This window comes from Burkholderia sp. BCC0322 (assembly GCF_902833045.1).
Lineage (GTDB): Bacteria > Pseudomonadota > Gammaproteobacteria > Burkholderiales > Burkholderiaceae > Burkholderia.
In genome coordinates this window covers 56,632-112,569 of the sequence record NZ_CADFDU010000011.1, presented here as the reverse complement: position 1 = coordinate 112,569, position 55,938 = coordinate 56,632, and the positions used below count along the sequence as shown (strand labels likewise).

55 protein-coding genes (2 of these 55 cut by a window edge) are annotated in these 55,938 nt (G+C 67.6%); 44 read left to right on the top strand and 11 right to left on the bottom strand.

Going from position 1 to position 55,938, the window contains the following annotated elements:
* From HWX39_RS26480 to HWX39_RS26450, 7 genes are all read left to right on the top strand, one after another.
* On the top strand, positions 1–975 hold the 3' portion of the coding sequence (locus HWX39_RS26480) for an acyl-CoA dehydrogenase family protein (protein ID WP_175970714.1). The gene continues 162 nt to the left of window position 1, outside the view; the window shows 975 of its 1,137 coding nt (coding positions 163–1,137); its start codon lies off the left edge, out of view; its stop codon occupies positions 973–975.
* Positions 976–1,005: 30 nt separating this feature from the next.
* Positions 1,006–2,211: a CaiB/BaiF CoA-transferase family protein gene (locus HWX39_RS26475; protein ID WP_175970713.1), complete on the top strand. Its 1,206-nt coding sequence runs from the start codon at positions 1,006–1,008 to the stop codon at positions 2,209–2,211.
* 182 nt (positions 2,212–2,393) lie between these two features.
* The gene (locus tag HWX39_RS26470; protein ID WP_175951437.1) at positions 2,394–2,699 is read left to right on the top strand and encodes a DUF485 domain-containing protein; all 306 of its coding nucleotides are present in this window, start codon (positions 2,394–2,396) and stop codon (positions 2,697–2,699) included.
* Positions 2,700–2,710: 11 nt separating this feature from the next.
* Positions 2,711–4,405, top strand: coding sequence for a cation acetate symporter (locus tag HWX39_RS26465; protein ID WP_175970712.1), 1,695 nt, complete (start codon positions 2,711–2,713; stop codon positions 4,403–4,405).
* A 354-nt stretch (positions 4,406–4,759) separates the two neighbouring features.
* Positions 4,760–6,049 carry a dicarboxylate/amino acid:cation symporter gene (locus tag HWX39_RS26460; RefSeq protein ID WP_175951439.1) on the top strand — a complete coding sequence of 430 codons (1,290 nt, stop codon included), beginning with the start codon at positions 4,760–4,762 and terminating at the stop codon, positions 6,047–6,049.
* Between the two features lie 4 nt (positions 6,050–6,053).
* The gene (locus tag HWX39_RS26455; protein ID WP_175970711.1) at positions 6,054–8,063 is read left to right on the top strand and encodes an ATP-binding protein; all 2,010 of its coding nucleotides are present in this window, start codon (positions 6,054–6,056) and stop codon (positions 8,061–8,063) included.
* A gap of 94 nt (positions 8,064–8,157) precedes the next feature.
* Entirely contained in the window at positions 8,158–9,513 is a 1,356-nt protein-coding gene (locus tag HWX39_RS26450; protein WP_175970817.1) for a sigma-54 dependent transcriptional regulator, read from the top strand.
* A gap of 95 nt (positions 9,514–9,608) precedes the next feature.
* Here HWX39_RS26450 and HWX39_RS26445 read toward each other — a convergent pair whose 3' ends face one another.
* Entirely contained in the window at positions 9,609–10,145 is a 537-nt protein-coding gene (locus tag HWX39_RS26445; RefSeq protein WP_175951441.1) for a TlpA disulfide reductase family protein, read from the bottom strand.
* A 161-nt stretch (positions 10,146–10,306) separates the two neighbouring features.
* Here HWX39_RS26445 and HWX39_RS26440 point away from each other — a divergent pair, with 161 nt between their 5' ends.
* On the top strand, positions 10,307–10,879 hold the full coding sequence (locus HWX39_RS26440) for a hypothetical protein (protein ID WP_175970710.1): 573 nt from the start codon (positions 10,307–10,309) through the stop codon (positions 10,877–10,879).
* A 333-nt stretch (positions 10,880–11,212) separates the two neighbouring features.
* Here the strand turns inward: HWX39_RS26440 and HWX39_RS26435 are convergent, their stop codons facing one another.
* Both HWX39_RS26435 and HWX39_RS26430 read right to left on the bottom strand, forming a co-directional pair.
* On the bottom strand, positions 11,213–12,844 hold the full coding sequence (locus tag HWX39_RS26435) for a YifB family Mg chelatase-like AAA ATPase (protein ID WP_175970709.1): 1,632 nt from the start codon (positions 12,842–12,844) through the stop codon (positions 11,213–11,215).
* Positions 12,845–13,170: 326 nt separating this feature from the next.
* Positions 13,171–13,422 carry an accessory factor UbiK family protein gene (locus tag HWX39_RS26430; protein WP_006489451.1) on the bottom strand — a complete coding sequence of 84 codons (252 nt, stop codon included), beginning with the start codon at positions 13,420–13,422 and terminating at the stop codon, positions 13,171–13,173.
* Between the two features lie 355 nt (positions 13,423–13,777).
* Here HWX39_RS26430 and HWX39_RS26425 point away from each other — a divergent pair, with 355 nt between their 5' ends.
* The 7 genes from HWX39_RS26425 to ptsP all read left to right on the top strand — a co-directional run bounded on the left by HWX39_RS26425 (position 13,778) and on the right by ptsP (position 21,203).
* Positions 13,778–14,116, top strand: coding sequence for a P-II family nitrogen regulator (locus tag HWX39_RS26425; protein WP_027789049.1), 339 nt, complete (start codon positions 13,778–13,780; stop codon positions 14,114–14,116).
* A 37-nt stretch (positions 14,117–14,153) separates the two neighbouring features.
* On the top strand, positions 14,154–15,668 hold the full coding sequence (locus tag HWX39_RS26420; protein WP_175970708.1) for an ammonium transporter: 1,515 nt from the start codon (positions 14,154–14,156) through the stop codon (positions 15,666–15,668).
* Positions 15,669–15,912: 244 nt separating this feature from the next.
* Positions 15,913–17,202, top strand: a complete 1,290-nt coding sequence (gshA, locus tag HWX39_RS26415; protein ID WP_011353295.1) for a glutamate--cysteine ligase — start codon at positions 15,913–15,915, stop codon at positions 17,200–17,202.
* A 26-nt stretch (positions 17,203–17,228) separates the two neighbouring features.
* Positions 17,229–18,185, top strand: a complete 957-nt coding sequence (gshB, locus tag HWX39_RS26410; RefSeq protein WP_175951450.1) for a glutathione synthase — start codon at positions 17,229–17,231, stop codon at positions 18,183–18,185.
* 230 nt (positions 18,186–18,415) lie between these two features.
* On the top strand, positions 18,416–18,886 hold the full coding sequence (locus HWX39_RS26405) for a PTS fructose transporter subunit IIA (RefSeq protein WP_011353293.1): 471 nt from the start codon (positions 18,416–18,418) through the stop codon (positions 18,884–18,886).
* Between the two features lie 73 nt (positions 18,887–18,959).
* Positions 18,960–19,229, top strand: coding sequence for an HPr family phosphocarrier protein (locus HWX39_RS26400; protein WP_006477716.1), 270 nt, complete (start codon positions 18,960–18,962; stop codon positions 19,227–19,229).
* Positions 19,230–19,430: 201 nt separating this feature from the next.
* The gene (gene ptsP / locus HWX39_RS26395) at positions 19,431–21,203 is read left to right on the top strand and encodes a phosphoenolpyruvate--protein phosphotransferase (protein ID WP_175970707.1); all 1,773 of its coding nucleotides are present in this window, start codon (positions 19,431–19,433) and stop codon (positions 21,201–21,203) included.
* Positions 21,204–21,276: 73 nt separating this feature from the next.
* Here ptsP and HWX39_RS26390 read toward each other — a convergent pair whose 3' ends face one another.
* From HWX39_RS26390 to gpmA, 3 genes are all read right to left on the bottom strand, one after another.
* On the bottom strand, positions 21,277–22,029 hold the full coding sequence (locus HWX39_RS26390) for a HesA/MoeB/ThiF family protein (protein ID WP_175970706.1): 753 nt from the start codon (positions 22,027–22,029) through the stop codon (positions 21,277–21,279).
* A gap of 105 nt (positions 22,030–22,134) precedes the next feature.
* On the bottom strand, positions 22,135–23,685 hold the full coding sequence (locus HWX39_RS26385; protein ID WP_175970705.1) for a S41 family peptidase: 1,551 nt from the start codon (positions 23,683–23,685) through the stop codon (positions 22,135–22,137).
* Positions 23,686–23,961: 276 nt separating this feature from the next.
* Positions 23,962–24,708, bottom strand: coding sequence for a 2,3-diphosphoglycerate-dependent phosphoglycerate mutase (gene gpmA, locus HWX39_RS26380; RefSeq protein WP_021164239.1), 747 nt, complete (start codon positions 24,706–24,708; stop codon positions 23,962–23,964).
* A gap of 135 nt (positions 24,709–24,843) precedes the next feature.
* Between gpmA and HWX39_RS26375 the strand changes: the two genes are divergently transcribed.
* From HWX39_RS26375 to HWX39_RS26355, 5 genes are all read left to right on the top strand, one after another.
* Positions 24,844–25,266: a rhodanese-like domain-containing protein gene (locus tag HWX39_RS26375; RefSeq protein WP_011353287.1), complete on the top strand. Its 423-nt coding sequence runs from the start codon at positions 24,844–24,846 to the stop codon at positions 25,264–25,266.
* Positions 25,263–25,523, top strand: a complete 261-nt coding sequence (gene grxC / locus HWX39_RS26370; protein WP_039346228.1) for a glutaredoxin 3 — start codon at positions 25,263–25,265, stop codon at positions 25,521–25,523. The genes HWX39_RS26375 and grxC overlap by 4 nt, the downstream gene beginning before the upstream one ends.
* Before the next feature lie 107 nt (positions 25,524–25,630).
* Entirely contained in the window at positions 25,631–26,113 is a 483-nt protein-coding gene (gene secB / locus HWX39_RS26365; protein ID WP_011353285.1) for a protein-export chaperone SecB, read from the top strand.
* Between the two features lie 28 nt (positions 26,114–26,141).
* Positions 26,142–27,140 carry an NAD(P)H-dependent glycerol-3-phosphate dehydrogenase gene (locus HWX39_RS26360; RefSeq protein ID WP_011353284.1) on the top strand — a complete coding sequence of 333 codons (999 nt, stop codon included), beginning with the start codon at positions 26,142–26,144 and terminating at the stop codon, positions 27,138–27,140.
* Between the two features lie 95 nt (positions 27,141–27,235).
* The gene (locus HWX39_RS26355) at positions 27,236–27,760 is read left to right on the top strand and encodes an O-acetyl-ADP-ribose deacetylase (protein WP_175970704.1); all 525 of its coding nucleotides are present in this window, start codon (positions 27,236–27,238) and stop codon (positions 27,758–27,760) included.
* A gap of 34 nt (positions 27,761–27,794) precedes the next feature.
* Here HWX39_RS26355 and trmL read toward each other — a convergent pair whose 3' ends face one another.
* Together trmL and HWX39_RS26345 are read right to left on the bottom strand one after the other, a co-directional pair.
* Positions 27,795–28,265, bottom strand: a complete 471-nt coding sequence (gene trmL, locus HWX39_RS26350) for a tRNA (uridine(34)/cytosine(34)/5-carboxymethylaminomethyluridine(34)-2'-O)-methyltransferase TrmL (RefSeq protein WP_089431718.1) — start codon at positions 28,263–28,265, stop codon at positions 27,795–27,797.
* 105 nt (positions 28,266–28,370) lie between these two features.
* Entirely contained in the window at positions 28,371–29,174 is an 804-nt protein-coding gene (locus tag HWX39_RS26345; RefSeq protein ID WP_175970703.1) for a phosphoribosyltransferase family protein, read from the bottom strand.
* 81 nt (positions 29,175–29,255) lie between these two features.
* On the opposite strand from HWX39_RS26345, the gene HWX39_RS26340 reads away from it, so the two are divergent.
* From HWX39_RS26340 to HWX39_RS26305, 8 genes are all read left to right on the top strand, one after another.
* Positions 29,256–30,221: a methyltransferase domain-containing protein gene (locus HWX39_RS26340; protein WP_175970702.1), complete on the top strand. Its 966-nt coding sequence runs from the start codon at positions 29,256–29,258 to the stop codon at positions 30,219–30,221.
* Positions 30,222–30,416: 195 nt separating this feature from the next.
* The gene (locus HWX39_RS26335; RefSeq protein WP_175970816.1) at positions 30,417–30,941 is read left to right on the top strand and encodes a DUF2244 domain-containing protein; all 525 of its coding nucleotides are present in this window, start codon (positions 30,417–30,419) and stop codon (positions 30,939–30,941) included.
* Positions 30,942–30,996: 55 nt separating this feature from the next.
* On the top strand, positions 30,997–32,586 hold the full coding sequence (coxB, locus tag HWX39_RS26330; RefSeq protein WP_175970701.1) for a cytochrome c oxidase subunit II: 1,590 nt from the start codon (positions 30,997–30,999) through the stop codon (positions 32,584–32,586).
* A 43-nt stretch (positions 32,587–32,629) separates the two neighbouring features.
* Positions 32,630–34,237 (top strand): cytochrome c oxidase subunit I, encoded by a 1,608-nt coding sequence (gene ctaD / locus HWX39_RS26325; protein ID WP_031401318.1) that lies wholly within the window; start codon positions 32,630–32,632, stop codon positions 34,235–34,237.
* 80 nt (positions 34,238–34,317) lie between these two features.
* The gene (locus HWX39_RS26320; RefSeq protein ID WP_175970700.1) at positions 34,318–34,458 is read left to right on the top strand and encodes a cytochrome oxidase small assembly protein; all 141 of its coding nucleotides are present in this window, start codon (positions 34,318–34,320) and stop codon (positions 34,456–34,458) included.
* A gap of 35 nt (positions 34,459–34,493) precedes the next feature.
* Positions 34,494–35,102, top strand: coding sequence for a cytochrome c oxidase assembly protein (locus tag HWX39_RS26315; RefSeq protein ID WP_011353276.1), 609 nt, complete (start codon positions 34,494–34,496; stop codon positions 35,100–35,102).
* Between the two features lie 16 nt (positions 35,103–35,118).
* Positions 35,119–35,319 carry a DUF2970 domain-containing protein gene (locus tag HWX39_RS26310; protein ID WP_175951461.1) on the top strand — a complete coding sequence of 67 codons (201 nt, stop codon included), beginning with the start codon at positions 35,119–35,121 and terminating at the stop codon, positions 35,317–35,319.
* Positions 35,320–35,457: 138 nt separating this feature from the next.
* Positions 35,458–36,315 (top strand): cytochrome c oxidase subunit 3, encoded by an 858-nt coding sequence (locus HWX39_RS26305; RefSeq protein WP_039346195.1) that lies wholly within the window; start codon positions 35,458–35,460, stop codon positions 36,313–36,315.
* A gap of 171 nt (positions 36,316–36,486) precedes the next feature.
* On the opposite strand, the gene HWX39_RS26300 is transcribed toward HWX39_RS26305, so the two are convergent.
* Complete coding sequence (locus HWX39_RS26300) at positions 36,487–36,696, bottom strand: twin transmembrane helix small protein (RefSeq protein ID WP_011353273.1); 210 nt, start codon at positions 36,694–36,696, stop codon at positions 36,487–36,489.
* An 84-nt stretch (positions 36,697–36,780) separates the two neighbouring features.
* Here HWX39_RS26300 and HWX39_RS26295 point away from each other — a divergent pair, with 84 nt between their 5' ends.
* The 5 genes from HWX39_RS26295 to HWX39_RS26275 are packed head-to-tail and all read left to right on the top strand — an operon-like array spanning position 36,781 to position 40,859.
* Positions 36,781–37,491: an SURF1 family protein gene (locus HWX39_RS26295; protein ID WP_244135106.1), complete on the top strand. Its 711-nt coding sequence runs from the start codon at positions 36,781–36,783 to the stop codon at positions 37,489–37,491.
* A gap of 60 nt (positions 37,492–37,551) precedes the next feature.
* A complete protein-coding gene (locus tag HWX39_RS26290) occupies positions 37,552–38,175 on the top strand; it encodes a cytochrome C oxidase subunit I (protein ID WP_175951463.1) in 624 nt (207 codons plus the stop codon).
* A 24-nt stretch (positions 38,176–38,199) separates the two neighbouring features.
* Positions 38,200–39,312: a COX15/CtaA family protein gene (locus HWX39_RS26285; RefSeq protein WP_175970698.1), complete on the top strand. Its 1,113-nt coding sequence runs from the start codon at positions 38,200–38,202 to the stop codon at positions 39,310–39,312.
* A gap of 8 nt (positions 39,313–39,320) precedes the next feature.
* Entirely contained in the window at positions 39,321–40,223 is a 903-nt protein-coding gene (gene cyoE, locus HWX39_RS26280; RefSeq protein WP_006477738.1) for a heme o synthase, read from the top strand.
* An 18-nt stretch (positions 40,224–40,241) separates the two neighbouring features.
* Positions 40,242–40,859, top strand: a complete 618-nt coding sequence (locus HWX39_RS26275; protein WP_175970697.1) for an SCO family protein — start codon at positions 40,242–40,244, stop codon at positions 40,857–40,859.
* Between the two features lie 140 nt (positions 40,860–40,999).
* Here the strand turns inward: HWX39_RS26275 and HWX39_RS26270 are convergent, their stop codons facing one another.
* Positions 41,000–41,290, bottom strand: coding sequence for a YciI family protein (locus HWX39_RS26270; RefSeq protein WP_069248921.1), 291 nt, complete (start codon positions 41,288–41,290; stop codon positions 41,000–41,002).
* A 243-nt stretch (positions 41,291–41,533) separates the two neighbouring features.
* Between HWX39_RS26270 and HWX39_RS26265 the strand changes: the two genes are divergently transcribed.
* Positions 41,534–43,138, top strand: a complete 1,605-nt coding sequence (locus HWX39_RS26265; protein WP_175970696.1) for a methyl-accepting chemotaxis protein — start codon at positions 41,534–41,536, stop codon at positions 43,136–43,138.
* A 213-nt stretch (positions 43,139–43,351) separates the two neighbouring features.
* Entirely contained in the window at positions 43,352–44,167 is an 816-nt protein-coding gene (locus tag HWX39_RS26260; protein ID WP_175970695.1) for a MetQ/NlpA family ABC transporter substrate-binding protein, read from the top strand.
* 114 nt (positions 44,168–44,281) lie between these two features.
* Here HWX39_RS26260 and HWX39_RS26255 read toward each other — a convergent pair whose 3' ends face one another.
* Complete coding sequence (locus tag HWX39_RS26255; protein WP_175970694.1) at positions 44,282–44,590, bottom strand: VF_A0006 family four-cysteine protein; 309 nt, start codon at positions 44,588–44,590, stop codon at positions 44,282–44,284.
* 345 nt (positions 44,591–44,935) lie between these two features.
* Here HWX39_RS26255 and HWX39_RS26250 point away from each other — a divergent pair, with 345 nt between their 5' ends.
* From HWX39_RS26250 to HWX39_RS26210, 9 genes are all read left to right on the top strand, one after another.
* Positions 44,936–45,901: an ABC transporter substrate-binding protein gene (locus tag HWX39_RS26250; protein ID WP_175970693.1), complete on the top strand. Its 966-nt coding sequence runs from the start codon at positions 44,936–44,938 to the stop codon at positions 45,899–45,901.
* A 139-nt stretch (positions 45,902–46,040) separates the two neighbouring features.
* Positions 46,041–46,937, top strand: a complete 897-nt coding sequence (locus HWX39_RS26245; protein WP_174971568.1) for an ABC transporter permease — start codon at positions 46,041–46,043, stop codon at positions 46,935–46,937.
* Position 46,938: 1 nt separating this feature from the next.
* Complete coding sequence (locus tag HWX39_RS26240) at positions 46,939–47,733, top strand: ABC transporter ATP-binding protein (RefSeq protein WP_175970692.1); 795 nt, start codon at positions 46,939–46,941, stop codon at positions 47,731–47,733.
* 292 nt (positions 47,734–48,025) lie between these two features.
* Positions 48,026–48,733 carry a translesion DNA synthesis-associated protein ImuA gene (gene imuA / locus HWX39_RS26235; RefSeq protein WP_047899078.1) on the top strand — a complete coding sequence of 236 codons (708 nt, stop codon included), beginning with the start codon at positions 48,026–48,028 and terminating at the stop codon, positions 48,731–48,733.
* The gene (locus HWX39_RS26230) at positions 48,666–50,153 is read left to right on the top strand and encodes a DNA polymerase Y family protein (RefSeq protein ID WP_175970691.1); all 1,488 of its coding nucleotides are present in this window, start codon (positions 48,666–48,668) and stop codon (positions 50,151–50,153) included. The genes imuA and HWX39_RS26230 overlap by 68 nt, the downstream gene beginning before the upstream one ends.
* A 6-nt stretch (positions 50,154–50,159) precedes the next feature.
* Positions 50,160–53,363, top strand: a complete 3,204-nt coding sequence (locus HWX39_RS26225; RefSeq protein ID WP_175970690.1) for an error-prone DNA polymerase — start codon at positions 50,160–50,162, stop codon at positions 53,361–53,363.
* Positions 53,364–53,681: 318 nt separating this feature from the next.
* Positions 53,682–54,416 carry a GntR family transcriptional regulator gene (locus HWX39_RS26220; RefSeq protein ID WP_175970689.1) on the top strand — a complete coding sequence of 245 codons (735 nt, stop codon included), beginning with the start codon at positions 53,682–53,684 and terminating at the stop codon, positions 54,414–54,416.
* A gap of 98 nt (positions 54,417–54,514) precedes the next feature.
* Positions 54,515–55,618: an N-acetylglucosamine-6-phosphate deacetylase gene (nagA, locus tag HWX39_RS26215; protein ID WP_175951476.1), complete on the top strand. Its 1,104-nt coding sequence runs from the start codon at positions 54,515–54,517 to the stop codon at positions 55,616–55,618.
* Positions 55,611–55,938: the beginning of an SIS domain-containing protein gene (locus HWX39_RS26210; RefSeq protein WP_175970815.1), read on the top strand. 689 nt of this gene lie beyond the right edge of the window; the window shows 328 of its 1,017 coding nt (coding positions 1–328); the start codon lies at positions 55,611–55,613; its stop codon lies beyond the right edge, outside the window. The genes nagA and HWX39_RS26210 overlap by 8 nt, the downstream gene beginning before the upstream one ends.

Sequence of the window (55,938 nt, the reverse complement as noted above, 5' to 3'; positions counted from 1 at the left end):
GCGCTGTTTTCCGAAGCCGACGGCGGGTTCGGCGGCGCGGGCTTCGACATCGCCGTGGTGTTCGAATGCCTCGGGCGCGGGCTCGTTGTCGAGCCGTTCCTCGGCGCGCTGCTCGCGGGCCGCGCGCTGTCGCTCGCCGGCAGTGCCGCGCATCGCGACCGGCTCGCCGCGCTGATCGACGGCAGCGCGAGCGCCGCGTTCGCGCACGACGAGCCTGGCTCGCACTACGAACTGACGACCGTGCGCACGCGCGCCGAACGCTCGGGCGACGGCTGGGTGCTGACGGGCGCGAAGGGCGTCGTCGACCAGGCCGCGCAGGCGGCGTTCTTCGTCGTCAGCGCGCGCGTGTCAGGTCACGATGACGACGCGGCCGGCATCGGCCTGTTCGTCGTGCCGGCCGACGCGCCGGGCGTATCGCTGCGCGACTACCGGAAGATCGACGGCGGCCGCGCGGCCGAAGTGCGCTTCGAACGCGTCGCGCTGCCGGCCGATGCCGCGCTCGGCGCACACGACGGCGAAGCCGGCGCCGAGCTGCTCGAACGCGTGCTCGGCTACGGGTTGCTCGCGCTGTCGGCGGAAGCGCTCGGCGCGATGGACGTCGCGAAGGAGTACACGCTCGACTACCTGCGCACCCGCAAGCAGTTCGGCATGCCGATCGGCAGCTTCCAGGCGCTGCAGCACCGGATGGCCGACCTGCTGCTCGAAGTCGAGCAGGCGCGCTCGGCCGTGATCAACGCGGCCGCGCAGCTCGATGCGCCGCGCGTGGTGCGTGAACGCGCGCTCGCGGCGGCGAAAACCAGCATCGGCCGGATCGGCACGCTCGTCGCGGAAGAGAGCATCCAGCTGCACGGCGGGATCGGGATGACGTGGGAGCTGCCGCTGTCGCACTACGCGAAGCGCCTCGTGATGATCGATCACCAGCTCGGCGACGAGGATCACCATCTCGCGCGCTACATCGCGCTGTCGAAACAGTAAAAACGCACCACGCGAATGGAGGAGACAAGGATGACGAACGAATCGCGCGCATTGCCGCTGGCCGGCGTGAAGGTGCTCGATTTCTCGCGCGTGCTGGCGGGGCCGTGGTGTGCGATGGTGCTCGCCGATTTCGGCGCGGAAGTAATCAAGGTCGAGCACCCGGCGCACGGCGACGACACGCGCGACTGGGGCCTGAGGATCGGCGACACCGAGACGACCTACTTCAACAGCGTGAACCGCAGCAAGCGCTCGATCTGTCTCGACCTGCAGACCGGCGAAGGGCGGCGGCTCGCGCGCGAGCTGGCCGCGCAGGCCGACGTGGTGCTTCACAACTTCAAGTTCGGCGGCGCGGAAAAGCTCGGGCTCGGCTACGACGCGCTGGCCGAGCTGAATCCGCGCCTCGTGCATTGTGCGATCTCCGGCTACGACCGCTCGGGCGCCGAGGCCGCGCGGCCCGGCTACGACCTCGTCGTGCAGGGCGAGGCCGGGCTGATGGCGCTGAACGGCGAGGCCGGCCAGCCGCCGCTGAAGTTCGGCGTCGCGGCGGTCGACCTGTTCACCGGCATGTATTCGGCGCAGGCGATCCTCGCCGCGCTGTACGAGCGCCATGCGACGGGGCGCGGGCGGCGCATCGAGATGGCGCTGTTCGACTGCGGGCTGATGATCACCGCGTACTACGGGCTCGACGCGCTGCTGATGGGCGAGGACCCGCCGCGCTACGGCAACGCGCATCCGTCGATCGTGCCGTACGGCGTGTTCGACGCGGCCGACGGCCCGCTCGTGATCACGGTCGGCAACAACACGCAGTTCGCGCGCTTCTGCGATGCGATCGAACGGCCCGACCTCGCGGCCGACACGAGATACAAGACCAATCTCGGCCGCTCCGAAAACCGTGCGGACCTGCTGCCCGAGATTCGCGGCGAACTCGCACGCCGGTCGCGCGCGACGTTGCTCGCGGCGCTCGCCGATGCGGGCATTCCGTGCGGCGAAGTGCTCGGGCTGCATGAAGCGCTGAAGTCGGAGCGCGCGACGAGCGCGGGGCTCGTCACGCGGCAGCCGCACCCGGTCGCGGGCGGCGTCGACGTGCTTGCGCCGCCGTATCGGTTCGACGGCGCGCGATTGCCGGTGCGCGGTGCGCCGCCGGTGCTCGGTGCCGATACGGATGCGGTGCTCGGGAGCTGGCTCGGCATGTCGGTCGACGAGGTTGCGCGGCTGCGTGCCGAGCGCGTGGTCTGAGCGCGCGCATCGTCCCTTTCACCGGATTGCCTTTCTCCGCCGCGGCGCGGGCGGATCGGTTGACGCGCCGGCCATCCACAACACCTCGCTCGCGACACGACGAGGGCATTCGGCGGGACCGGCGCGGGCGCTGAAGGGCCGGCGCCGGGCGACCGCCAAGCATGGGACAGGAGACAGACACCATGGAGCTTTCCGTCATCGAATCGGTCACGGCGCGCCGTGACTACCAGCAGCTCGTGCGTGCGCGGCGCCGCTTCAGCTTCACGCTGACGGCGCTGATGATCGCCACGTACTACGGCTTCATCCTGCTCGTCGCGCTCGCGCCGCACGTGCTCGCCGCGCCGCTGTACCGCGGCGCGACGACGACGGTCGGGATCGCCACGGGCGTCGCGATCATCCTGGTCGCGATCGGCCTGACCGCGTGCTACGTGCTGCGCGCGAACCGTGCGTTCGACCGCCGCGTCGACGCGATCCTGCAGCGTCCTTGACGGAGGCCGACATGCGACATGCTTCGATCGCGCCCGGCGCGCTCGCTGTTCCGTTGGCGCTCGTTTCTTCCGCCGCGCGTGCCGTATCGGTCGCGGGCCCGATGCCCTACAAGGTCGAACTGAACCCGGTCGCGATCGGGATGTTCTTCGCGTTCGTGTTCGCGACGCTCGCGCTCACGCGCTGGGCCGCGCGCCGCACGCGCTCGACGCGCGACTTCTATACGGCCGGCGGCGGCATCACCGGGCTGCAGAACGGGCTCGCGATCGCGGGCGACTACATGTCGGCCGCGTCGTTCCTCGGGCTGTCCGGGATGGTGTTCATGTTCGGCTTCGACGGGCTCATCTACTCGATCGGCTTTCTGGTCGGCTGGCCGTTCGTGATGTTCCTGATCGCCGAGCCGCTGCGCAACCTCGGCAAGTTCACGTTCGTCGACGTCGTCGCGTACCGCTTCGCGCAGCGGCCGATCCGGCTGCTGACGTCCGCGAATTCGCTGACGATCGTCGTGCTGTACCTCGTCGTGCAGATGGTCGGCGCGGGCAAGCTGATCCAGCTGCTGTTCGGGCTGTCGTACGGCACGGCCGAGCTGATCGTCGGCGTGCTGATGGTCGTGTACGTGTTCTTCGGCGGGATGACCGCGACCACCTGGGTGCAGGTGATCAAGGCCGTGCTGCTGCTGTGCGGCGCGACGCTGCTCGTCGTGCTCGCGCTCGGCGAATTCGGCTTCAGCATCGACGAGATGTTCCGCCGCGCGGTGGCCGTGCATCCGGGCGCGCTGTCGATCATGGGCCCCGGCAAGTTGATTCGCGATCCGGCCAATGCGCTGTCGCTCGGCATCGCGCTGATGTTCGGCACGGCCGGCTTCCCGCACATCCTGATGCGCTTCTTCACCGTGCCGAACGCGAAGGAGGCCCGCAAGTCGGTGTTTTACGCGACCGGCTTCATCGGCTACTTCTACCTGCTGACCTTCGTGATCGGCTTCTCGGCGATCGTGCTGCTCGCGCAGCATCCGGAGTTCTTCAGGCTCGGCGCGAACGGCACGTTCAACCTCACGCACGACCTGCTCGGCGGCTCGAACATGGTCGCGGTGAAGCTCGCGCAGGCGGTCGGCGGGAACTGGTTCTACGGCTTCATCGCGGCCGTCACGTTCGCGACGATCCTCGCGGTGGTCGCGGGCCTGACGCTCGCCGGCGCGACGACGATCTCGCACGACCTCTATGCGCAGATGTGGGCGCGCGGCAAGCCCGACGAACGCGTCGAGATGCGCATTTCGCGCGCGGCGACGATCGCGCTGTCGGCGGTCGCGATCGGGCTGTCGATCCTGTTCGAGCATGTGAACGTCGCGTTCATGGTCGGCCTCGTCGCGGCGGTGGCCGCGAGCGCGAATTTCCCGGTGCTCGCGATGTCGATCTTCTGGCGCGGGATGACCACGCGCGGCGCGGTGCTCGGCGGCGCCCTGGGCCTCGGGTCGGCGGTCACGCTCACGGTGCTGTCGAAGTCGGTGTGGGTCGACGTGCTGCACCACGCGTACGCGCCGGTGTTCCTCGACAACCCGGCGCTCGTGTCGGTGCCGCTCGCGTTCGTCGGGATCGTCGTCGGCTCGCTCGCGGATCGCGGCGAGCGCGCCAGGCGCGAGCGCGAGGCCTTCGCGCAGCAGGAGTTCTACGCGCAGACGGGCGTGCTGGCCGGCCGCGCCGTGCAGCATTGATTGGTCTGACGAATGAGCACATCCGTCCGGATCGCCGGACGGATATTTTCCGGAAATCCGGAATGCCGGATTTCCTTGCCTGCCGCATTATGAGAAATACAATGAAAACAAAGGTTTGAAGGGTTCCGGGAACCTGGCATCGACCTTGCAATACAAAGCGCACGGCCATCCCCCCGGCCGAACTACTACAGCAAGCAAGGAGACAATCGATGACCACTGCCTTCCTCCCCCTCCGGATGTCTTGAGGCATCGCTTGTTGCGGCACGGCAGCCGCGCGGGCGAATGACTCCCCTGGCATTCGCCTGCGCGCGTGACGCCGTTTCCATCGGCTCATCTACTTCTGCAGGAACCATCGTGAAGAAGAAACCCTTCTACAAAGTGCTCTATGTGCAGGTGATCTTCGCCATCATCGTCGGCGTGATCCTCGGCCACTACTATCCGGCGCTCGCCACCGACATGAAGCCGCTCGGCGACGGCTTCATCAAGCTGATCAAGATGGTGATCGGCCCGATCATCTTCTGTACGGTCGTGACCGGCATCGCCGGCATGGAGGACATGAAGAAGGTAGGCCGCGTCGGCGGCAAGGCGCTGCTGTATTTCGAGGTCGTGTCGACCTTCGCGCTGGTGCTCGGCCTCGCGGCCACGCACATCCTGCGTCCGGGCGTCGGCTTCAACATCGATCCGGCGACGCTCGACGGCAAGGCCGTTGCGTCGTACGCGGCGAAGGCGCACGGGCAGTCGACGGTCGACTTCCTGATGCACATCATCCCGAACACGATGGTCGATGCGTTCGCACAGGGCGAGATCCTGCAGATCCTGCTGATCGCACTGCTGTTCGGCAGCGTGCTCGCGCACCTCGGCGAGCGCGGCCGCGTCGTGACCGACTTCATCGACGGGCTCACGCGCGTGCTGTTCGGCATCGTGCACATCGTCACGAAGCTGGCGCCGATCGGCGCGTTCGGCGCGATGGCGTTTACGATCGGCAAGTACGGCGTCGGCTCGCTGGTGCCGCTGCTCAAGCTGATCGGCACGTTCTACCTGACGTCGGTCGTGTTCGTGCTCGTCGTGCTCGGCACGATCGCGCGCGTCACGGGCTTCTCGATCATCCGCTTCGTGTCCTACATCAAGGAAGAGCTGCTGATCGTGCTCGGCACGAGCTCGTCGGAAGCCGCGCTGCCGCAGCTGATGGAAAAGCTCGAGAAGGCCGGTTGCTCGCGTTCGGTCGTCGGCCTCGTCGTGCCGACCGGTTATTCGTTCAACCTCGACGGCACCAACATCTACATGACGATGGCCGTGCTGTTCATCGCGCAGGCGACCAACATCGAACTGACGTGGATGCAGCAGCTCACGCTGCTGGCGGTCGCGATGCTGACGTCGAAGGGCGCGAGCGGCGTCACGGGCGCGGGCTTCATCACGCTCGCCGCGACGCTGGCCGTCGTGCCGACGATCCCGCTGTCGGGCATGGTGCTGATCCTCGGCATCGACCGCTTCATGAGCGAATGCCGCGCGCTGACCAACATCGTCGGCAACGGCGTGGCGACGGTCGTCGTGTCGGCCTGGGAGAAGGAGCTCGACCGCAACAAGCTGCGCCAGGCGCTGAAGGGCGGCGGTGAGGTCGCGGCGACCGAGACGGCCGGCGTCTGACACCATGAACGAGCAGGCGGCGGCACCGCCCGCCGGCGGCGCGGCCCGCGGCAGCGGGGGCGAAGAGGCGGAGGCCTATGACACAATAGGCGATCCGCATCGCCAGGAAGCCTCGACCGTGACGCGCCGCCTGCTCATTCTCGTCGTGCTTGCCGCCGCGCTCGCCGCGGCGTGCGCGCTGACGTGGACGATGACCTGGCGGCGCGGCGTTGCCGAACTGCAGCGCAACGCCGCGGTGCGCGTCGACCGCACCACCAACGCGCTCAAGAGCACGCTCGACCGCTACGAATCGCTGCCCTATCTGCTCGGCAGCCATCCGTACGTGCAGGACCTGCTCGCCGAGCCAAAGCGCGCCGACTACACCGCGCGCGTCAATCGCTATCTCGAAGACCTCAACGAACACGCGCACGCGACCGTTACCTACGTGATCGGCGCGGACGGCCTGTGTGTCGCCGCCAGCAACTGGCGCGCGCCCGACAGCTTCGTCGGGATCGAATACCGCTTCCGCCCGTATTTCCTCGATGCGATGAACGGCCAGGTCGGCCGCTTCTTCGGGATCGGCACGATCTCGCGCGATCCCGGCTACTACATCTCGCAGCCCGTGTGGCGCGACGGCAAGATCGCGGGCGTCGTCGTCGTGAAGCTCAACCTCGAATGGTTCCAGGGCGCCGATGCGTCCGAGCCGCTCGTCGTCGCGGACGACCATGGGGTCGTGTTCCTGTCGTCGGTGCCCGCCTGGAAGTACCACACGCTGCGGCCGCTCACGGGCCCCGTCGCCGCGTCGATCTACGAGACGCGCCAGTACGCGCAGCAACCCGTCACGCCGCTGCCGTTGCGCATCGAGCAGGTGCTCGGCCCGGATGCGGAGATCGTGCGACTCGGCCCCGGCCTGCGCGCGCCGCGCTTCCTCGCGAGCAAGCGCAGGATCGGCGAGCCCGACTGGCTGCTCGTCACGCTCGCGCCGATCGCGCCGGTCGACGCCGATGCGCGCAACGCGACGATCGTCACGGGCTTTGGCTTCGTGTCGGTCGCGCTGCTCGCGTTCTACTGGCGGATGCGCCGCGCGCGCGTGCGCGAAATGATCCGCGGCCGCGCGCTGCTGCAGCAGGCGTACGCGGAGCTGAACCGACGCGTCGAGGAGCGCACGGCCGACCTGTCGGAAGCGAACGAGCAATTGCAGAAGGAAGTCGGCGACCGGATCCGCGCGGAGCAGGAGTTGCGCGCCGCGCACGACGAGCTGATCCAGGCGAGCAAGCTCGCCGCGCTCGGCCAGATGGCGGCCGGCATCACGCACGAACTGAACCAGCCGCTCGCGGCGCTGCGCAGCTTCTCGGACAACACGCGCGTGCTGCTCGATCGCGGCGAGCAGGCGGCCGCGCGGGAAAACCTCGAGGCGATCGCCGCGCTCACCGAGCGGATGGGCAAGATCACGAACCAGTTGAAGCTGTTCGTCGGCCGCGCGAAGCCGCGCAACGAGCAGGCGCTCGTCGTGCGCGCGCTGCGCAGCGTACTGTCGCTGCTCGACGAGCGGCTGCGCGGCGTCGCGCTCACGCTGACGCTGCAGGACGCGACCGTGTCGCCCGCGCACGATGCGCCGCTCGACCTCGCGCGCGACTATCCCGAGCTCGTCGCCCGTTGCGAGGACCTGCGCCTCGAGCAGGTGCTGATCAACCTGCTCGGCAACGCGCTCGATGCGGTCGCCGGGGTTGCGGCGCCGGCGATCGAGGTGACGATCGCGGTGTCGGCGGCGACGCTCGCCGTCGAGGTGCGCGACAACGGCTGCGGCATTGCGCCCGACCTGCTGCCGCGCCTGTTCGAGCCGTTCTTCACGACCAAGGAAATGGGGCGGGGGCTCGGGCTCGGCCTCGCGATCTCGTCGTCGATCGCGAGCGACGCGGGCGGCGCGCTGACCGCGCGCAACGCGCCGTCGGGCGGCGCGCTGTTCGTCTTGACGCTGCGGCGCGCCCGCACGCATCATCCGGACTTCGTGTCCGAGCCGGCGGGCTCGCGCTAGGCGCGCCACGCCGCCCGCCCGATCGGCGCACGATCGGTATCAACGACGCCGCGCGCGCTGCCGCCGCGCGGCCCGTCAGGAGCAAGTGAGTACGATGGCCAACCGGCTGCAAGTGATCTATATCGAAGACGACGCGCTCGTTCGCCGGGCAAGCGTGCAGAGCCTTCAGCTGGCGGGGTTCGACGTCGCCGGCTTCGAGTCGGCCGAAGCGGCTGAGAAGGCGATCGTCGCGGACACCGCCGGCGCGATCGTCAGCGACATCCGGCTGCCCGGCGCGAGCGGGCTCGACGTGCTCGCGCAGTGCCGCGAGCGCGTGCCCGACGTGCCCGTGATCCTCGTCACGGGGCACGGCGACATTTCGATGGCCGTGCAGGCCATGCGAGACGGCGCGTACGACTTCATCGAAAAACCGTTCGCGGCCGAGCGCCTGATCGAGACGGTGCGCCGCGCGCTCGAGCGCCGCGAGCTCGTGCTCGAGAACCATGCGTTGCGGCGCGAGCTGGCCGGGCAGAACGTCGTCGCGCCGCGCATCATCGGCCGCAGCCCCGCGATCGAGCAGGTGCGCAAGCTGATCGCGAACGTCGCGCCGACCGATGCGTCGGTGCTGATCAACGGCGACACCGGTGCCGGCAAGGAGTTGATCGCGCGCAGCCTGCACGAGCTGTCGCCGCGCCGCGACAAGCCGTTCATCGCGGTGAATTGCGGCGCGCTGCCCGAGCCGATGTTCGAGTCGGAGATGTTCGGCTACGAGCCCGGCGCGTTCACCGGCGCCGCGAAGCGCCGCGTCGGCAAGCTCGAATATGCGTCGGGCGGCACGCTGTTCCTCGACGAAATCGAAAGCATGCCGCTCGCGCTGCAGGTGAAGCTGCTGCGCGTGCTGCAGGACGGCGTGCTGGAGCGGCTCGGCTCGAACCAGCCGATCCGCGTGAACTGCCGCGTCGTCGCGGCAGCGAAGGGCGACATGGGCGAGCTCGTCGCGGCCGGCACGTTTCGGCGCGACCTGCTGTACCGCCTCAACGTCGTGACGATCGCGCTGCCGCCGCTTGCCGAGCGCCGCGAGGACATCGTGCCCTTGTTCGAGCACTTCATGCTCGATGCGGCCGTGCGTTACGCGCGGCCCGCGCCGGTGCTGACCGACCGGCAGCGCGCGAGCCTGATGCAGCGTGACTGGCCCGGCAACGTGCGCGAGCTGCGCAACGCGGCCGACCGATTCGTGCTCGGCGTGGCCGACATGCCGCAGGAGACGGGCGCGGGCGGCAACGAAGCCGACAACGAGCAGACGCTGAAGGAGCGCATCGAGCAATTCGAGCGCGCGGTGATCGCCGAGGCGCTGAACCAGACGGGCGGCGCGGTCGCCGCGACGGCCGACCGGCTGCATGTCGGCAAGGCGACGCTGTACGAGAAGATGAAGCGCTACGGCCTGTCGGCTAAAGGCGACACCGAGCGCTGAAAAGCCAACGGACCGCGGAACCGGGTTGCCCGGTCGTGCGGTCCGTCGTGCGGGGGAAGGGCGCGGTGCGCGGCTCGAGCCGGATCGGGCGGCGCTCAGGCCGCGTTGCTGTCGAGTGCCTTCTTGAGCAGCGCGTCGAGTTCCGCGAATTGCGGTGCGCCGACGTAGCGCTTCAGGATCTTGCCGTCCTTGTCGACGACGAAGGTGGTCGGCGTGAGCTGCACGTTGCCGAACTGTTTCGCGACGCTGCCGTCGTCGAGCGCGACCTTGAACGGCAGCTGGCGCGTCTGTGCGTAGTTCGCGACGTACATCGGCGGATCGTAGTTCATCGCGACCGCGACGAATTCCAGCCCCTGACCCTTGAAGCGGTTGTAGGTGTCGACCATCTGCGGCATTTCCTGCATGCAGGTTGCGCAGCTCGTCGCCCAGAAGTTCACGAGATAGACCTTGCCTTTCAGGTCGCCTGCAGTCGAAACCTTCTGGCCCGACAGCAGCGTGAACGTGGCATCCGGCACGGTGGACTTGCCGTTGAACGCGAAGAAGCCGGCGACGGCGATCGCCGCGACGACGACGGCGGCGACGAGGTAGCGGACGGGGCCGGCGCTGCGCCGGACGGGAGGCGTGGTGTTCATCTGGTGCTCTCGGAGTCGGTCGATGACGCGGATCGATGCAAAGGACATCGAAATTCGGCGCTCATTTTAGCGCGAATGCGGCTTGCGCACCGGCGGCGGCCACGCATCCCGGATTTCAGGTTCGGCGGATAATGCCCGTTTTTTCCTGCCCGATCCGCGCCATGCCGAAGGAAGTCACCGTTTCGTTGCGCCCCCTTTTTCGTCCGCTGCGACACTTCGCCGCGCTCGCGTGCGTGAGCGTCACGCTGGCCGCGTGCTCGCCGTCGTACGACTGGCGCACGCTGCACAACGACGCCGGCTACACGATCGACCTGCCGGCGAAGCCGACCGTCGAGGAACAGCCGGTGGCGATCGACGGCGCGTCGATGCCTATGCGGATGCAGGCCGCGCACGTTGACGGCGCGGTGTTCGCGGTCGGCACGCTGACGCTGCCGAACGACCGTGACGACACGCGCCGCGCGGCGCTCGACTTCCTGCGCGCCGGGCTGTCCCGCAACCTCGAAGGCGCGCCGCAGACGGCTTCGGTGCCCGTGCCGCTCGCGGCCGGCGGCGCGGTGAGCGGGCTCGAGCTGCGCATCGCGGGCGCGGCCGCCGGCGGCGATCGCACGCACAAGACGATCGTCGCGCGGCTCGCCGCGCGCGGCCGGCACGCGTACCAGGCCGTCGTGATTGCCGACGGGCCGCTTGCGCAGGAGCAGCTCGACCAGTTTTTCGGGTCGTTCAAACTCGATTGACGGTGGCCGGAGCGGGCGCGGGGACACTCTGTGACAACTGAAAGTTCATTCGCAGCTTTCGACGCTAGTCGCCGGATTTTGCGAGGTTTTTCCGGCTATCCACAGCGCATGTGGATAACTTTGTTGAAAAGTTGCCCGGATTTCCCGCCAAGCCGCGCGGGACGGCCTTCCGGCCCGTTTGGTCGCTCGCTCGCGATTTGAGAAAAATCAATTAAAACAACGAGATGCGGATTCCGTACTGCAAAGGTCTCGCCGAACCCTGATCCAGGGCCGGATGCGTGGAATTGTGTATAAGTCAAGTCTTGACAGCCGGGTTTTGTCCTCCGAGGGCGTTCAGAGTGCCGTCAGCGCGCGCCGGTAGCGGATGGCTTCGGCGATCTGCGCGGCCGTCGGCAGCGGGTCGCCGGCCAGGTCGGCGATCGTTCGCGCGACCTTCAGCACGCGGTAATACGCGCGCGCCGACCAGCCGAAGCGCTCGCCGGCCTCGCGCAGCAGGCGTTCGCCTTCGTCGGTTGGCCGGCACAGGTCGTCCGTCTCGCGGCCGCTCAGCATGTGATTCGTCTTGCCCTGCCGGTTGAGTTGCAGCGCCCGCGCCCGCGCGACCCGCGCGGCCACCGCTGCACTCGGCTCGCCGGGCGCCGACGCGCGCGTCGCCAGCTCGGCCGGCGACAGCGCGGGCAGGTCGATCTGGATGTCGATGCGGTCGACGAGCGGCCCTGACAGCTTGCGCAGGTAGCGCGCGGCGACGTCCGGCGAGCAGCGGCAGCGTCCGGATGGATCGCCGTGCCAGCCGCATGGGCACGGATTCATCGCGGCGATCAACTGGCATGCCGCGGGGAAGTCGGCTTGCTGGGCCGCGCGTGAAATCGTGATGCGGCCGGCCTCCAGCGGTTCGCGCAGCATCTCGAGCACGTGCCGGTCGAATTCCGGGAGTTCGTCGAGGAACAGCACGCCGAGGTGCGCGAGCGTGATCTCGCCCGGTTGCGGCGGGTTGCGGCCGCCGACCAGCGCGGCGGCGCTCGACGAGTGATGCGGTGCGCGGAACGGCCGCCGGCGCCACTGCGCGGGTGAAAAGCCGAGCCGGCTCGCGGAGAGGAGCGCCGCCGACGTCAGCGCCTCGTCATCGGTCAGTGGCGGCAGGAGGCCCGGCAGCCGGGCGGCCAGCATCGACTTGCCCGCCCCCGGCGGCCCGACCATCAGCATGTGATGGCCGCCCGCGGCCGCGACTTCCAGCGCGCGGCGCGCGCCGCGCTGGCCGACCACGTCGGCGAGATCGGGGGCGGCCGGCATCGGCAGGCCGTCGAGGCACGGTGCCGCGACCGGGGCGAGCCGCCCGTCGGGCGCGCCGGTGAGGTGCGCGCACAGCGCGGGCAGGTCCGGCGCACCGTACACGGTGACGCCCGGCACGAGCGCCGCCTCGGCGGCGCTGGCGAGCGGCAGGTACAACTCGGGCGCGTTCGACGCGGCGGTGCAGCCCGGCTCCGGGCCGGCCCCCCGGGCACCGTTGCCTGAACCGGAAAGCGTGCCGGAACCCAAACCGGAGGCCGCGCCACTTTCCGCGGACTGCCAATCCCGCGCCACACCGCACGCCATCGCGAACGCGCCGCGCATCGGCCGCAGCGCGCCCGTCAGCGACAGTTCACCCGCGAATTCGCGGCCGGCCAGCGCGTCGGCCGGGATCTGGCCGTTCGCGGCGAGGATGCCGAGCGCGATCGGCAGGTCGAACCGGCCCGACTCCTTCGGCAGGTCGGCCGGCGCGAGGTTGACGGTGATGCGGCGCACGGGGAAGTCGAAGCCGCAGTTCTGTAGCGCGGCACGGACGCGCTCGCGGCTTTCGCGGACTTCGAGATCGGGCAGGCCGACGATCGAGAACGACGGCAACCCGTTGGCGAGATGGACTTCGACGGTGACGTCCGGCGCACGACCGGAGGCGGGCGCGCGACTGCGCACCACGGCGAGCGACATGGCGAGGCTCCTTTAACAAGGCGGACGGACGACGGCCGTTCGAGGCCGCATGCCGCGGGAATCGGAGGAATCGGTGCGCGCTTGCCGGCGTGGCGCGGGGAAAGAACGAGGCACTGCGGAACGACGGACTGCGAAGAACGATGAACAGCGAAGAACGATGAACAGCGAAGAGCGGGGGTGCTGCGGAGAACGACGGACGACGAAGAGCGGTACGGTGGCTTCAGTGCTTCAGTGCTTCAGTGCTTCAGCGCGGTGGGCGCGGCGGGCGCGGCGGGCGCGAACCGCACGCGGCGGCTCGCGCCCGGACCTTGCGGCCGGGTCGGGCGTCAGGCTTGCGGCGCGGCGAGCTTCTGCTCGAGTTCCGCGACGCGTTTCTCGAGTTCCTCGAGGCGCACGCGAGTGCGGGCGAGCACTTGCGCCTGCGTGTCGAATTCCTCGCGCGTGACGAGATCGAGTTTCGAGAAGCCTTGCGACAGCATGGCCTTCACGTTGCGCTCGACGTCCTTGGCCGGCGAGTTTTTCAGCAGATCGCTGACGCGCGACTGCAGATCGTTGAAAACGTCGCTGGGTTGCTTCATGTGATTCCCCTTCCTTGCACAAAAAGTGTGCATCTTCAGTTGCGTACGTGCCCATGATGCACGCATGACCGGAAATGGTGCGCGCCGAGCGCGAATTCCGGGCATGGCGCCCGCATGGGTGAATGGCCCGGTGATCCGGGACGTGCGTGCACTCTAGCAACGATCCTTTCGCCGCGCCAGCAAACCGGGCCACGTTGGCCATTCGGCCGGGCTTCCGCACCTTACATCAGGTGATGCGACCCCTTGATGAAGCCTTTTGAAGCGGTGTTCGAACCGACATGGCATGCGAGTTGCTGAGAAGAGTCCGCTACAACATTCCAATCAATTCGACGGGACAACCCAGCGAGAGGACTTCATGAAACTCATTACCGCAATCATCAAGCCGTTCAAGCTCGATGAGACGCGCGAAGCGCTGTCGGCGCTTGGCGTCTCGGGCATCACGGTGACGGAGGTGAAAGGGTTCGGACGCCAGAAGGGGCACACCGAGTTGTACCGCGGCGCCGAATACGTGGTCGATTTCCTGCCGAAGATGAAGATCGAGGCGGCCGTGTCCGACGATCTCGTCGACCAGGCGGTCGAGGCGATCGAGCGGGCCGCGCGCACCGGCAAGATCGGCGACGGCAAGATCTTCGTCACGGCGATCGAACAGGTGATCCGGATTCGCACCGGGGAGACGGGCGCAGACGCGCTGTAACAGAACAGACAAGACAAGCGACAAGAGGAAACCCAAGATGCGCAAACTTCTGATGTCCCTGCTGATGGCCGGCTCGCTGATCGCGGCCGGCGTCGGCTCCGCGCTTGCCGACGACGCGGCGTCCGCCGCGGCTGCGTCCGCACCCGCCGCAATGGCTTCCGACGCTTCGGCTGCCGCCGCTCCGGCCGCTTCGACGCCCGCTGCAACCGACGCGTCCGCCACGGCCGCTGCCGCTGCACCGGCCTCGGGCGCCACCGACGCGTCGGCTGCTGCCGCCGCTTCGGCACCGGCCGCCCCCGCCGCGCCGACCGCGCCGTTCTCCGTCGATTCGTCGAAGATCAACTCGGGCGACACCGCGTGGATGCTGACCTCCACCGCGCTCGTGCTGTTCATGACGGTTCCCGGCCTCGCGCTGTTCTACGCGGGCATGGTCCGCAAGAAGAACGTGCTCGCGACCGTGATGCAGAGCTTCGCGATCACCGCGCTGATCACGGTGCTGTGGACGGTGGTCGGCTACAGCCTCGCGTTCACGCCGGGCAACGGCTTCATCGGCGGCCTGTCGCGCGCGTTCCTGCACGGGATGAACTACATCCACGGCGACAAGGCGACGACGCTGACCGTCAGCCACCTCGCGCCGACGATTCCGGAATCGGTCTACTTCGTCTACCAGATGACGTTCGCGATCATCACGCCGGCCCTGATCTGCGGCGCGTTCGCCGACCGGATGAAGTTCTCGGCGATGCTCGTGTTCATGACGCTCTGGTCGCTGATCGTCTATGTGCCGATCGCGCACATGGTGTGGGAGCCGACCGGCTGGCTGTCGGCCGACGGCGTGCTCGACTTCGCGGGCGGCACCGTGGTGCACATCAACGCCGGTATCGCGGGCCTGATGTCGTGCCTGGTGCTCGGCAAGCGCGTCGGCTACGGCCGCGAATCGATGGCGCCGCACAACCTCGTGCTGACGATGATCGGCGGCTCGATGCTGTGGGTCGGCTGGTTCGGCTTCAACGCGGGTTCGGCGGTCGCGGCTGACGGCCGTGCCGGCTTCGCGATGCTGACGACGCAAGTCGCGACCGCTTGCGCGGCGCTCGGCTGGATGTTTGCCGAATGGATCGCGAAGGGCAAGCCGTCGGTGCTCGGCATCGTGTCGGGTGCGGTCGCGGGCCTCGTCGCGATCACGCCGGCGGCCGGCTTCGTCGGCGTGGCGGGCGCACTCGTGATCGGGATCGCGGCCGGCATCGTGTGCTTCTGGTCGGCGACGTGGCTCAAGTCGAAGCTCGGCTATGACGATTCGCTCGACGCGTTCGGCGTGCACGGCGTGGGCGGGATTCTCGGCGCACTGCTGACCGGCGTGTTCGCGGTCAAGGACATCGGCGGCGCCGACGGCAGCCTGCTGCTGCAGGCCAAGGGCGTGCTGATCACGCTGGTCTACAGCGGCGTGCTGAGTTTCGTGCTGCTGAAGCTGATCGACCTGACGATGGGCCTGCGCGTGTCGGAAGAAGAGGAGCGCGAAGGCCTCGACGTGATCCTGCACGGCGAGCACGTCGAATAAGTCACAAGGATGACCGGCGGGCCGCCGCGACGACGGCGCCCGCCATGAATGAGCGCAGCGACTTCGGCCCGCCTCACCCGGCGGGCTCTTTTTTTCCTGTCGCCCACGGCCGTGGCGCATGACCCTTCGCACTATCGGGTCAATAGCCGAAAACTTCCTTCAAACCCTTGCGAAGCCGGGAACAATCCCCAAATGGGCAGGGCAATTGCTCTACAATCTTCATTCTCCCGCTCGCGAGTGATTCATGGTTCCCCACCTCGTTACCGCGTTGAACGGTCCGCTGCTCGAACTCGAGCAGAAGATCCTCGACGCGACGCCTGCGATCGAACGCTGGTTCAGGCTCGAATGGCAGGAACATACCCCGCCGTTCTATTGTTCGGTGGACCTGCGCAATGCCGGCTTCAAGCTGGCGCCCGTCGACGCGAACCTGTTTCCCGGCGCGTTCAACAATCTGCCGTCCGAAGTGCTGCCGCTCGCCGTGCAGGCCGCGATGGCCGCAATCGAGAAGATCTGCCCGGATGCGAAGAACCTGCTCGTGATTCCCGAGCTGCCGACCCGCAACGCGTTCTACCTCGAAAACGTCGCACGTCTTGCGACGATCATGCGCCAGGCCGGCCTGAACGTGCGCTTCGGCTCGCTCGACCCGAGCATCACCGACATGACGCCGATCACGCTGGCCGACGGCCAGAAGATCGTGCTCGAACCGCTCGAGCGTTCGCAGCGCCGCCTCGGCTTGAAGAATTTCGACCCGTGCTCGATCCTGCTGAACAACGACTTGTCGGCCGGCATCCCGGCCGTGCTGGAAAACCTGCACGAGCAATACCTGCTGCCGCCGCTGCACGCGGGCTGGGCCGTGCGCCGCAAGTCGACGCACTTCTCGTGCTACGACGACGTCGCGAAGAAGTTCGCGAAGATGGTCGGCGTCGATCCGTGGATGGTGAATCCGTATTTCGCGCACGTGGAAGGCGTCGACTGGCAGGCGCATGAAGGCGAGCAGGCGCTCGCCGACGCGATCGACGGCGTGCTGAAGAAGATCGCGCGCAAGTACCGTGAATACGGGATCAGCGAGAAGCCGTACGTGGTCGTGAAGGCCGACGCGGGCACGGCGGGGCGCGGCGTGATGACCGTGCACGACGCGGCCGAGATCGGCCGCATGTCGAAGGCCGAGCGCGCGCAGATGGCCGAGTCGAAGGCCGGCCTCGCGGTGCGCGACGTGATCGTGCAGGAAGGCGTGTATACGTTCGAGCGCGTCGGCGACGAAGTCGCGGAGCCCGTCGTGTACATGATCGACCGCTACGTGGTCGGCGGCTTCTACCGCACGCACGCCGGCCGCGAACGCGACCAGAACCTGAACGCGCCCGGCATGCACTACGTACCGCTCGGCTTCGAGCACACCGCGCTGCCGGATGCGGGTGCGAAGCCGGGTGCCGCGCCGCCGAACCGTTTCTACATGTACGGCGTCGTCGCGCGGCTGTCGCTGATCGCGTCGTCGATCGAACTGGAAAAGACCGACCCCGAAGCCATCCAGGTGTAACGGACCTTCGCCAAGTACAGGATCTCATGGACATTCTCTTTATCGCCGACCCGCTCGAGCGCTTCAAGATCTACAAGGATTCGACCTACGCGATGATGGCCGAGGCGGCGCGGCGCGGGCATGCAGTCTATGCGTGTCAGCCGCATCAGCTCGCGTGGACGGGTTCGGGCGTCGAGGCGGACGTGCAGCGCGTGACGATCGTCGGCGACACGGCCGATCTGCACCGCCATCCGTGGTACGAGGCGGCCGCTCACGAATCCCGTGCGCTGACGTCGTTCGGTGCTGTGCTGATGCGCAAGGATCCGCCGTTCGACATGGAATACGTGACGGCCACGTGGATGCTCGAGCTCGCCGAGCGTGCGGGCGCGCACGTGTTCAACAAGCCGCAGTCGATCCGCGATCACTCGGAAAAGCTCGCGATCGGCGAGTTTCCGCAATTCGTCGCGCCGACGCTCGTCACGCGCGATGCGGCCCGCCTGCGTGCCTTCCACGCCGAGCATGGCGACGTGATCGTCAAGCCGCTCGACGGGATGGGCGGGATGGGCGTGTTCCGCGTAAAGGCCGACGGGATGAATCTCGGCGCGATCATCGAGATGCTCGGCCACGACGGCACGCGCTCGCTGATGATCCAGAAGTTCATTCCGGAGATCAAGGCGGGCGACAAGCGCATCCTGCTGATCGCGGGCGAGCCGGTGCCGTATTCGCTCGCCCGGATTCCGCAGGGCAGCGAGGTGCGTGGCAATCTCGCGGCGGGCGGGCTCGGTGTCGCGCAGCCGCTGACCGCGCGCGATCGCGAGATCGCCGAAACGCTTGGGCCCGTGCTCGCGGCACGCGGGCTGCTGCTGGTCGGCCTCGATGCGATCGGCGACTGGCTGACCGAGGTGAACGTCACGAGTCCGACGTGCTTCCGCGAGATCATGGAGCAGACGGGCTTCGACGTCGCCGCGATGTTCATCGACGCGCTGGAGCGTGCGGCCGCGTAGGCCGTCTCCCGTGCAACCCCGGCGGCGGCCGCGCAGGTCCCCCGTCGCCGGAGCGGTTCGACCGGCCTGCTACAATGCCCGCTTGTCCGGTGCCGCGATCGCGCACCAAAGGCCCGGCGGTCGGGCCGAAACTGTTGCAAGGCTGAACATGGAACGTTTCCCACACTCGCTACGCTCATTGCCCCGCCGCGGGGTGTCGGCCCGCCAGGGGCGGCCGGGAGCGATCTGACATGGCCGGGATCCTGATCATCGCGCATGCCCCGCTCGCCACCGCGCTGCGGGACTGTATCGCGCACATCTATGGCGGCGTGCCCGCCCGCATCGGCTGCATCGACGTGACGGCGGACAGCGATCCGACCCAGGTGATGGCGTTCGCGCACGCGGAACTCGCACGGCTCAAGGAAGAGAACGGCGTGGTCGTGCTGACCGACATGTACGGCGCGACGCCTGCGAACATCGCGGGCCAGCTCGCCAAGATCGACAACGTGCGTGTGCTCGCGGGCGTGAACCTGCCGATGCTCGTGCGGGCCGTCTGCTACCGCACCGTGCCGCTCGACAAGCTGGTCGACAAGGCGCTGTCCGGCGGCGCGAAGGGCGTCCACGAGGTGTCGGCCGGTACGCCGCCGCCGCCGACGGAAACCGGCTGCGGCCAGTGCGCGCCGATTCCGCCGGAACCGCAGCCGCGCACCGAATCGCACTGATTTCCCGTTTTCCGTTTTAGACAGCCCCGCCGACGCGCCCCGCCGGCGGCCCCGACCGACCCGACCGAGAATCATGCTTCAACAAGAAACCACCATCGTCAACAAATTGGGGCTCCATGCGCGCGCATCGGCCAAGCTTACGCAACTGGCCGGCAACTTCCAGTCGGAAGTCTGGATGACACGCAACGGGCGCAAGATCAATGCGAAGAGCATCATGGGCGTGATGATGCTGGCGGCGGGCATCGGCAGCACGGTGACGATCGAGACCGAGGGGCCGGACGAGCGGGAAGCGATGGACGCGCTGCTGAAGCTGATCGCCGACAAGTTCGGCGAAGGCCAGTGACCGCCGCGCGGGATCTTTGCCGTTTCCAGTCAGAATGCCGCGGATTCCGCGGCATTTTTTTCGTCGGAAGCATTGATGCGGAATGCGCAATGCTGCGGTGCATGCAGTCAGCGGGGAGCCGCGGAATTTATAATCGCTAACCGGGGTCATAAGCGCATCGCAGCAGTGTGCCGCGGCTTTACTTGTACAGAGGAGGTGCGCGTGTCCTTCACGCTGCATGGCATTCCCGTCTCACGTGGTATCGCGATCGGGCGAGCGTACCTGATCGCGCCGGCGGCGCTCGACGTCGCCCATTACCTGATCGAGGCAAACCAGATCGATGCGGAGGTCGAGCGCTTCCGCACGGCGCTCGATGTCGTGCATCACGAACTCGAAGCGCTGCGCGCCGACCTGACCGACGACACCCCGAGCGAAGTCGGCGCATTCATCGACGTGCACGCGATGATCCTGAGCGACGAGATGCTCGTGCAGGAAACCATCGACCTGATCCGCACGCGTCGCTACAACGTCGAGTGGGCGCTGACCGAGCAGCTCGAGCTGCTCACGCGCCACTTCGACGACATCGAGGACGAATACCTGCGCGAGCGCAAGGCCGACATCGAGCAGGTGGTCGAGCGCGTGCTGAAGGCGCTCGCCGGTGCGCCGTCCGCGTCGCAGGCACTGGACCGTGCGGCCAAGAACGGCACGAACGAGATGATCGTCGTCGCGCACGACATCGCGCCGGCCGACATGATGCAGTTCAAGTCGCAGTCGTTCCAGGCGTTCGTCACCGACCTCGGCGGGCGCACGTCGCACACGGCGATCGTCGCGCGCAGCCTCGGCATCCCGGCGGCGGTCGGCGTGCAGCATGCGAGCGCATTGATCCGCCAGGACGACCTGATCATCGTCGACGGCGACCAGGGCATCGTGATCGTCGATCCGGCACCGATCGTCCTCGAGGAATATTCGTACCGGCAGTCCGAGAAGCTGCTGGAGCAACGCAAGCTGCAGCGTCTGAAGTTCTCGCCGACGCAAACGCTGTGCGGCACCAAGATCGATCTGTACGCGAACATCGAGCTGCCCGACGACGCGAAGGCGGCCGTCGAGGCCGGCGCGGTCGGCGTCGGGCTGTTCCGTTCCGAGTTCCTGTTCATGCATCAGAAGGAGATGCCGGAAGAGGAGGAGCAGTTCGCCGCGTACAAGCGGGCCGTCGAGTGGATGAAGGGCATGCCGGTGACGATCCGCACGATCGACGTCGGTGCGGACAAGCCGCTCGAGGCGCTCGACGAAGGCTACGAGACGGCGCCGAACCCTGCGCTCGGCCTGCGTGCGATCCGCTGGAGCCTGTCCGAGCCGCAGATGTTCCTCACGCAGTTGCGCGCGATCCTGCGCGCGTCCGCGTTCGGCCAGGTGAAGATCCTGATCCCGATGCTCGCGCACGCGCAGGAGATCGACCAGACGCTCGACCTGATCCGCGAGGCGAAGCGTCAGCTCGACGACGCGGGGCTCGCGTACGATCCGAACGTGCGGATCGGCGCGATGATCGAGATTCCGGCCGCGGCGATCGCGCTGCCGCTGTTCCTGAAGCGGTTCGATTTCCTGTCGATCGGCACGAACGACCTGATCCAGTACACGCTCGCGATCGACCGCGCGGACAACGCGGTCGCCCACCTGTACGACCCGCTGCATCCGGCCGTGCTGCACCTGATCTCCTATACGCTGCGCGAAGCGAAGCGCGCGGGCGTGTCGGTGTCGGTATGCGGGGAGATGGCCGGCGATCCGGCGCTCACGCGCCTGTTGCTCGGGATGGGGCTCACCGAGTTCTCGATGCACCCGAGCCAGCTGCTCGTCGTGAAGCAGGAGATCCTGCGCGCGCACCTGAAGGCGCTCGAAAAGCCGACGGCCGACGTGCTCGCCGCGTTCGAGCCTGAGGAAGTGCAGGCCGCGTTGCAGCGCCTGTCGGTCGCGGAGCCGCGTGCGGACGCGGCTGCTTGACGCACGGGCGCGTCGCCGCTCAAACCTTGGCGAAGTGTCACCCATGCGCCGAAAGGCGCATGCCCGTCGCGCGTCAGTGCCGGCCCCCGCACACGGGGCAGTCGGCCTGGCGCGCGATTTTCATCGTCGTCCATTCCATCCGCAGCGAATCGAGCATCATCAGCCGCCCGTTGAGCGTCTTGCCGATTTCGCCGATCACGCGCAGCGCCTCGGCGGCCTGCATCGCGCCGATGATCCCGACCGTCGGCGCGAACACGCCCATCGTCGCGCATGCGACTTCCTCGAACGGCTGGTCTTCCGGGAACACGCACGCATAGCAGGGCGCGGCCGGGTCGCGGAAATCGAACGTGCTGATCTGGCCGTCGAAGCGCAGCGCGGCGCCGGATACGAGCGGCACGCCGTGCGCGACGCACGCGCGATTGATCGCGTGCCGCGTCGCGAAGTTGTCGGTGCAGTCGAGCACGACGGTCGCGCGCGGCACGTGCGCGTCGAGCCACGCGTCGTCGACACGCTCAGCGACCGCGTGCACCTTCACCTCGGGGTTCAACCGCGCGAGCGCGTCGCGCCCCGATTCGACCTTGTGGCGGCCGACCGATGCCGTCACGTGCAGGATCTGCCGCTGCAGGTTCGTGAGGTCGACCGTATCGGCGTCGACGAGCGTGATCGTGCCGACGCCCGATGCCGCGAGGTACATCGCGGCGGGTGAGCCGAGGCCGCCCGCGCCGATGACGATCGCATGCGCATCGAGAAAGCGCTGCTGCGCCTCGATGCCGATTTCGTCGACGAGGATGTGACGGGAGTAGCGAAGGAGTTGATCGTCGTTCATGGGAAGTCGTGGGCGAGGCGGGCGTTCGTGTCGTTATTTTAGGCGCGCATGAAAAACGGGCCATCGCGGTCTTCCCGCGATGGCCCGTCGGATGCCGGCCGGCGCTTACTGCGGTGCCGACGCGGGCTTCGGTGCGGCTGCCGGCTTCGCGCCGGCGCCCGATGCCTTCGAGGCCGCCGCAGCCTTGCCGGCCGGGCTCTTCGTCGTGCTCTCGGCGAGCAGCGACTTCGATTCCTGGACCGGCTTGCCTTCGAGCTTGTTGAGCGCCTGCTGCATCATGAAGTCGTCGGCGCTGCCGAACTCGATCGGCTTGCGATCGCGATCCTTCTGGCGCTGCTCCGGCGTCTTCTTGTCGTTCTGCTCTTCGAGAATGCGCAGCTGATCCATCCGGCGCTGCTCGCGGTCTTCCTGTTCCTTCTTCTCGTTCGGATCCTGCGTGTTCGCAAGGTGGTTCGAGTAGTCGACCTCGCGCGTCACGAGCACGTCGTCCGGATCGCCGTCCGCGTACTGATCGACCGGCACGTCCGGCGTGATGCCCTTGTTCTGGATCGAACGGCCGCTCGGCGTGTAGTAGTACGCGGTGGTCAGGCGCAGCGCGGTGTCGGCCGTCATCGGGCGGACCGTCTGCACCGAACCCTTGCCGAACGTCGTCTTGCCCATGATCTGCGCGCGCTTCGAATCCTGCAGCGCGCCGGCGACGATTTCCGACGCGGACGCGGAATAGGCGTTCGTCAGCACGATCATCGGCACGGTCTTGAAGACCGGCGGCAGGTTCTTCAGCGGATCGCCGTCGAAGGACGGCAGGCGATAGTTGTCGTACGTATCGCGGTAGACCTGCTTCGAATCGGCGATCTGGCCGTTGGTCGACACGACGACGGAGTCGGGCGGCAGGAACGCGCCGGCCACGCCGACCGCGCTCTGCAGCAGGCCGCCGCCGTTGTTGCGCAGGTCGAGGACGAGGCCCTTCAGGTTCGGCTGCTGGCGTGCGATGTCCTGCAGCTTCGCGGCGAGATCGGGTGTCGTGCGCTCCTGGAAGCTCGTGATGCGGACATACGCATAGCCCGGATCGAGGATCTTCATCTTCACGCTCTGGACCTTGATGATCGCGCGCGTAACCGTGACCGGGAACGTGCGGTCGTCGCTCTTGCGGAAGATCGTCAGCGTGACCTTGGTGCCCGGCTCGCCGCGCATCTGCTTCACGGCCTTGTCGAGCGTCATGCCGCGCACCGGCTTGTCGTTGATGCGGGTGATCAGGTCGCCCGGACGGATGCCGGCGCGGAACGCGGGCGTATCTTCGATCGGCGAGATCACCTTGACGAGGCCGTCTTCCTGCGAGATCTCGATGCCGAGACCCGCGAAGCGGCCCTTCGTCTGCTCCTGCAACTCGTCATAGTCGGTCTTGTCGAGGAACGACGAGTGCGGGTCGAGGCTCGACACCATGCCCTTGATCGCGGCCGTCAGCAGCTTCTTGTCGTCGACCGGTTCGACGTACTCGCGCTTGATCTGTCCGAAGACTTCCGCGAACAGGCGGAGCTGGTCGAGGGGAAGCGGCGCCGTGGCGGTCTGCTCGGCCGATGCGGAAACCTGCAGCGTGGCGAACACGCCCGTGGCGAGGCCCGCGGCAATCAGGCCGATGTTCTTCAATTTCATTCGCATAGAGATCTGGTGCGGTCGGGAAGCGCGTGGCGGTAGCGGGGATGTAGCGGACAAGTATAACTGTTCGTCCGATGACTCAGTGGAACGGCGCGAAAAGCGTCGAAAAGGGCCCGGAACCGGCCCGGCGGGGCACTGCCGGGCGCGCTGCGGGTTCGAAAGCGGATTCGACAGCGCCGGAGCCGCGAAGGTTCGCGCGGTGTGCCGGACAACGGGCGGGGCTCGGGCCGGGCGAACCGCACCGGACGCATCCCGCCCGGCTCGCCCGGCCGACGGGCGTCAGCCCGCCTTGCCCTGCTTCGCGACGGCGGCTTGCGCCTGCGCGATCGCGTCCTGGTCGCCGAGGTAATAGTGCTTGATCGGCTTCAGGTTTTCGTCGAGTTCATACACGAGCGGCACGCCGTTCGGGATGTTCAGGCCGACGATGTCGCTGTCCGAGATGCCGTCGAGGTACTTGATGAGCGCGCGCAGCGAGTTGCCGTGTGCGGCGATCAGCACCTGCTTGCCGGCGCGGACCGCCGGGGCGATCGACTCGTTCCACAGCGGCAGCACGCGCGCGACCGTGTCCTTCAGGCACTCGGTGAGCGGCAACTGCTCGCGCGGCACCTTCGCGTAGCGCGGGTCGTTGAACGGCGCGCGTTCGTCGGTCGGCTCGAGCGCGGGCGGCGGCGTGTCGTAGCTGCGGCGCCACACGAGGACCTGGTCGTCACCGAACTTCGCGGCCGTTTCGGCCTTGTTCAGACCCGACAGCGCGCCGTAGTGGCGCTCGTTCAGGCGCCACGAGTGGACGACCGGCAGGTACATGAGGTCCATCCGGTCCTGTACGTGCCACAGCGTGCGGATCGCGCGCTTGAGCACCGACGTGTACGCGATGTCGAACGTGTAGCCGGCCTCCTTGAGCAATTCGCCGGCCTGGTAGGCCTCGTTGCGACCCTGCTCGGTCAGGTCGACGTCGACCCAGCCGGTGAAGCGGTTTTCCTTGTTCCACGTCGATTCGCCGTGGCGGATGAGAACGAGTTTGTACATGGATCTTGCGGTCGGTAGTGAAGGAAGCTGTGGCGCGTCGCGCAGGACCCGACCCGGGCCCGCCATCGCGCAAGACGGTTATTTTATAATGGCGGGATTGTCCTCATCCGATTTCTCTTTTTCCGGCGGAATTCCGTGACGTTCTTTACCGATTACACCAACCTGGCCCTTATCGCGATCCTGGTGGTATCCGGCGGCCTGCTGGCCTGGCCCGCGCTGCGCCGCGGCCGCGGCGGCCTGTCGGCCGCAGAGGCGACGCAACTCATCAACCGCCGCAACGCGGTCGTGATCGACGTGCGCGCCGCGTCCGATTTCGCTGCCGGCCACCTGCCGTCGGCACGTCAGGTCGCGGCGGGCGAGATCGGCACGAAGATCGCGCAGGTCGCGAAGAACAAGAGCACGCCGGTGTTGCTCGTCTGCCAGAACGGCCAGCAGTCGCAGAAGGCGGCGCGCGAGGTCGAGGCGGCGGGCTACGCCGAGGTGCACGTGCTCGAGGGCGGCGTGGCCGCCTGGCAGCAGGCCGGGATGCCGGTCGTCAAACAAGGAGTGGCGAAGTGAACAAGGTTTTGATGTACAGCACGCAGGTGTGTCCGTATTGCATCCAGGCCGAGCGCCTGCTGAAGCTGCGCGGTGTCGAGCAGATCGAGAAGGTGCTGATCGACCGCGATCCCGCGCGCCGCGACGAAATGATGACGCGCACGGGGCGCCGCACGGTGCCGCAGATCTATATCGGCGACACGCACGTCGGCGGTTACGACGATCTGTCGAAGCTTGACCGCGAAGGCGGGCTCGTCCCGCTTCTGCAAGCGGCCTGATTAGGGCAGAATGGCCGCCGGCCGCGCCGCGGCTTGGGCGCGCAGGATTCATCCGTGGCGGCCGGCGAGAAGCCGGGCCGCTCCGTCACCACTTTTAGGGAAACACCATGTCCGACGTCGAAAACCAACCGTTCTTCAACATCCAGCGCGTCTACCTGAAGGATATGTCGCTCGAGCAGCCGAATTCGCCGGCGATCTTCCTCGAGCAGGACATGCCGTCGGTTGAAGTCGAAGTCGACGTCAAGGCCGACCGCCTCGCGGAAAGCGTGTTCGAAGTCGTCGTGTCGGGTACCGTCACCGCGAAGGTGAAGGACAAGGTCGCGTTCCTGATCGAAGCGAAGCAGGCCGGCATTTTCGACATCCGCAACATTCCGGACGAACAGCTCGACCCGCTCGTCGGCATCGCATGCCCGACGATCCTGTTCCCGTACCTGCGTTCGAACATCGCCGACGCGATCACGCGCGCGGGCTTCCCGCCGATCCACCTGGCGGAAATCAACTTCCAGGCGCTGTACGAGCAGCGCCTCGCGCAGCTTCAGCAGCAGGCCGGCGCCGCAGCGGGCGCGCCGAACGGCACGACGCTGAACTGACGTTTCACTCGGAGGACCGGTGCTGGGTATGAAAGTAGCCGTTCTCGGCGCCGGTGCCTGGGGCACCGCGCTCGCGGGCCATCTGGCCGCGCGGCACGATACGCTTCTGTGGGCGCGCGACGCCGCGCTCATCGCCGGGCTGCAGGCCCGGCACGAAAATTCCCGCTATCTGGACGGCATCGCGCTGCCTGACGCATTGCGCTACGACGCCGATCTCGGCGCCGCGCTCGCCCATGGCGCCGCGGACGACGCACTGTGCGTGATCGCCGCGCCCGTGGCCGGGCTGCGCACGCTGTGTCACGCGATGCGCGATGCAGGCTGCGTGCCCGCGCACGTCGTCTGGGTCTGCAAGGGCTTCGAGGCCGACACGCATCTGCTGCCGCATCAGGTGATCGCGGCCGAACTGCCCGAACAGCACAGCAACGGCGTGCTGTCGGGGCCGAGCTTCGCCCGGGAAGTCGGGCAGTCGCTGCCCGTCGCGCTGACGGTGGCGAGTACGTCGGCCGAATGCCGCGAGCGCACGCTCGCCGCGTTCCATCACGGCGCGATGCGGATTTATACGGGCGACGACGTGGTCGGCGTCGAGGTCGGCGGCGCGGTGAAGAACGTGCTCGCGATCGCGACCGGCATCGCCGACGGCCTCGGTCTCGGGCTGAACGCGCGCGCCGCGCTGATCACGCGCGGCCTTGCCGAAATGTCGCGTCTCGGCGTCGCGCTCGGCGGCCGGGCGGAAACCTTCACGGGCCTCACGGGCCTCGGCGACCTGATCCTCACCGCAACGGGCGACCTGTCGCGCAACCGCACGGTCGGCCTGCAGCTGGCGGCCGGCCGCACGCTGAACGACATCCTCGGCGCGCTCGGCCACGTGGCCGAAGGCGTGCGCTGCGCGCAGGCCGTGCTGGCCATCGCGCGCGCGCAGTCGATCGAAATGCCGATCACCGAAGCCGTGTGCGGCGTGCTGTTCGACGGCATCGCGCCGCGCGACGCCGTCAGCGGCCTGCTGCGGCGCGACGCGCGCGCCGAGTAGGGCGCCCCGGCGCCGCCTAGCGCCGTGTTCGCTTCGGGCGCGCGGCGTCAAAGCGCGCTACGCTTGAACAGTCTCCGGCGTTCCGGGAGGTTGTCATGCTGCAGATCCATTCCACCACGCTCGATGCGCAGGTCGTCGACATCACGACGCTCGATGTCGACGCGATCGTCAACGCCGCGAACGGTTCGCTGCTCGGCGGCGGTGGCGTCGATGGCGCGATCCACCGCGCGGCCGGCCCCAGCCTGCTTGCCGAATGCCGCACGCTCGGCGGCTGCGAGACGGGCGACGCCAAGCTCACGCGCGGCCATGGGCTGCCGGCGCGCTACGTGATCCATGCGGTCGGGCCGGTGTGGCACGGCGGCGGGAGCGGCGAGGCCGACCTGCTCGCGTCGTGCTACCGGCGCGCGATCGAGCTGGCCGAGGAGGTCGCGGCGACGTCGATCGCGTTCCCGGCGATCAGTTGCGGCATCTATCGCTATCCGGCTGAAGAAGCCGTCGAGATTGCGGTCGGCACCGTCGCCGAAATGCTGCCGCAGGCGCCGAACCTCGCACGCGTGGTGTTCGCGTGCTTTTCTCCCGACATCTACGACCTGTATCGCGCGCGACTCGCGCGGACGTGACGCGTCCCGCGGAGCGGGATGCGGCGCGCAAGCGTCATGCGCCGCCTTCGAAGCCGGCCTGGCGCCACGCTTCGAACACGACCACCGCGACCGTGTTCGACAGGTTCAGGCTGCGGTTGTCCGGCCGCATCGGCAGGCGCACGCGCTGTTCGTTCGGGAAGCGCTCGAGCAGCTCGGCGGGCAGGCCGCGCGTTTCCGAGCCGAACACGAACCAGTCGCCGGGCAGGAACGCATGATCGTGGAAGCGGCCCGAGCCGCGGGTCGTGAACGCGAACATCCGCGCAGGGTCGGGCGTTTCCGTCGCGACGAACGCATCCCAGTCGCGGTGCACGCGCATCTGCGCATACTCGTGATAGTCGAGGCCCGCGCGGCGCATCCGCGCGTCGTCGAGCGGGAAGCCGAGCGGCTCGATCAGGTGCAGGCGCGCGCCCGTGTTGGCGCACAGGCGGATCACGTTGCCGGTGTTCGGCGGAATTTCGGGGGCGACGAGGACGACGTTGAACATGTTTCGGTCTGGCTGGGCCGGCCGGGGCGGCGCAATGTGCGCGTTCCCGACCGGCCGGTTCGTGGCGGCCGCCGCCGTGTTCGGGTGGCTGGCCTCTCTAACTAATTAATCCCTGGCGGTGCGCAGCGCAACCAGATTCGTCACGCGCGCGGCGCCCGCCGCTTTCAGCGCGTGCGCGGCGGCCGCGAGCGTCGCGCCGGACGTCATCACGTCGTCGACGAGCGCGACGTGGCGGCCGGCGACGCCACCCGCCACCGCGAATGCGGCCATCACGTTGTCGCGCCGTGCGTGCCGGTCGAGCCGCGACTGCGGCGCGGTGTCGGCGACCCGCGCGAGCAGCGTCGCATCCGCGCGCACGCCGAGCCGCCGCGCGAGCGGGCGCGCGATGGCCCATGCCTGGTTGTAGCCACGCGCGACGAGCCGCCGGTGCGACAGCGGCACGGGCGCCACCAGGTCGAAGCCGCCGGCGCCGGGCGTATCGTCGATCAACCGCGCGAGGCGTGCCGCGAATTCGGCGCCGAGCGCGAGTTGCCGGTGAAACTTCAGGCCGCGCGCGAGTCCGTCGAGCGGCGCGCGGTAATCCGCCAGCGCGAGCGTTGCATCGAACGGCGGCGCCGCCGCACGGCACGCATCACACCGGTATGCGGCCGCGCGGCCGGCGCCGGCGCGAGCGCCGCGGGGCGGGGCCGAACGCGGTGGCCCGATGCCCAGCGGCAGCGCACAGACGTCGCAGCGCAGCCGGGCTTCGTTCCAGTACGCGGCGTCGCAGGCGCCGCACATCACAGCGTGTGACAAATTGCCGCACAGTGCGCAGCGATTCGGCAGCGCGACCGCGGCGACGCGCGCGCCCAGCGCGCGAACCTGCGACAAAGCGACGCGCATCGTGCGTCGGGCGGAACTGCGGATCATCGCAACACTCCTGACACCCCGCCTCAATGAAGCCTGCGGGGCGAGCGAGTATACTTCGGGCTCTTCGCCAGTGTGCCCGACATGTCCCCAGCTTCGACTTCAACCGGCCGTCCGGCCAATGACGCAAGGCGCCTTCGGCGGATCTTCGATCGCCGTGCCGCCACGTTCGATGCGGTCGCGTTCCTGCCGCGCGAGATCGCGCAGCGCATGAACGAGCGCCTCGAATACATCAAGGTGAGCCCCGCAGCCGTGCTGGACGCGGGCTGTGGCCCGGGCGACGATCTGCCGGCGCTGCGCGCACGCTTTCCGGAGGCGCCCGTATTCGGCGTCGACCTGTCCGGTGCGATGCTCGCGCGAGCCGGTCAGCGCGAGGTCGAGCAGACGAGCTGGCGCCGCTGGCTGCCGGCCTCGCTCGGCCGCGCACTGGGCCAGCGCGGCCCGCGCGTCGCGCAGGCCGATTTCGCCGCGCTGCCGTTCCCCGGCGGCGCGTTCGACCTGATCTGGTCGAATCTCGCTCTCCACTGGCATTCGCGCCCGGACGCGGTGCTGCCCGAATGGCAGCGCGTGCTGCGCGTGAACGGGCTGCTGATGTTCAGCACGCTCGGCCCCGATACCCTGCGTGAACTGCGCGCGGCCTGCGCGGACGCCGAAGCGGCGCTCGGCATCGCGTCGCCCGCCGCGCGCGTGATCGATTTCGTCGACATGCACGACCTCGGCGACATGCTCGTCGAGAGCGGCTTCGAGATTCCCGTGATGGATCAGGAGGTGCTGACCGTCACCTACAAATCCCCCGACTCCCTGCTGGCCGACGTGCGCCGCTGGGGCGCCTATCCGTTCGAGCGCGAGGCGCCGCAACGTGCGACGCGGCGCTTTCGCGCGGCGCTCGGCGACGCGCTGGAGGCCCGCCGGCGCGCGGACGGCACGATTCCGCTGACGTTCGAAGTGATCTACGGCCACGCATGGAAGGCCGTACCGCGCACGACCGCCGAAGGGCACGGGATCGTGCGCATCGAGGACATCGGAAAGGGGCGTCCGAAGAATCGGTAAAGCGGTAAAGAGGGGTTTTGTTATGTCTGAAATTAGCGGCGCAAAGCAGGGTCTAATTGGCGCCTGAAATGGCCGGAAAGCTTGTCGCGCTTGGCTCGCGGGCCGATAGTCGCTTGCTTGTGGATGCCATTGAACCCGCCTATAATGCGTCAGCTTGTCGTCCCGGGGTCCCCGCAATACGGGGCGACGAGTCCGATGCAGGCATGCATCGCATGCCATTCGCGTGAGGCGGCGATGGAAGCAGCGAGGGTTTTGGCGGAGACGACGAACGGCGAGCCGGTCCTCGAAGACTGGCTCATGAAACGCAACTGTTCGGCGTCGCCGCGTCAGTTCGTGCTGTTTTACGTGTCGCTCGCGGGCTTCTCGCTGGTGATCGCGACATTGCTGATGTGGCGGGGAGCTTGGCTCGTCATGCCCTTTACCGGAATCGAGTTGCTGGCTGTGGGTGTCGCATTTGCGATCTATGCTCGCCATGCAGTCGATTACGAACGCATCAGGCTGTATCCGCACCGGCTCGTGATCGAGCGGATGGATGCGGAGCGGCTCACGCAGATCGAATTCAACCCGCGCTGGGTGCGGGTCGAGCCGGGTGCGACGCCACGCGATCCGATTCGGCTGGTATCGCGCGGGCAGACCGTCGTAATCGGGCAGCATCTCGTGCAGTACAAGCGTGCGCAGTTCGCCGACGAACTGCGCGTGTTGCTCAGGCGCTGCGGCTGACGAGGCGCGGGCACCGGCGGATAGGGCCGGCGGCTTGCGACGGGGGAGGGTTTGAATGGAAATTTTGGGTAAGGATGCTATGAAAACAATCAAGCGAGCCCTCACGGGCGTGCTGGCATGCAGCGGATTGCTCTTTGCCGGTGCCGCCCTGGCGGTCGGTGATAGCCCGGGCGGCCCCCGCGTCAACGAGATCAACTTTCAGCCGCCGGTCACGAAAATCGCCGAGGAGCTCTACGATCTCCACACGATGATGCTCATCCTGTGTACGGTGATCTTCGTCGGCGTGTTCGGCGTGATGTTCTATTCGATCTTCGCGCACCGCAAATCCAAGGGCCACAAGGCCGCCAATTTCCATGAAAGCACGACCGTCGAGATCATCTGGACGATCGTGCCGTTCGTCATCGTCGTGCTGATGGCGCTGCCGGCGACGAAGGCCGTCGTCGCGATGAAGGACACGACGAACGCCGATCTCACGATCAAGGTCACCGGCTACCAGTGGAAGTGGGGCTACGACTACGTGAAGGGTCCGGGCGAAGGCATCGGCTTCCTGTCGACGCTCAGCACCCCGCGTGACGAAGTGATGGGCAAGAAGCCGATCACCGACACCTATCTGCAGGAAGTCGACAACCCGCTCGTCGTACCGGTCAACAAGAAGATCCGCATCATCACGACCGCGAACGACGTCGTCCACTCGTGGTACGTGCCCGCGTTCGGCGTGAAGCAGGATGCGATCCCCGGCTTCGTGCGCGACACGTGGTTCAAGGCCGACAAGGTCGGTACGTTCCGCGGTTTCTGTACCGAGCTGTGCGGCAAGGAACACGCGTACATGCCGGTCGTCGTCGAAGTCCTGTCGGATGACGACTACGCGAAGTGGGTCACTGCGCAGAAGGCCAAGCTGGCCAGCGCCGCAGTCGATCCGAACAAGGTCTACACGATGGCTGAACTCGTCGCGCACGGCGAGGAAGTCTACAAGGCGAACTGCGCGGCCTGCCACCAGGTGAGCGGCAAGGGCCTCGGCGCGTTCCCGGCCATGGACGGCAGCCCGATCGTGAACGGCCCGATCGCCGGCCACGTCGAGCGCGTGCTGCACGGCAAGGGCGCGATGCCGTCGTGGGCGTCGCTGTCGGATCTCGACATCGCCTCGGTCATCACGTACGAACGCAATTCGTGGGGCAACCACAAGAACGACCTGCTGCAGCCGAAGCAAGTGGCCGACGCGCGTAACGGCAAGATGCCGGAAGACGCGGCGGGCGCAGCGGCAGCCGCACCGGCGGAGGCCGCTTCGGCGCCGGCGCAGGCTGCGTCGGGCGCGGAGCAGCCGGCGGCATCGGCCGCACTGTCGACGATCTACTTCGAGACGGGCAAGAGCGTGCTGCCGGCCGACGCGAAGGCGGCGATCGCCGCCGCGGCCGACTATGCGAAGGCACATCCGGACGCGAAGCTCGCGTTGTCGGGCTTTACCGACAAGACGGGCTCGGCCGACGCGAACGCCGAGCTGGCCAAGCATCGCGCACAAGCCGTGCGCGACGCGCTGAAGGCAGCAGGCGTGGCGGAAGACCACATTATTCTCAAAAAGCCGGAGACGATCACGGGCGGGGCGGACGCGAAGGAAGCCCGGCGTGTCGAGATCGGTCCGGCGGCTTGACGTGTCGCTGAGTTAGTCGACGTATTCGCATTAGGAGATTCTCATGTCTAGCATCGGGCACGACGTAGCCGCGGACCACGCGCACGACGACCACGCGCACGAAATGCCGCACGGCTGGCGGCGTTGGCTGTTCGCCACCAACCACAAGGACATCGGTACGCTGTACCTGTTGTTCTCGTTCATCATGTTCCTGTCGGGCGGCGTGATGGCGCTCGCCATCCGGGCCGAGCTGTTCGAGCCGGGCCTGCAGATCATGCGTCCGGAGTTCTTCAACGAACTCACGACGATGCACGGCCTGATCATGGTGTTCGGCGCGATCATGCCGGCGTTCGTCGGCTTCGCGAACTGGATGATTCCGCTGCAGATCGGCGCGTCCGACATGGCGTTCGCGCGGATGAACAACTTCAGCTTCTGGCTGCTGCCGGTTGCGGCCGTGCTGCTGGTCGGTTCGTTCTTCGCGCCGGGTGGCGCGACGGCCGCCGGCTGGACGCTCTACGCGCCGCTGTCGACGCAGATGGGCCCGGGCATGGACTTCGCGATCTTCGCGGTCCACATCATGGGCGCATCGTCGATCATGGGCGGGATCAACATCGTCGTGACGATCCTGAACATGCGCGCACCGGGCATGACGCTGATGAAGATGCCGATGTTCGCGTGGACGTGGCTGATCACGGCGTACCTGCTGATCGCGGTGATGCCGGTTCTGGCAGGCGCGATCACGATGGTGCTGTTCGACCGCCACTTCGGCACGTCGTTCTTCAACGCGGCAGGCGGCGGCGATCCGGTGATGTACCAGCACATCTTCTGGTTCTTCGGCCACCCCGAGGTGTACATCATGATTCTGCCGGCGTTCGGGATCGTGTCGCAGGTGATCCCGGCGTTCGCACGCAAGACGTTGTTCGGCTATAGCTCGATGGTGTACGCGACGGCGTCGATCGCGATCCTGTCGTTCATGGTCTGGGCGCACCACATGTTCGCCACGGGCATGCCGGTCACCGGCCAGCTGTTCTTCATGTACGCGACGATGCTGATCGCGGTGCCGACGGGCGTGAAGGTGTTCAACTGGCTCGCGACGATGTGGCGCGGCTCGATGACGTTCGAAACCCCGATGCTGTTCGCGATCGGCTTCCTGTTCGTGTTCACGTTCGGCGGCCTGACGGGCCTGATGCTCGCGATGGCGCCGCTCGACATCCAGTATCACGGCACCTATTTCGTGGTGGCGCACTTCCACTACGTGCTGGTGGCGGGCTCGTTGTTCGCGCTGTTCTCAGGTTGGTACTACTGGGCGCCGAAGTGGACCGGCTGGATGTACAACGAGACGCGCGGCAAGATCCACTTCTGGGCGTCGATGATCTTCTTCAACCTGACGTTCTTCCCGATGCACTTCGTCGGTCTCGCAGGCATGCCGCGTCGCTATGCGGACTACCCGGCGCAGTTCACGGACTTCAACCAGGTTGCGACGATCGGCGCATTCGGCTTCGGCCTCGCGCAGGTGTACTTCCTGTTCGCAGTCGCGCTGCCGGCCTACCGTGGCGGCGGCGAGCTGGAAAAGGCGTCGGACAAGCCGTGGGATGGCGCGACGGGCCTCGAGTGGACGGTGCCGAGCCCGGCTCCCTTCCACACGTTCGAGCAACCGCCGCACGTCGAGTAAGTTTCACCGTGTGCTCAGCCGCCGCCTGCCGTACCGGCAGGGGCGGCGGGCGCCGAATCGAAGTTTCAGCGAAGTTTCAGATGAACCGGAATCCACAACAAAGACGAACGCCCGAGCAGATTCGCTCGGGCAACAAGCGGCTCGGCCTCATCCTGCTCGTCATCGCCGCCGTTTTTTTTGTGGGTGTCGTGATCAAGCAGTGGTGGCTGTCCACTCACTGATGCAGCAACAGACGCAGTAGCGAGGAAGTTGTCGTATGTCGAAGCCGGAAGAGGGCGCCGTCGATCGCGCGTTCAATCGTTCGATGCTGGTGAAGCTCTTCGTCGTGGCCGGGCTGATGTTCGGTTTCGGCTTCGCGCTGATCCCGATGTATCGGGCGATCTGCCAGATCACCGGCATCAACAACCTGGTGCAGCGCGACGTCAGCGAGCGCGAGGTGAAGAACTCGCAGGTCGACACCAGCCGCACGGTATCGGTCGAGTTCGACGCGAACGCGCGCGGCCCGCTCGGTTTCAAGCCGGAGCACAACAGTCTCGACGTGCATCCGGGCGAGCTGACGACGATCGTGTACGACGTGACGAACGGGCAGGGCCGGCCGGTCGTCGCACAGGCGATTCCGAGCTACGCGCCGAAGCAGGCGACGGAGTTCTTCAAGAAGATCGAGTGCTTTTGCTTTACGCAGCAGACGCTGGCCGCGAACGAATCGCGCAAGATGCCGGTGGTGTTCGTGATCGATCCGAAACTGCCGAAGGACGTGAAGACGATCACGCTGTCGTACACGTTCTTCGAACTGAATACGCCGGCCACGCCGGCGCCGGCGCCGGGCAAGACCGCGGCGCAGGGCGCGGCGAAGCCGGACGCATGATGACGGAGGCGGGGCGATGACGGGGGAGAAGCGGGGCGGGTCGTTCGGCCAGGCGCTGAAAGCCGTGCTGTGGTCATTCTTCGGGGTGCGCAAGCGGCGCGACCTGGAGGCCGATGCGACGCAGTTGAATCCGCTGCACGTGCTGATCGTCGCGTTGCTGGCGGCCGGTGTGTTCATCGGCGTGCTGATCCTGATCGTGCGTGCCGTCGTGGGCTGAAGCCCGCGGCCACGAAAGAATGCAGCGCGCGGCGCCACGGTGGCGCGTGCAGGAAGGAGCGGTGGTGGTCACGCCGCGCAAGAAATAAAGCCGGAGCGGTTTCCGGTACACAAATTGGACTGAAGTGGAGAATCAAGCATGAGCGGTCAAAACCAGACCCCGTACTATTTCGTGCCGCATCCGTCGCAGCATCCGATCAGCGCGGCCATCGGCCTGCTGGTCATGCTCGGATCGACAGCGCTGTGGATCAACGGTCACGACTGGGCGCCGTTTACGGCGCTGCTCGGCCTGCTTTGGTTGCTCTTCACGCTGTATCACTGGTTCGGCGACGCGATCGCCGAATCGGAAGGCGGTCACTACGGCAAGAACGTCGACAAGTCGTACCGCTGGAGCATGAGCTGGTTCATCTTCTCGGAAGTCATGTTCTTCGGCGCATTCTTCGGCGCGCTGTTCTACGCGCGTGAGATCGCGCTGCACCAGCTCGGCAGCCTCGACTACAAGCTGATCTGGCCGGATTTCTCCGCCGTGTGGCCGAACGAAGGCCCCGCCGCGCTCGCCGGTCACTTCAAGACGATGGGCCCGTGGCCGATCCCGACGCTGAACACCGCATTCCTGCTGTCGTCGGGCGTGACGCTGACGATCTCGCACCACGCGCTGCGTGACGATCATCGCAAGAAGGCGATCGCCTGGCTGGCCGCGACGCTCGTGTTCGGTATCTGCTTCCTGTTCCTGCAGGGCTTCGAGTATTACCACGCGTACAACGAACTGAACCTGACGCTGAACTCGGGCGTGTACGGTTCGACGTTCTTCCTGCTGACGGGCTTCCACGGCTTCCACGTGTTCCTCGGCGGCACGATGCTCGCGGTGGTGCTGGTGCGGATGATCCGCGGCCACTTCAAGCCCGATCACCACTTCGCATTCGAAGGCGCCGCGTGGTACTGGCACTTCGTCGACGTCGTCTGGCTCGGCCTGTACGTCGTCGTCTACTGGCTGTAAATGGAACAACGGCCCGCGCAGCAATGCGCGGGCCGTTTTCATTGGGTCGGCCGGGCAGCGTGACTGCCGGCCTTCACCACCCGGGCGCCGCCGCGACTCAGTCAGGCGGCGCTTTTGCTTGGTGCTGCGGCCATGCGGCGAAATGTCACAGCGGCCGCGGCGGCAAACGGATCAACGCCCGATCGGCAGGCCGGTCGAATGGATCCAGCCCATCCAGTTCGCGATCAGGATGAGCAGGAACAGCGACACCGACAGCCCGACGCGGGTGGCGAGCGACCAGACCATGCGTTTCGTGTGGCCGCGGTCGTGCATCATGAAGTAGAGCGCCGAGCCCATGCTGGCAATGATGAGGACGAAGGCGATGGGAACGAGTATGTGCATGACACGAACCGGACGACGGCAATTCGAAAGGAAGAGGATAATTATCGCACTTCGCTTTCGGGCAGGTGCCTGGCGGGCCGCATGATGAAGATTCGCTGGCTGCCCGCGTTGCTGATCCTCGTCGTCGTCGCGGTCACGATCCGTCTCGGTTTCTGGCAGCGCGACCGCGCGCACCAGAAGGAAGCGCTGCAGGCGAGCATCGAGCGCTACGAGCAGGCGGCGCCCGTCGACATCGGCGCGCAGCCGATGCCGCTCGCGTCGATCGAGTTCCATCGCGTGCGTGCGACGGGCCGTTTCCTGCCCGAGCAAGCCGTGTTCCTCGACAATCGGCCGTATAACGACCAGCCGGGTTTTTACGTCGTGATGCCGTTTAAACTCACGGGCGGCGGCGTCGTGCTCGTGAACCGCGGCTGGCTGCCGCGCAATATCTCCGATCGCACGGCGATCGAGCCGTTCGCGACGCCCGCGGGCGACGTCGAGATCGTGGGCATTGCGCGCGCCGACGCGTCGCGGGCGTTCGAGCTCGGCGAGGGCGGATCGGCGGTGCACCAGAAGATCCGGCAGAACCTGGACGTCGCCGCGTATGCGAAGGAAACGGGGCTGCCGCTGCAGCCGTTCGTGATCCAGCAGACGAGCGATGACGGCGACAAGCTCGTGCGCGACTGGCCGGCGGCGACGACCGGCGTCGAGCGCAATTACGGTTACATGTTTCAATGGTGGGCGATGGCGGCGGCCGCGCTCGGCTTCGGGCTGTACGCCGCGCGGCGTGCGGCGAAGAAGTCGGCCGGCGCGTGAGCGCCATGCCAGGACGCGGCGCCGGCGCCGCGGGTTCGTTTCGAGAGGTCTGATTTGTCCATGCAATCTTCCCGTCAGGGTCCGGCCGCTGCGCCGTCGCCTGCGGCCCGCAAGCGCGGCCGCTGGATGCTCGTGCTGCTGGGTCTCGTGTGCGCCGCACCGATGATCGCGTCTTACTTCACCTATTACGTGATCAAGCCGAAGGGCGGCTCGACCAACTACGGCACGCTGATCGAGCCGCAGCGCCCGATCCCCGCGGATCTGCAGGTGACCGACGAAACCGGCAAGACCGTGCCGCTGTCGTCGCTGCGCGGCGTGTGGCTGTTCGTGATGACCGACAGCAGCGCGTGCGACGAGGCCTGCGCGAAGAAGCTCTATTTCATGCGCCAGATCCGCGTCACGCAGGCGGGCGAGCGGCACCGGCTCACGATGGTGTGGCTGCGCAGCGATGCGGGCGCGACGCCGCAGAAGGTACTGGATGCGTACCCGGACACGCGCCGTCTCGTCGCCGACCCGGCCGCGGTGGCCGCGTGGCTGCCGGCCGACGCGGGCACGAAGGACAGCGACCACATCTACCTGGTCGATCCGAACGGCAACCTGATGATGCGCTTCCCGAAGGATCCGAACCCCAGCAAGATCAAGTCGGACGTGACGAAGCTGCTGAAGTGGTCGAGCATCGGCTAAGGCAATACGAGAGGCAATAAACCGATGGCGTATCTACTGCAACTCGGCCTGATCGGCTTCTGCATCGCGCTGCTGCCGCTGTCGTACGTGTGGGTGAAGGCCGACGACAACAAGTTTCGCAAGCTGGTGTGGATCACCACCTTCCTGACGCTCGACCTCGTGATGTTCGGCGGCTTCACGCGGCTGACCGATTCGGGGCTCGGCTGCCCGGACTGGCCCGGCTGCTACGGCACGTCGTCGCCGTTCATTGCGCACGCCGCGATCACGGCCGCGCACCAGGCGATGCCGACCGGCCCGGTCAGCATGTCGAAGGCGTGGATCGAGATGATCCACCGCTATTTCGCGATGGCGATCGGCGTGCTGATCATCGCGCAGGTCGTGATCGCGTGGTCCGCTCGGCTGCGCCGCCGCCCGCTGCACGTGTCGCCGTGGTGGCCGACGAGCCTGCTGCTGCTGATCCTCGTGCAGGGCGCGTTCGGCGCGTGGACGGTCACGATGAAGCTGCAGCCGGTGATCGTCACGATCCACCTGCTGCTCGGCCTCACGCTGCTCGGCACGCTCGGCTGGCTCGCGGCGCGGCAGACGCCGCTGCCGTCGTACGACCCCGAAGCCGGCCACTATCGCACGGCCGCGCTCGCGGCGCTCGTGCTGCTGGTCGTGCAGATCGCGCTCGGCGGCTGGGTGAGCACCAACTACGCGGTGCTCGCGTGCACCGACTTCCCGACCTGCAACGGCCAGTGGATCCCGCCGATGGACTTCGAGCACGGCTTCCACCTGTGGCGCGCGCTCGGGATGACGAAGGACGGCGAGGCGATCACGCAGGACGCGCTGGTCGCGATCCACTGGACGCACCGCACGTTCGCGTTCGTGGTGGTCGCGTACCTGGTCGCGTTCGCGCTGAAGATGCGCCGCTTCGAATCGCTGCGGCGGCCCGCGAACGGCGTGCTGCTGGTCGTTCTGCTGCAGTTCGTGACGGGCCTGACCAACATCGTGCTGCAGTGGCCGCTGCCGGTCGCCGTCGCGCACAACGGCGGGGCCGCGATCCTGCTGCTGCTCGTCGTCATGTTAAACTTTCGCACCCTTTCAAGCCGCCCCGGCCGTGTCGCGCAGCCTGCGCGCGACGCCGCCCCGGCGTGACCGCCCCCATGCAAAGCACCCTCTCCCAATCGCCCGGTAGCCGGTTTTCGCAATACATGGCGCTGACGAAGCCGCGTGTCACGCAGCTCGCGGTGTTCTGCGCGGTGATCGGCATGTTCCTCGCGACGCCGGGCATGGTGCCGTGGCACGTGCTGATCGGCGGTACGGTCGGCATCTGGTTGCTGGCCGGCGCCGCGTTCGCGATCAACTGCCTCGTCGAACAGAAGATCGACGCGATGATGCGCCGCACCGCGTGGCGCCCGTCCGCGCGCGGCGAGATCACGACCCCGCAGATCCTGCTGTTCTCGGCCGTGCTCGGCAGCGTCGGCGCATGGACGCTCTATACGTTCACGAACCCGCTGACGATGTGGCTGACGATCGCCACCTTCGTTGGCTACGCGGTGATCTACACGCTGCTGCTCAAGCCGATGACGCCGCAGAACATCGTGATCGGCGGCGCATCGGGGGCGATGCCGCCGGCGCTCGGCTGGGCCGCGGTCACCGGCGCGGTGCCGGGCGACGCGTGGATCCTCGTGCTGATCATCTTCGTGTGGACGCCGCCGCATTTCTGGGTGCTCGCGCTCTATCGCCGCAAGGATTACGAGAACGCGGGGCTGCCGATGCTGCCCGTCACGCACGGCGAGAAGTTCACGCGGCTGCACATCCTGCTGTACACGGTGATCCTGTTCGCGGTCACGCTGATGCCGTTCATCTCCGGGATGAGCGGAGCCGTCTACCTGACGAGCGCGGTGCTGCTCGGCGCGGTGTTCCTCGCGTATGCGTGGAAGATCCATCGCGACTATTCGGACGAACTCGCCCGCAAGGCCTTCCGCTACTCGATCGTCTACCTGTCGCTGCTGTTCGCTGCGCTGCTCGTCGATCACTATGCACGCCCGCTGCTCGGCGTGTAACCGCACGGTTTGAACGCAATGCTCCAATCACGGTTCGGGCGCCGCGCGCGCCAAGGCTGGATGCTCGCGTGCGCATTCACGGCAGCGCTGCTGCTCGCCGGATGCGACAACGCGCCGAAATTCCAGAATCTCGACATCACCGGCAACACGCAATTCGGCAGCGACTTCTCGCTGCCCGATACGTCCGGCAAGGTGCGCACGCTCGCCGACTTCAAGGGCCGTGCGGTCGTGATGTTCTTCGGCTATACGCACTGCCCGGACGTGTGCCCGACGACGATGGCCGAGCTGTCCGAAGCGTTGAAGCAGCTCGGGCCCGATGCCGCGAAGCGCGTGCAGGTGCTGTTCGTGACCGTCGACCCGGAGCGTGACACGCCGGCGCTGCTCGGCCAGTACGTGCCCGCGTTCGATCCGTCGTTCATCGGCCTGCGGCCGGCCGACGAAGCGGCACTGAAGAAGGTCACGAAGGATTTCCGCGTGTACTACGCGAAGGTGCCCGGCAAGACGCCCGGCAGCTACACGATGGATCACACCGCCGCGAGCTACGTGTTCGATCGCGACGGCAAGCTGCGCCTGTTCGTGCGCGACGGCCAGGGCCCCGGCCCGTGGGTCCACGACCTGAAGCTGCTGGTCGACTGACCGGCCGCCGCCGGGCGCCCGGCCCGGCGATCACGTGACGGCCGCTACGCGCCGTCACGCTTTCCCGCTTCCCTCGTTGATTGCATGCGCCGTGCGTCGGGCGGCGTGTCGGCCTGCGCGCGCATCGCGCAGGCGTCGCGTTACGGCAGCGCCGGTACGTTGAAGCCGGATGCGGCGCGCGTGATCCGGAATTCCGTCACGCGATACGTGGCGAGCCCTTCGATGACGAACGGATCGGTCTTCAGGATCGCGTCCAGTTCGTCGCGATCGATGCGGGCCGCGAGGATGACGCCGCCTTCGCGCGGCACCTTCGGCCCGGCCGCGATGAAGATGCCCTTGTCGAACTGCGGCTGCAGAAATGCGCGATGGCGCTCGAGCGCGTCGTCGATGCGCTCGAGCGATGCGGTGTAGTGAATGTCGATGACGTACATGGATGGCCCCGGAATGGTGCCGGCTCTTCGCGTGCCGGCTGGCCGGTCTTTTTAGCACAGCGGATGCGGGCTGTCGCGCCGGTGGTCGCGGTGCGGGGCGCGGGCGGCGTGTCGATCGCCGGTGCGTGGCGCCCGTTCGTATTCAAGTTGTAAGCCTCGGTGCCGTAAATGAATGGGCAAGCGTTTGCGCGCGGCAGGCCGTTCGCGCGCAGCGTGCGCATCGACATCGACAAAGGCACGCAGATGAGCAGAATGAGTTTGAACCGCAAGCTGTGGCTCGCGCTTGCGCTGGTATGGATCGGTCTCCTGGGCGTTGGCGCATGGAGCGCATACGAGACGCGCGCGACGATGCTCGCCGAACGCAAGGCCGGCATCGCGAATCTCGTCGACTCGGCGGCCGGCATCGTGAAGGCGTATCACGCACTCGCACAAAGCGGCACGCTGCCCGAGGCCGACGCGAAGCGCGACGCGCTCGCGAGCCTGGCCGCGATGCGCTACGGCGATTCGGGCTACGTGTTCGTGATGGACTCGAAGCCGGTCGTGCTGATGCATCCGACGCTGCCGAAGCTGGTCGGCACGCAGGTCGGCGACTATCTCGACCCGGACGGCAAGCCGCTGTTCGTCACGATCCTGAACGCCGCGAAGGAAACCGGCAGCGGCTTCGCCGAGTATCGCGGGCGCCTGCCGCACAGCGAGACCGCCGTGCCGAAGATCAGCTACGTCGCGCGCTTCACGCCGTGGGACTGGAACATCTCGAGCGGCGTCTTCCTGAAGGACATCGACACCATTTACTACCGGACATTGCTCGGCCACCTCGCGGTCGTGTTCGTGATCGGCTTCGTGATCAGCGCGGCGATGCTGGTGATCATCCGCAATGTGCGCGGCAGCCTCGGCGGCGAGCCCGACGAAGCGGCCGCGCTCGCGACGCGCATCGCGCAGGGCGACCTGACGCAGCCGGTGCCCGTGCGTGCGGGCGACCGCACGAGCATGATGGCCGCGATGCACGACATGCAGGCACGGCTGCAGGCGACGATCGGCGGGATTCGCCAGTCGGCCGGCGCGATCGCGTCGGCGAGCCGCCAGATCTCGGCCGGCAACGACGACCTGTCGCAGCGCACCGAGGAGCAGGCCGCGTCGCTGGAAGAAACCGCCGCGAGCATGGAGCAACTGACCGCGACGGTGAAGCAGAACGCCGACAACGCGCGGCAGGCGAGCGGGCTGGCGAACAGCGCATCGGAGATCGCGCGTACCGGGAGCGACGTCGTGAACCGCGTGATCGGCACGATGGGCGAGATCGACGACAGCTCGCGCAAGATCGCCGACATCATCGGCGTGATCGAGGGCATCGCATTCCAGACCAACATCCTCGCGCTGAACGCGGCGGTCGAGGCCGCGCGCGCCGGCGAGCAGGGGCGCGGCTTCGCGGTGGTCGCGGGCGAAGTGCGTTCGCTCGCGCAGCGCAGCGCGACGGCGTCGAAGGAGATCCGCGAGCTGATCGTCGATTCGGTCGAGCGCGTGCGCAACGGGTCGGCGCTGGTCGGCCAGGCCGGCACGACGATGGGCGAGATCCTGCAGGCCGTCGCACGCGTGACCGACATCATGGGCGAGATCGCGGCGGCGTCCGAGGAGCAAGCGAGCGGCATCACGCAGGTCGGGCGCGCGGTCACGCAGATGGATCAGGTGACGCAGCAGAACGCGGCGCTCGTCGAGGAAGCCGCCGCGGCCGCCGCGTCGCTGCAGGAACAGGCCGCACGGCTGCGCGACACGGTCGGCGCGTTCCGGGTCGGCGGGCAGGTGGGTGGGCCTGCATTCGGCACCACGAAGGCAGATCAGGCGGCGGTGGCGTAATGCACGGGAGGTCGATGCGCGACCTGCATAAACGCAACTAACGGCCGAGTCGCGCAGGCGCTGCCAGCACCGCTGCGGTGCATACCCATATGAGCGGGATGTATTTCACTTCCCGCCGATCCTGTGACACCATTTGCCCCTTCCTGCGAGTCGGGGCATACCCGTATCGCGCCCCATTTCCAGCAATCCAGTAAGCAAGAAAGCGAGAAACAGATGAAGCGTCGCAGTCTCCTGAAGGTATTTTCCGCGCTGGCCACCGGTGCAGCACTGACGCTGTCGGCAGGCGCGCACGCCGAAGACAAGGTGATCAAGGTCGGCACGGTCGCCGGCCCGGATTCGGAAGTGTGGCAGCTCGTGCAGAAGGTCGCGAAGGAGAAGGAAGGCCTGAACGTGAAGGTCATCGAGTTCAACGACTATGTGCAGCCGAACGCGGCGCTCGACTCGGGCGACCTCGACGCGAACAGCTTCCAGCACCAGCCCTACCTCGACAGCCAGGTGAAGCAGCGCGGCTACAAGATCGTCAGCGCGGGCCTGACCTACATCTCGCCGATCGGCGTGTACTCGAAGAAGTTCAAGGCGCTGAAGGACCTGCCGCAGGGCGCGAAGGTCGCGGTGCCGAACGATCCGTCGAACGAGAACCGCGCGCTGCTGCTGCTGCAGACGCAAGGCCTGATCAAGCTTAAGGCGGGCGCCGGCACGGGCGGCAACAACGCAACGGTGCTCGACATCGCCGACAACCCGAAGAAGCTTAAGATCTCCGAACTCGACGCCGCGCAACTGCCCCGCGTGCTGTCGGACGTCGACGCGGCCGTGATCAACACCAACTACGCGCTTGCCGCGAACCTGCAGCCGACCAAGGACGCGATCGCGCTCGAAGCGCTGACGAGCCCGTACGCGAACCTGATCGCCGTGCGCGCGAAGGACAAGGATCAGCCGTGGGTGAAGAAGCTGGTCAAGGCATACCAGTCGCCGGAAGTGCGTGAATTCATCAAGAAGCAGTTCAAGGGCTCGATGGTCGCGTCGTTCTGAACGCCGCATATCGGTCGAACCGCTGAATGAAAAGGGCCTGCACCGCGTGCAGGCCCTTTTTTCATTGGCGCGGCCGATCGACGGCCGCAGGGTGTGCCGCGTTCCGCGGCCGACTCACATCTCGCCGCGCCGCGAGCAGATCGCCATGATCTGCTGGATCGCGTAGTTGTCGCGCACGCCCGGCAGCGACTGCACGACACACTCATGAAAGCGCCGTTCGCGCGGCAGCAGCATCGCGTTGTTGCGATACAGCGCGTCGCACGAGCGCTGGATCAGTTGCGCCGCCGCGCCGTTGCGGCTGTCGCGCAGCGCGCCAAGCATGCAGTCGTCGTATTGCGCATAGCCGTCGGTGAGCGCGAACGCCGCGCTCGGCAGCGCCAGCGCGAGCGCCGCGAATGCGACGGCTCGGATCCCCCGTTTCATGTGCCCTCCGATGGCGTGGATTGGGTCGGCCGACAGCATAACGTAAAGCCGCAAGCGCGGCTGACGCGTTGCGTCGGAGCCGGCGGGAACCGCCGCCGGCCGGGCTTCGCGCGCGTTCGCGGACGTCGGCGGGCGCTGCGATTCGGGGCGTGATTTGGGGCGTGATGCGAAAGCGCGGAGTCAGGCGGTGGTCTGCGGAAATGGTATCCTCGTGCGTTCGCCGCTGCACGCTTGCCCGGCGCGTGCGCGGGCCGCTCGCCGACGCGTCGTATGCATGGCGGCGCCCGCATGACGGCGGCGGGAATCCATCATCCAGAACCGACACAATACGGGGGAGACACACCCATGAAGCGTTTCAAGACTTTCGCGATCCGTTCGATCACGGCCGGCGTGGCCGCATTCGCGCTGGCAGGCGTCGCGCACGCACAAACCGTCAAGGTGCTGTCGATCGTCGATCACCCGGCGCTCGACGCGATCCGCGATGGCGTGCGTGCCGAACTGAAGGCGCAAGGGTACGGCGACGACAAGCTCAAGTGGGAATACCAGAGCGCACAGGGCAACACGGGCACGGCCGCGCAGATCGCGCGCAAGTTCGTCGGTGACCAGCCCGACGTGATCGTCGCGATCGCGACGCCGGCCGCGCAGGCGGTGGTTGCATCGACGAAGAGCGTGCCGGTCGTCTATTCGGGCGTGACCGATCCGGTCGCCGCGCAGCTCGTGAAGGGCTGGGGCCCGTCGGGCACCAACGTGACGGGCGTCTCCGACAAGCTGCCGCTCGATCGCCAGGTCGCGCTGATCAAGCGCGTCGTGCCGAATGCGAAGACGGTCGGCATGGTCTACAACCCGGGCGAGGCAAACTCGGTCGTCGTCGTGAAGGCGCTCAAGGAGATCCTCGGGAAGCAGGGGATGACGCTCAAGGAAGCGGCCGCACCGCGCACCGTCGACATCGGCCCGGCCGCGAAGAGCCTGATCGGCAAGGTCGACGTGATCTACACGAACACCGACAACAACGTGGTGTCCGCGTACGAAGCGCTCGTGAAGGTCGCGAACGAAGCGAAGATCCCGCTCGTCGCCGGCGACACCGACAGCGTGAAGCGCGGCGGCATCGCGGCGCTCGGCATCAACTACGGCGACCTCGGCCGCCAGACGGGCAAGGTCGTCGCGCGCATCCTGAAGGGCGAGAAGCCGGGCGCGATCGCGTCGGAGACGAGCAGCAACCTCGAGCTGTTCGCGAACACGGGCGCGGCCGCGAAGCAGGGCGTGACGCTGTCGCCGGATCTGCTCAAGGACGCGAAGACGGTCATCAAGTAAGCCGCGGCCCGAGCGCCGCGCTTGCGGGCCCGATCCGGGCCTGAACGACACCGCCGGACGGGCGGCTCCCACCCGGGGCCGCCCGTTCGCTTCGCCCGGCCGTACACGTCCGGCCGGGAAGCAACAGGATTTCCCCATCATGTCTCTGTTCTCGTTTCTGGGCGCGCTGGAGATCGGCCTGATCTTCAGTCTCGTCGCCCTCGGGGTGCTGATCTCGTTTCGCATCCTCAACTTCCCCGACCTCACCGTCGACGGCAGCTTTCCACTCGGCGGCGCCGTCGCCGCGACGCTGATCTCGGCCGGTTACGACCCGTTCAGCTCGACCTGCATCGCGATCGTCGCGGGCGCGGCGGCCGGCTTCATCACCGGGTGGCTCAACGTGCGCCTGAAGATCATGGACCTGCTCGCCAGTATCCTGATGATGATCGCGCTGTATTCGGTGAACCTGCGGATCATGGGCCGGCCGAACGTGCCGCTCATCACCGAGCCGACCCTCTTCACCGTGCTGCAGCCCGACTGGATGCCCGACTACGTGCTGCGCCCGGCGCTGCTTGCGATCGTCGTCGTGGTCGCGAAGCTCGGTCTCGACTGGTTCTTCTCGTCGCAACTCGGCCTCGCGATGCGCGCGACCGGCGCGAACCCGCGGATGGCGCGTGCGCAAGGGATCGCGACCGGCCGCGCGACGCTCGCCGGGATGGCGCTGTCGAACGCGCTCGTCGCGCTCGCAGGCGCGTTGTTCGCGCAGACGCAGGGCGGCGCGGACATCTCGATGGGGATCGGCACGATCGTGATCGGGCTGGCCGCGGTGATCATCGGCGAAACGCTGCTGCCGGCGCGCCGGCTCGTGCTGACGACGCTTGCCGTCGTGCTCGGCGCGATCGTCTACCGCTTCTTCATCGCGCTTGCGCTCAACAGCGAATTCATCGGGCTGAAGGCGCAGGATCTGAACCTCGTGACGGCCGCGCTCGTCACGATCGCGCTGGTGCTGCCGGCGACGCGCAAGAAGCTGTTCGCGCGCAAGAACGGAGGGGCCTGACATGCTGTCCGCACAAGACCTGACACTCACGTTCAATCCCGGCACGCCGATCGAGACGCGTGCGCTGCGCGGGCTGTCGCTCGAGATTCCCGACGGCCAGTTCGTCGCGGTGATCGGCTCGAACGGCGCCGGCAAGTCCACCTTCCTCAATGCGGTCAGCGGCGACCAGGCCGTCGATGCGGGGCGCATCTCGATCGATCGCACGGACGTCACGCGCAAGGCTGCGTGGGATCGCGCGCACCTCGTCGCGCGCGTGTTCCAGGATCCGATGGCCGGCACCTGCGAGGCGCTGACGATCGAGGAGAACATGGCGCTCGCGATGGCGCGTGGTGCGCGGCGCGGCTTCCGGGCCGCGCTCGACCGGCCGTCGCGCGAGCTGTTCCGCGACAAGCTGCGGCTCCTGAACCTCGGCCTCGAGAACCGGCTGACCGACCGGATCGGGCTGCTGTCGGGCGGTCAGCGGCAGGCGGTGAGCCTGCTGATGGCATCGCTGCGGCCGTCGCGGATCCTGCTGCTCGACGAGCACACCGCCGCGCTCGACCCGAAGACGGCCGCATTCGTGCTGGAACTGACCGCGCGCATCGTCGCCGAGAGCAAGCTGACGACGATGATGGTCACACACAGCATGCGGCAGGCGCTCGACTACGGCGACCGCACGGTGATGCTGCACCAGGGGCAGGTCGTGCTCGACGTGTCGGGCGACGCGCGCAAGGGGCTCGACGTGCCGGACCTGCTGCAGATGTTCGAGAAGGTGCGTCACGAGCAGCTCGACGACGACGCGTTGCTGCTCGGCTGACGGGCGCAGGCGAACCGGTGTGGTGCGGGATGCCGCACCGCGCCGGTTCGCGTGAGGGGTGGCATGCCGATCCGGCCGGGTGATTCGGCGCGCGTGCGTTGCATCGGGCCGGATGGCCGTGGCGGGCGTTCGGGCGGCACGATCCGGCCACGCCCGATCCGGCGCGCCGTAGCATGACGGGCGCGCCGGCGTTCCCCCGTTTTTCCTCTGACAAAAACCGGTTTCGCACCGGCGCTGTGCGATGCGGGCGCATTGCCATATACTGTATATCCATACAGTTGTGGGTGGCGTCATGCTCGCATCCTCCATTTCTCCCGAATCCCTTCATCCATCGCTCTGGCGTGGCTCGCAGCTCGCGCGCGGCGGTCCGCGCACGATCGACACGGGCTTTGCGCCGCTGTCCGCCGAGCTGCCGGGCGGCGGCTGGCCGGTCGGCGGGCTCGTCGAACTGCTGGCCGCGCAGCCGGGTTGCGGCGAGATGCGGCTGCTCGCGCCCGCGCTCGCGCGCACCGTCAGCGCCCGGCGTCCGCTTGCGCTCGTCGCGCCGCCGCAATCGCCGCATGCGACCGCGCTCGCCAGTCTCGGCGTGCCGGCCGACGCGTTGCTGTGGCTGCGTGCCGGCAGCCGCACGGATGCGTTGTGGGCCGCCGAACAGGCGCTCAAGACCGGCTGTTGCGGCGCGCTGCTGCTCTGGCAGGACCCGCGGCCCGATGCGCTGCGGCGCCTGCATCTCGCGGCCGCGCGCACGGGCGACACGCTGTTCGTGATGCTGCGCCCGCTGTCGGCCGCGCGGCAGCCGTCGCCGGCCGTGCTGCGCGTCGCGCTGTATCCCGTGCCGGGCGGCGTGTCGCTCGATATCGTCAAGCGTCGCGGGCCGGCGCGCGGCGAGCCGCTCGTGCTCGACCTGCCGTCACCCATCGTGGAGAGCCGCTATGCGCGTCTTGCTCGGCATCCATCTGCCGCGCCTGCCGCTCGACGTGTGCGCCCCGCCGCCGTCTGACGCAGCGGCCGGCGGCGCCGGCTGCGCGGTGCTCGAGCAAGGTGTCGTGCTGATCGCCGATGCAGCCGCGCGCCGGCAAGGCGTGCGCGCGGGCATGAAGCGCGGCGGCGTGCTGACGCTCGCGCCCGACACGCAACTCGTCGAACGCGATCCCGCGCGCGAGGCCGATGCGCTGCGCGCGGTCGCGCTCGCATTGCTGCGCTTCTCGCCGTGCGTCGCGCTCGACGACGAAGCCACGCTGATCGTCGACGTCGGCCCGAGCCTGCGCCTGTTCGGAGGCTTGCCGTCGCTGTGCCGCCAGGTGCGTGCGACGCTCGCGGCGCTCGGTTATGCGGCGCGCCTGTCCGCCGCGCCGACCGGGCGCGGTGCGTGGCTGCTCGCGCGTGTCTCGGCCCGCGCGCGGATCCGGCGCCGGGTGGCCGCCCCTGCGTCGCTGGTTCGCGCGCTCGATGGGCTGCCGTGCGTGCTGTTGCCCGATGCGCGTCCGTATGCGGGCTGGTTCGACGGTCTCGGTTGCCGCACGCTCGCCGATCTGCGCCGCCTGCCGCGCGCGGGGCTGCAGCGCCGCTGCGGTCCCGCGCTGCTGGCGTTGCTCGATCGCGCGTACGGCGATGCGGTCGAGCCGCTGGCGTGGATGGCGGTGCCGCCCGTGTTCGACGTGCGGCTCGAATTGCCGGAGCGCGTCGAATACGCGGAAGCCGTGCTGTTCGCCGCGCGGCGGCTCGTCGTGCAGCTCTGCGGCTGGCTGGCCGCGCGGCAGCTGTCGCTGGCCGCGATGACGTTCGATCTCGAGCACGAGCGCGGCCGCCAGGCCGTGCCGCCGACACCGCTCGAACTCGCGTTCGCCGCACCCGTGCGCGACGAGGCGCATTTCATGCGGCTGCTCGGCGAGCGGCTCGCGCGCGTCGAGTTGCCGGCCGCGGTGATCGCGGTGCGCCTGAAGGCCACGCGCGTCGAATCGGTTGCGCCGCCCGCCGACGATCTTTTCCCCGAGCCGGGCGGCACGCGCGAGACGCGCGCGCGGCTGTTCGAGCTGCTGGTCGCGCGGCTCGGCGCGGAGAACGTGCTGCGCGCGGCGCCGGTTGCCGATTACCGGCCCGAGGCCGCGAACCGCTGGCTGCCGCTCGATGCGCAGGCCGGCAAGCCGGCCGCTGGCCCGCCGGCCGTGCCGCCGCGCCCCGCGTGGCTGCTGGCCGAGCCGCTGCCGTTGCTGATGCGCGGGGAGCGGCCGGTATTTCATACGCCGCTCAGGATGATGTCGTCGGTGGAGCGGATCGAGGCAGGGTGGTTCGATGGTCAGCTCGCTGCACGCGATTACTGCGTCGCGCAGGACGAGGCCGGTGCGTGCTACTGGGTATTCAAGGAACGGGCGAGGAGCGAGTCCGAGCCGCGCTGGTTCCTGCACGGCCTGTTCGGGTGAGCGGCGATGGTTGCGGAATTCAGTTGGCTGCCCGATTACGCGGAGTTGTTCTGCCGTTCGAACTTTTCGTTCCTGCATGGGGCGTCGCATGCGGAGGAACTGGTCGAGCGTGCGTCCGAGCTCGGTTATCGCGGGATCGCGATCACCGACGAATGTTCGCTCGCGGGCGCGCCGCGCATGCATGTCGCGGCGAAGGCGAAAGGGCTGCCGCTCGTCATCGGTTCGTATTTCGAAGTCACGCCGGATGAAGTCGCGCCCGGCCACGATCCGGGCCCCGGCGCGTTCGGGCTCGTGTTGCTCGCGCAGAACCGCGAGGGCTACGGCAACCTGTCCGAGCTGATTTCGTGGCGGCGAATGGCGTCGCCGAAGGGCACTTACACGCTGACGTCGCGGATGCTGTCGGCACCGCCTGCCGAGTTTGCCCACTTGCGCGGCATGCCCGACTGCTTCGCGATTCTCGTGCCCACGTATCCGGTGCGTGCAGACGTACTCGATGCGCAGGTCGCGTGGTTTCGCACGACGTTCGGCGAACGTGCGCGGCTCGGGCTCGTGCAGTTGCAGCGCGCGCTGGATGGTGCGCAGCGCGAGGAGATTCGTGCGGCCGGCGAGCGGCGTGGCGTGCGCATCGTCGCGCTGGGTGACGTGACGATGCACCGGCGCTCGTGCAAGGAACTGCAGGACGTGATGACGGCAATCCGCGTCGGCATGCCGGTTTCCGAGTGCGGCTATGCGCTCGCGCCGAATGCGGAACAGCATCTGCGCGCGCGGAACCGGATCGGGAAGCTGTATTCGCCGGCAGAGATCGAGGAGACTTGCACGATTCTCGATACGTGCGATTTCAAACTGGATTCGCTGCGCTACGAGTATCCCGACGAGATCGTGCCGAAGGGGCTCACGCCGACGAGCTATCTGGAACAGGAAACGCGGGCAGGTGCGGCCGAGCGTTATCCGAACGGCATTCCGGAGAAAGTGGCGAAGCAGATCCGGTATGAACTCGACCTGATCGCGAAGCTGAGCTACGAGCCGTTTTTCCTGACCGTCTACGACATCGTCAAATACGCGCGCAGCCAGAACATCCTGTGCCAGGGCCGCGGCTCGGCGGCAAACTCGGTTGTCTGCTATTGCCTCGGTATCACCGAGGTCGACCCCGATCAGAGCACGATGCTGTTCGAGCGTTTCATCAGCGAGGAGCGTGGCGAGCCGCCCGACATCGACGTCGACTTCGAGCATCAGCGCCGGGAGGAAGTGATTCAGCATATCTACAAGAAATACGGCAAGGATCGCGCGGCACTCGCGGCGGCCGTTTCGACCTATCGTCCGCGCGGCGTGCTGCGCGAAACCGGTAAGGCGCTCGGTGTCGATCCGATGCTGATCGACCGCGTCGCGAAGGGGCATCGCTGGTTCGACGGTAGCCGTGATCTGCTGCAGCAATTCGCGACGGCCGGGCTCGACCCGGCGACGCCGATGATTCGCGCATGGGCCGAACTGTCGGGGCGACTGCTCAACTTTCCGCGCCACTTGTCGCAGCACTCGGGCGGTTTCGTGATCAGCCGCGGCAAGCTCACGCGGCTCGTGCCGGTCGAGAACGCCGCAATGGACGGGCGGCGCGTGATCCAGTGGGATAAAGATGACCTCGAATCGCTCAAGCTGATGAAGGTCGACGTGCTCGCGCTCGGCATGCTGTCGGCGCTGCATCGCGCGTTCGACATGCGCACCGCATGGCGCGGGCCGCCGGAACCGGGCGGCGAGCCGTTCACGCTGAAGCACATTCCACAGGATGACAAGGCGACCTACGACATGATCTGTCGCGCCGACACAGTCGGCGTGTTCCAGATCGAATCGCGCGCGCAGATGTCGATGCTGCCGCGCCTGCGCCCGGAGACTTACTACGATCTGGTGATCGAGGTGGCGATCGTGCGGCCGGGGCCGATCCAGGGCGGGGCAGTGCACCCCTATCTGAAACGGCGCCAGGGAATCGAAAAGGTCAGTTATCCGAAAGAAGAATTGAAGCCCGCGCTCGCACGTACGTACGGCGTGCCGATCTTCCAGGAGCAGGTGATGCAGATCGCGATGATCGCGGCAGGCTTCACGCCCGGCGAGGCTGATGAGCTGCGCCGCGCGATGGCCGCGTGGAAGCGCAAGGGCAATCTCGAGAAATATCACCGCAAGATCGTCGACGGGATGCGCGAGCGCGACTATCCGCCCGACTTCGCCGAACAGATCTTCGAACAGATCAAGGGCTTCGGCGATTACGGATTCCCCGAAAGCCACGCAGCAAGCTTCGCGAAGCTCGCGTACGCCAGCAGCTGGCTCAAATGCCACGAACCGGCGATCTTCCTCGCCGCGCTGCTGAACAGCCAGCCGATGGGTTTCTACCCGCCGTCGCAACTCGTGCAGGATGCGAAGCGGCACGGCGTGCAGGTGCTGCCGATCGACGTGACGCAAAGCAACTGGGAAGCATCGCTCGAGGCGCTGCCCGACCAGCCGCCTCCGCACGGCCAGCCCGCCGTGCGGCTCGGCCTGTCGCTCGTGCGCGGTCTCGGCGAAGCCGCCGCGCGCCGCATCGAAGCGGCACGCGCAGCCGGCCCGTTCGACAGTGTCGACACCCTCGCACGTCGCGCGCAACTCGAACGCCGCGATCTCGAAGCGCTTGCCGCCGCGAACGCGCTTGCGACGCTCGCCGGCCATCGCCGGGATGCGCTGTGGCAAGCGGTTGCAGCAGCCCCCGAGCGCGACCTGCTCGCCGCCGCGCCGATCGACGAACCCGAGAAGCCCGCACTCGGCGCGCCGTCGGAAGCCGACGACATCCTCGCCGACTATCACACCACCGGCCTCACGCTGAACCGCCATCCCGTCGCGCTGCTGCGGCCCGCGCTGCGCGCGCGGCGGCTGTCGTCCGCGGCCGAATTGCATGACCGCCCCGACGGCCGGCTCGCGCGCGCATGCGGGCTCGTGACCGCGCGGCAGATGCCGGGCACCGCGAAAGGCGTGATGTTCATGACGCTCGAGGACGAAACCGGTTGCGTGAACCTGATCGTCCGGCCCGAACTGCTCGCGCGGCAGCGCCGCGAAACCCTCGATTCACGGTTGCTCGCGGTGTCCGGCGTGTGGCAGGTCGTGAGCGACGTGAGGCACCTCGTCGCGCAACACTTCGAGGATCTGACGCCGCTGCTCGGCGGCCTGCGCACCGCGAGCCGCGAATTCCACTGACGCACCGTGGCGGTCGCGGCGCGCCTGCCGCCATCCGGGCATACCAGTCGGCTCAACTGGTTCTATTCAGGTCTCATATTCGCGCCCAAAACCTCGGCGAGACACGTACTGGAACTGTCCCCTTGCATACCAATCCGGGTAAATCCCTACCCGATACTTTGTTGTAAACAAAGGGTTTGTTGGAACTAAACCGCTTGCCTGGCAAGGCTTTCGGCGATTTCCGCACCGCTAATACCAGTTCGTTGACTGGTATTATGGTGGTTATATAATGCCCTCACTTTCGACGGCCCGATGTCGTCGTCCGACACCTGGAGGCACATGGAAACCGGCTGGTCCGAACTGGCGCCCGATCCCCTCAGCGACACGCCGCTTTATCTGCAGCTCGCGCGCAACCTGGCGAGTGCGATCCACGCCGGCGCGTGGCGGGCCGGTGAGGCGCTGCCGTCGGAGCGGCTGCTGTCGGTGTCGGTCGGCGTGTCGCGGATCACGGCCCGTCGCGCACTCGCGCTGCTGGTCGAGCAGGGGCTGATCAAGCGGGCGCGCGGGGCGGGCAGCTTCATCACGCCGCGCGTTGCCGATCCGCTGTCGCGTCTCGTCGGCTTCACCGCGAAGATGCGGCAGCGCGGCTTCGTGCCCGATTCGGTGTGGCTGTCGCGCACGCTGCGCGCCGCAAACCGCGACGAGATCACGCGTCTCGGCCTCGCGCCCGGCGCGACGGTGGCGCGGCTCGAACGGCTGCGCCGCGCGGACGGCATCGTGATGGCCGTCGAGCACTCGACGCTGCCGGCCGCGGTGGTGCCCGATCCGCAGGTGCTCGGCGCGTCGCTGTACGAATACCTCGAAGCGCGCGGGATGACCGTCGTGCGCGCGCTGCAGCACTTTCGCGCGGCGAACGCGACCCACGCGATCGCGAAATGGATGGCGGTGAAGCCGGGTTCGGCGCTGCTGGTGATCACGCGGGTCGGCTACGGCGCCGACCAGCGCGCGATCGAAGTGAGTGAAACGTATTGCCGCGACGACTACTACGACTTCGTCGCCGAACTGAAACGCTGACGCGCGAGACTGCCCGCGCGCGACCCGCGTGAAGCAACGACACGGATTTGCAAATCACGACGCGGATGCCCGCGTCACCAGATCATCAAGAGAACGTCATGCTGACTGGAAACATCCTTACCCCCGACGGCTGGATTCACGGTTCGCTCGATAGCGAGAACGGCCGCATCACGACCCTCGACGGCAAGCCCGTCGATCCCGCGAAGAACGACGCGCCTTACATCCTGCCCGGCTTCATCGACCTGCACGTGCACGGCGGCGGCGGCGCCGACGTGATGGAAGGCGGCGACGCGATCGAGACGATCGCCCGCACGCACGCGCAATTCGGCACGACGAGCCTGCTCGCGACGACGATGACCGCGCCGCGCGACGAACTGATGAAAGTCGTCGGCAACCTCGGCAGCGTTGCACGCACCCGCACGCCGGGCGGCGCGCGCGTGCTCGGCGTGCACCTCGAAGGCCCGTACATCAACCCCGGCAAGCTCGGCGCGCAGCCCGACGCGGCCGTGTCGGCCGTGCTCGACGAAGTGCTGAAGTACCTGTCGATCGCGCCGATCCGCGTCGTCACGCTCGCGCCGGAGATCGCCGGCCACATCGAGATCATCGGCGAGATGGCCGCGCGCGGCGTGCGCGTGCAGCTCGGTCATTCGCTCGCGACCTACGACGACGCGGTGGCCGCGCTCAAGCACGGCGCATGCGGCTTCACGCACCTGTTCAACGCGATGTCGCCGCTGCATCACCGCAACCCGGGCCTGGTGGGCGCGGCGCTTGCGCATGCCGAATACGCGGAAATCATCCCTGACCTGCTGCACGTCCACCCGGGTGCGATTCGTGCTGCGCTGCGCGCGATCCCGCGCCTGTACGTCGTGACCGACAGCACGTCCGCAACGGGCATGCCCGACGGCGAGTACCGGCTCGGCAGCCAGCATGTGACGAAGTGCCTCGGCGGCGTGCGGCTCGCCGACGGCACGCTCGCCGGCAGCACGCTGACGATGGACCAGGCGCTGCGCAACCTCGTGTCGCTCGGCCTGCCGATCGCCGACGTGTCGAACCGGATGTCGCGCTATGCGGCCGACTACCTCGGCATCGCCGATCGCGGCCGCCTCGAGCGCGGCGCATGGGCCGACCTCGCGGTGTTCGATCGCGACCTGAACCTCACCGCGACTTACGTCGAAGGAGAATCGATTGTCGAATATGCTTAAGGAAGCGCGCGAGTCCGCCCAGGTCGTCGCCGCGCAGATCGCCGACACCACGCGCGTCGAAGCGCTCGCCGGCCAATTGCTCGATCACCCGCCGGCCGTCGCGCTGACGGTCGCGCGCGGCAGCTCGGATCACGCCGCGAGCTATTTCGCGAGCCTGACGATGAGTCGCCTCGGCGTGCCGGTCGCGTCGCTGCCGATGTCGGTCGCGACGCTGCAGCAGGCGCCGCTGAAGGTGCAGGACCAGCTCGCGATCGCGTTCTCCCAGTCGGGCAAGAGCCCCGATCTCGTCAACACGATGGCCGCGCTGCGCGAAGCCGGCG

Excerpts from the sequence above, each read along its gene's own strand:
- HWX39_RS26475 (WP_175970713.1), top strand. The coding sequence starts at position 1,006 with ATGACGAACGAATCGCGCGCATTGCCGCTGGCCGGCGTGAAGGTGCTC.
- HWX39_RS26470 (WP_175951437.1), top strand. The coding sequence starts at position 2,394 with ATGGAGCTTTCCGTCATCGAATCGGTCACGGCGCGCCGTGACTACCAG.
- HWX39_RS26465 (WP_175970712.1), top strand. The coding sequence starts at position 2,711 with ATGCGACATGCTTCGATCGCGCCCGGCGCGCTCGCTGTTCCGTTGGCG.
- HWX39_RS26455 (WP_175970711.1), top strand. The coding sequence starts at position 6,054 with ATGAACGAGCAGGCGGCGGCACCGCCCGCCGGCGGCGCGGCCCGCGGC.
- HWX39_RS26450 (WP_175970817.1), top strand. The coding sequence starts at position 8,158 with ATGGCCAACCGGCTGCAAGTGATCTATATCGAAGACGACGCGCTCGTT.
- HWX39_RS26445 (WP_175951441.1), bottom strand. The coding sequence starts at position 10,145 with ATGAACACCACGCCTCCCGTCCGGCGCAGCGCCGGCCCCGTCCGCTAC.
- HWX39_RS26440 (WP_175970710.1), top strand. The coding sequence starts at position 10,307 with ATGCCGAAGGAAGTCACCGTTTCGTTGCGCCCCCTTTTTCGTCCGCTG.
- HWX39_RS26435 (WP_175970709.1), bottom strand. The coding sequence starts at position 12,844 with ATGTCGCTCGCCGTGGTGCGCAGTCGCGCGCCCGCCTCCGGTCGTGCG.
- HWX39_RS26430 (WP_006489451.1), bottom strand. The coding sequence starts at position 13,422 with ATGAAGCAACCCAGCGACGTTTTCAACGATCTGCAGTCGCGCGTCAGC.
- HWX39_RS26425 (WP_027789049.1), top strand. The coding sequence starts at position 13,778 with ATGAAACTCATTACCGCAATCATCAAGCCGTTCAAGCTCGATGAGACG.
- HWX39_RS26420 (WP_175970708.1), top strand. The coding sequence starts at position 14,154 with ATGCGCAAACTTCTGATGTCCCTGCTGATGGCCGGCTCGCTGATCGCG.
- gshA (WP_011353295.1), top strand. The coding sequence starts at position 15,913 with ATGGTTCCCCACCTCGTTACCGCGTTGAACGGTCCGCTGCTCGAACTC.
- gshB (WP_175951450.1), top strand. The coding sequence starts at position 17,229 with ATGGACATTCTCTTTATCGCCGACCCGCTCGAGCGCTTCAAGATCTAC.
- HWX39_RS26405 (WP_011353293.1), top strand. The coding sequence starts at position 18,416 with ATGGCCGGGATCCTGATCATCGCGCATGCCCCGCTCGCCACCGCGCTG.
- HWX39_RS26400 (WP_006477716.1), top strand. The coding sequence starts at position 18,960 with ATGCTTCAACAAGAAACCACCATCGTCAACAAATTGGGGCTCCATGCG.
- HWX39_RS26390 (WP_175970706.1), bottom strand. The coding sequence starts at position 22,029 with ATGAACGACGATCAACTCCTTCGCTACTCCCGTCACATCCTCGTCGAC.
- HWX39_RS26385 (WP_175970705.1), bottom strand. The coding sequence starts at position 23,685 with ATGCGAATGAAATTGAAGAACATCGGCCTGATTGCCGCGGGCCTCGCC.
- gpmA (WP_021164239.1), bottom strand. The coding sequence starts at position 24,708 with ATGTACAAACTCGTTCTCATCCGCCACGGCGAATCGACGTGGAACAAG.
- secB (WP_011353285.1), top strand. The coding sequence starts at position 25,631 with ATGTCCGACGTCGAAAACCAACCGTTCTTCAACATCCAGCGCGTCTAC.
- HWX39_RS26360 (WP_011353284.1), top strand. The coding sequence starts at position 26,142 with ATGAAAGTAGCCGTTCTCGGCGCCGGTGCCTGGGGCACCGCGCTCGCG.
- HWX39_RS26355 (WP_175970704.1), top strand. The coding sequence starts at position 27,236 with ATGCTGCAGATCCATTCCACCACGCTCGATGCGCAGGTCGTCGACATC.
- trmL (WP_089431718.1), bottom strand. The coding sequence starts at position 28,265 with ATGTTCAACGTCGTCCTCGTCGCCCCCGAAATTCCGCCGAACACCGGC.
- HWX39_RS26345 (WP_175970703.1), bottom strand. The coding sequence starts at position 29,174 with ATGATCCGCAGTTCCGCCCGACGCACGATGCGCGTCGCTTTGTCGCAG.
- HWX39_RS26340 (WP_175970702.1), top strand. The coding sequence starts at position 29,256 with ATGTCCCCAGCTTCGACTTCAACCGGCCGTCCGGCCAATGACGCAAGG.
- HWX39_RS26335 (WP_175970816.1), top strand. The coding sequence starts at position 30,417 with ATGCAGGCATGCATCGCATGCCATTCGCGTGAGGCGGCGATGGAAGCA.
- coxB (WP_175970701.1), top strand. The coding sequence starts at position 30,997 with ATGGAAATTTTGGGTAAGGATGCTATGAAAACAATCAAGCGAGCCCTC.
- ctaD (WP_031401318.1), top strand. The coding sequence starts at position 32,630 with ATGTCTAGCATCGGGCACGACGTAGCCGCGGACCACGCGCACGACGAC.
- HWX39_RS26320 (WP_175970700.1), top strand. The coding sequence starts at position 34,318 with ATGAACCGGAATCCACAACAAAGACGAACGCCCGAGCAGATTCGCTCG.
- HWX39_RS26315 (WP_011353276.1), top strand. The coding sequence starts at position 34,494 with ATGTCGAAGCCGGAAGAGGGCGCCGTCGATCGCGCGTTCAATCGTTCG.
- HWX39_RS26310 (WP_175951461.1), top strand. The coding sequence starts at position 35,119 with ATGACGGGGGAGAAGCGGGGCGGGTCGTTCGGCCAGGCGCTGAAAGCC.
- HWX39_RS26305 (WP_039346195.1), top strand. The coding sequence starts at position 35,458 with ATGAGCGGTCAAAACCAGACCCCGTACTATTTCGTGCCGCATCCGTCG.
- HWX39_RS26300 (WP_011353273.1), bottom strand. The coding sequence starts at position 36,696 with ATGCACATACTCGTTCCCATCGCCTTCGTCCTCATCATTGCCAGCATG.
- HWX39_RS26295 (WP_244135106.1), top strand. The coding sequence starts at position 36,781 with ATGAAGATTCGCTGGCTGCCCGCGTTGCTGATCCTCGTCGTCGTCGCG.
- HWX39_RS26290 (WP_175951463.1), top strand. The coding sequence starts at position 37,552 with ATGCAATCTTCCCGTCAGGGTCCGGCCGCTGCGCCGTCGCCTGCGGCC.
- HWX39_RS26285 (WP_175970698.1), top strand. The coding sequence starts at position 38,200 with ATGGCGTATCTACTGCAACTCGGCCTGATCGGCTTCTGCATCGCGCTG.
- cyoE (WP_006477738.1), top strand. The coding sequence starts at position 39,321 with ATGCAAAGCACCCTCTCCCAATCGCCCGGTAGCCGGTTTTCGCAATAC.
- HWX39_RS26275 (WP_175970697.1), top strand. The coding sequence starts at position 40,242 with ATGCTCCAATCACGGTTCGGGCGCCGCGCGCGCCAAGGCTGGATGCTC.
- HWX39_RS26270 (WP_069248921.1), bottom strand. The coding sequence starts at position 41,290 with ATGTACGTCATCGACATTCACTACACCGCATCGCTCGAGCGCATCGAC.
- HWX39_RS26265 (WP_175970696.1), top strand. The coding sequence starts at position 41,534 with ATGAGCAGAATGAGTTTGAACCGCAAGCTGTGGCTCGCGCTTGCGCTG.
- HWX39_RS26260 (WP_175970695.1), top strand. The coding sequence starts at position 43,352 with ATGAAGCGTCGCAGTCTCCTGAAGGTATTTTCCGCGCTGGCCACCGGT.
- HWX39_RS26255 (WP_175970694.1), bottom strand. The coding sequence starts at position 44,590 with ATGAAACGGGGGATCCGAGCCGTCGCATTCGCGGCGCTCGCGCTGGCG.
- HWX39_RS26250 (WP_175970693.1), top strand. The coding sequence starts at position 44,936 with ATGAAGCGTTTCAAGACTTTCGCGATCCGTTCGATCACGGCCGGCGTG.
- HWX39_RS26245 (WP_174971568.1), top strand. The coding sequence starts at position 46,041 with ATGTCTCTGTTCTCGTTTCTGGGCGCGCTGGAGATCGGCCTGATCTTC.
- HWX39_RS26240 (WP_175970692.1), top strand. The coding sequence starts at position 46,939 with ATGCTGTCCGCACAAGACCTGACACTCACGTTCAATCCCGGCACGCCG.
- imuA (WP_047899078.1), top strand. The coding sequence starts at position 48,026 with ATGCTCGCATCCTCCATTTCTCCCGAATCCCTTCATCCATCGCTCTGG.
- HWX39_RS26230 (WP_175970691.1), top strand. The coding sequence starts at position 48,666 with ATGCGCGTCTTGCTCGGCATCCATCTGCCGCGCCTGCCGCTCGACGTG.
- HWX39_RS26225 (WP_175970690.1), top strand. The coding sequence starts at position 50,160 with ATGGTTGCGGAATTCAGTTGGCTGCCCGATTACGCGGAGTTGTTCTGC.
- HWX39_RS26220 (WP_175970689.1), top strand. The coding sequence starts at position 53,682 with ATGGAAACCGGCTGGTCCGAACTGGCGCCCGATCCCCTCAGCGACACG.
- nagA (WP_175951476.1), top strand. The coding sequence starts at position 54,515 with ATGCTGACTGGAAACATCCTTACCCCCGACGGCTGGATTCACGGTTCG.